Annotated in this window: 38 protein-coding genes and 1 tRNA gene (2 of these 39 cut by a window edge); 20 read left to right on the top strand and 19 right to left on the bottom strand. The window is 74.0% G+C overall.

Features of this window, described 5'->3' with window-relative positions:
* Positions 1 to 641, bottom strand: partial view of an alanine racemase gene (locus A6Q81_RS01155; RefSeq protein ID WP_286689240.1) — the 5' portion only. 406 nt of this gene lie to the left of the window's left edge; 641 of the gene's 1,047 nt are visible here — the first part of the coding sequence; it begins with the start codon at positions 639 to 641; the stop codon falls past the left edge of the window.
* Positions 638 to 1,786 (bottom strand): lipid II:glycine glycyltransferase FemX, encoded by a 1,149-nt coding sequence (locus A6Q81_RS01160; protein ID WP_067860733.1) that lies wholly within the window; start codon positions 1,784 to 1,786, stop codon positions 638 to 640. The genes A6Q81_RS01155 and A6Q81_RS01160 overlap by 4 nt, the downstream gene beginning before the upstream one ends.
* A 99-nt stretch (positions 1,787 to 1,885) precedes the next feature.
* Between A6Q81_RS01160 and A6Q81_RS01165 the strand changes: the two genes are divergently transcribed.
* On the top strand, positions 1,886 to 2,806 hold the full coding sequence (locus tag A6Q81_RS01165) for a siderophore-interacting protein (protein WP_067860731.1): 921 nt from the start codon (positions 1,886 to 1,888) through the stop codon (positions 2,804 to 2,806).
* Between the two features lie 28 nt (positions 2,807 to 2,834).
* On the opposite strand, the gene murJ is transcribed toward A6Q81_RS01165, so the two are convergent.
* Positions 2,835 to 4,472: a murein biosynthesis integral membrane protein MurJ gene (gene murJ / locus A6Q81_RS01170; RefSeq protein ID WP_286689241.1), complete on the bottom strand. Its 1,638-nt coding sequence runs from the start codon at positions 4,470 to 4,472 to the stop codon at positions 2,835 to 2,837.
* Positions 4,465 to 6,555, bottom strand: a complete 2,091-nt coding sequence (locus tag A6Q81_RS01175; RefSeq protein WP_236749895.1) for a DUF6049 family protein — start codon at positions 6,553 to 6,555, stop codon at positions 4,465 to 4,467. Before A6Q81_RS01175 ends, murJ begins: the two co-directional genes overlap by 8 nt.
* Positions 6,556 to 6,671: 116 nt before the next feature.
* On the opposite strand from A6Q81_RS01175, the gene A6Q81_RS01180 reads away from it, so the two are divergent.
* The 3 genes from A6Q81_RS01180 (at position 6,672) to A6Q81_RS01190 (ending at position 9,985) form a co-directional block, all read left to right on the top strand.
* Positions 6,672 to 8,177 carry a CCA tRNA nucleotidyltransferase gene (locus A6Q81_RS01180; protein ID WP_502692798.1) on the top strand — a complete coding sequence of 502 codons (1,506 nt, stop codon included), beginning with the start codon at positions 6,672 to 6,674 and terminating at the stop codon, positions 8,175 to 8,177.
* 27 nt (positions 8,178 to 8,204) lie between these two features.
* Positions 8,205 to 9,140, top strand: a complete 936-nt coding sequence (locus tag A6Q81_RS01185) for a DUF808 domain-containing protein (RefSeq protein ID WP_286689242.1) — start codon at positions 8,205 to 8,207, stop codon at positions 9,138 to 9,140.
* A 152-nt stretch (positions 9,141 to 9,292) separates the two neighbouring features.
* On the top strand, positions 9,293 to 9,985 hold the full coding sequence (locus A6Q81_RS01190) for a hypothetical protein (protein ID WP_286689243.1): 693 nt from the start codon (positions 9,293 to 9,295) through the stop codon (positions 9,983 to 9,985).
* 81 nt (positions 9,986 to 10,066) lie between these two features.
* Here A6Q81_RS01190 and A6Q81_RS01195 read toward each other — a convergent pair whose 3' ends face one another.
* Positions 10,067 to 11,056 (bottom strand): hypothetical protein, encoded by a 990-nt coding sequence (locus tag A6Q81_RS01195; protein ID WP_286689244.1) that lies wholly within the window; start codon positions 11,054 to 11,056, stop codon positions 10,067 to 10,069.
* 209 nt (positions 11,057 to 11,265) lie between these two features.
* Between A6Q81_RS01195 and serS the strand changes: the two genes are divergently transcribed.
* Complete coding sequence (gene serS, locus A6Q81_RS01200; RefSeq protein WP_253021366.1) at positions 11,266 to 12,534, top strand: serine--tRNA ligase; 1,269 nt, start codon at positions 11,266 to 11,268, stop codon at positions 12,532 to 12,534.
* Positions 12,531 to 13,316: an HAD family hydrolase gene (locus A6Q81_RS01205; protein WP_083516508.1), complete on the top strand. Its 786-nt coding sequence runs from the start codon at positions 12,531 to 12,533 to the stop codon at positions 13,314 to 13,316. Before serS ends, A6Q81_RS01205 begins: the two co-directional genes overlap by 4 nt.
* 6 nt (positions 13,317 to 13,322) lie before the next feature.
* Here A6Q81_RS01205 and A6Q81_RS01210 read toward each other — a convergent pair whose 3' ends face one another.
* From A6Q81_RS01210 to A6Q81_RS01220, 3 genes are read right to left on the bottom strand one after another with little or no spacing between them, the layout of a single operon-like run.
* Positions 13,323 to 13,877, bottom strand: coding sequence for an HTH domain-containing protein (locus A6Q81_RS01210; protein ID WP_067860715.1), 555 nt, complete (start codon positions 13,875 to 13,877; stop codon positions 13,323 to 13,325).
* 35 nt (positions 13,878 to 13,912) lie between these two features.
* Positions 13,913 to 14,464 carry a bacterial proteasome activator family protein gene (locus A6Q81_RS01215; protein WP_067860713.1) on the bottom strand — a complete coding sequence of 184 codons (552 nt, stop codon included), beginning with the start codon at positions 14,462 to 14,464 and terminating at the stop codon, positions 13,913 to 13,915.
* Between the two features lie 51 nt (positions 14,465 to 14,515).
* On the bottom strand, positions 14,516 to 15,487 hold the full coding sequence (locus A6Q81_RS01220) for an NAD(P)H-quinone oxidoreductase (protein ID WP_286689245.1): 972 nt from the start codon (positions 15,485 to 15,487) through the stop codon (positions 14,516 to 14,518).
* 852 nt (positions 15,488 to 16,339) lie between these two features.
* Here A6Q81_RS01220 and A6Q81_RS01225 point away from each other — a divergent pair.
* From A6Q81_RS01225 to A6Q81_RS01250, 6 genes are all read left to right on the top strand, one after another.
* Positions 16,340 to 17,800, top strand: coding sequence for a cryptochrome/photolyase family protein (locus tag A6Q81_RS01225; RefSeq protein WP_286689246.1), 1,461 nt, complete (start codon positions 16,340 to 16,342; stop codon positions 17,798 to 17,800).
* 90 nt (positions 17,801 to 17,890) lie between these two features.
* Complete coding sequence (locus tag A6Q81_RS01230; protein WP_286689247.1) at positions 17,891 to 18,685, top strand: carbon-nitrogen hydrolase family protein; 795 nt, start codon at positions 17,891 to 17,893, stop codon at positions 18,683 to 18,685.
* Positions 18,682 to 19,746: a hypothetical protein gene (locus tag A6Q81_RS01235; RefSeq protein ID WP_067860707.1), complete on the top strand. Its 1,065-nt coding sequence runs from the start codon at positions 18,682 to 18,684 to the stop codon at positions 19,744 to 19,746. The genes A6Q81_RS01230 and A6Q81_RS01235 overlap by 4 nt, the downstream gene beginning before the upstream one ends.
* A 50-nt stretch (positions 19,747 to 19,796) precedes the next feature.
* Positions 19,797 to 19,884: transfer RNA gene (locus tag A6Q81_RS01240), tRNA-Ser, on the top strand.
* Positions 19,885 to 20,164: 280 nt separating this feature from the next.
* On the top strand, positions 20,165 to 20,569 hold the full coding sequence (locus A6Q81_RS01245) for a hypothetical protein (protein WP_067860705.1): 405 nt from the start codon (positions 20,165 to 20,167) through the stop codon (positions 20,567 to 20,569).
* A gap of 38 nt (positions 20,570 to 20,607) precedes the next feature.
* Positions 20,608 to 21,219 (top strand): TetR/AcrR family transcriptional regulator, encoded by a 612-nt coding sequence (locus A6Q81_RS01250; RefSeq protein ID WP_067860703.1) that lies wholly within the window; start codon positions 20,608 to 20,610, stop codon positions 21,217 to 21,219.
* A 4-nt stretch (positions 21,220 to 21,223) separates the two neighbouring features.
* Here the strand turns inward: A6Q81_RS01250 and trhA are convergent, their stop codons facing one another.
* Complete coding sequence (trhA, locus tag A6Q81_RS01255; RefSeq protein WP_067860701.1) at positions 21,224 to 21,877, bottom strand: PAQR family membrane homeostasis protein TrhA; 654 nt, start codon at positions 21,875 to 21,877, stop codon at positions 21,224 to 21,226.
* A gap of 37 nt (positions 21,878 to 21,914) precedes the next feature.
* A complete protein-coding gene (locus A6Q81_RS01260; RefSeq protein WP_067860699.1) occupies positions 21,915 to 22,847 on the bottom strand; it encodes an alpha/beta hydrolase in 933 nt (310 codons plus the stop codon).
* 54 nt (positions 22,848 to 22,901) lie between these two features.
* Between A6Q81_RS01260 and A6Q81_RS01265 the strand changes: the two genes are divergently transcribed.
* Positions 22,902 to 23,597 carry a TetR/AcrR family transcriptional regulator gene (locus tag A6Q81_RS01265; protein ID WP_286689248.1) on the top strand — a complete coding sequence of 232 codons (696 nt, stop codon included), beginning with the start codon at positions 22,902 to 22,904 and terminating at the stop codon, positions 23,595 to 23,597.
* On the opposite strand, the gene A6Q81_RS01270 is transcribed toward A6Q81_RS01265, so the two are convergent.
* From A6Q81_RS01270 to A6Q81_RS01290, 5 genes are read right to left on the bottom strand one after another with little or no spacing between them, the layout of a single operon-like run.
* Positions 23,546 to 24,490: a carbohydrate kinase family protein gene (locus tag A6Q81_RS01270; RefSeq protein ID WP_067860695.1), complete on the bottom strand. Its 945-nt coding sequence runs from the start codon at positions 24,488 to 24,490 to the stop codon at positions 23,546 to 23,548. The two genes, A6Q81_RS01265 and A6Q81_RS01270, sit on opposite strands and share 52 nt — an antisense overlap.
* Positions 24,487 to 25,062: a class II aldolase/adducin family protein gene (locus tag A6Q81_RS01275; RefSeq protein ID WP_286689249.1), complete on the bottom strand. Its 576-nt coding sequence runs from the start codon at positions 25,060 to 25,062 to the stop codon at positions 24,487 to 24,489. Before A6Q81_RS01275 ends, A6Q81_RS01270 begins: the two co-directional genes overlap by 4 nt.
* Positions 25,059 to 25,541, bottom strand: a complete 483-nt coding sequence (locus A6Q81_RS01280; protein WP_286689250.1) for an SRPBCC family protein — start codon at positions 25,539 to 25,541, stop codon at positions 25,059 to 25,061. Before A6Q81_RS01280 ends, A6Q81_RS01275 begins: the two co-directional genes overlap by 4 nt.
* Positions 25,538 to 26,938, bottom strand: coding sequence for a flavin monoamine oxidase family protein (locus tag A6Q81_RS01285; protein WP_286689251.1), 1,401 nt, complete (start codon positions 26,936 to 26,938; stop codon positions 25,538 to 25,540). The genes A6Q81_RS01280 and A6Q81_RS01285 overlap by 4 nt, the downstream gene beginning before the upstream one ends.
* Positions 26,935 to 28,038 (bottom strand): alpha/beta hydrolase, encoded by a 1,104-nt coding sequence (locus A6Q81_RS01290; RefSeq protein ID WP_067860687.1) that lies wholly within the window; start codon positions 28,036 to 28,038, stop codon positions 26,935 to 26,937. Before A6Q81_RS01290 ends, A6Q81_RS01285 begins: the two co-directional genes overlap by 4 nt.
* A gap of 144 nt (positions 28,039 to 28,182) precedes the next feature.
* Between A6Q81_RS01290 and A6Q81_RS01295 the strand changes: the two genes are divergently transcribed.
* Both A6Q81_RS01295 and A6Q81_RS01300 read left to right on the top strand, forming a co-directional pair.
* Complete coding sequence (locus tag A6Q81_RS01295) at positions 28,183 to 29,424, top strand: FAD-dependent monooxygenase (protein WP_286689252.1); 1,242 nt, start codon at positions 28,183 to 28,185, stop codon at positions 29,422 to 29,424.
* A gap of 27 nt (positions 29,425 to 29,451) precedes the next feature.
* Positions 29,452 to 29,895 (top strand): MarR family winged helix-turn-helix transcriptional regulator, encoded by a 444-nt coding sequence (locus A6Q81_RS01300; protein ID WP_286689253.1) that lies wholly within the window; start codon positions 29,452 to 29,454, stop codon positions 29,893 to 29,895.
* A gap of 41 nt (positions 29,896 to 29,936) precedes the next feature.
* On the opposite strand, the gene A6Q81_RS01305 is transcribed toward A6Q81_RS01300, so the two are convergent.
* The 4 genes from A6Q81_RS01305 to A6Q81_RS01320 all read right to left on the bottom strand — a co-directional run bounded on the left by A6Q81_RS01305 (position 29,937) and on the right by A6Q81_RS01320 (position 33,359).
* Positions 29,937 to 30,653, bottom strand: coding sequence for a class I SAM-dependent methyltransferase (locus tag A6Q81_RS01305; RefSeq protein ID WP_067860683.1), 717 nt, complete (start codon positions 30,651 to 30,653; stop codon positions 29,937 to 29,939).
* A 40-nt stretch (positions 30,654 to 30,693) separates the two neighbouring features.
* Positions 30,694 to 31,932: an activator-dependent family glycosyltransferase gene (locus A6Q81_RS01310; protein ID WP_067860681.1), complete on the bottom strand. Its 1,239-nt coding sequence runs from the start codon at positions 31,930 to 31,932 to the stop codon at positions 30,694 to 30,696.
* Position 31,933: 1 nt separating this feature from the next.
* Entirely contained in the window at positions 31,934 to 32,878 is a 945-nt protein-coding gene (locus A6Q81_RS01315; protein WP_067860679.1) for an NAD-dependent epimerase/dehydratase family protein, read from the bottom strand.
* Between the two features lie 184 nt (positions 32,879 to 33,062).
* Positions 33,063 to 33,359, bottom strand: coding sequence for a hypothetical protein (locus A6Q81_RS01320; RefSeq protein ID WP_158509222.1), 297 nt, complete (start codon positions 33,357 to 33,359; stop codon positions 33,063 to 33,065).
* A gap of 39 nt (positions 33,360 to 33,398) precedes the next feature.
* Here A6Q81_RS01320 and A6Q81_RS01325 point away from each other — a divergent pair, with 39 nt between their 5' ends.
* The 5 genes from A6Q81_RS01325 to A6Q81_RS01345 form a co-directional block, all read left to right on the top strand.
* Positions 33,399 to 37,577: an acyltransferase domain-containing protein gene (locus A6Q81_RS01325; RefSeq protein WP_286689254.1), complete on the top strand. Its 4,179-nt coding sequence runs from the start codon at positions 33,399 to 33,401 to the stop codon at positions 37,575 to 37,577.
* Positions 37,475 to 42,103: a type I polyketide synthase gene (locus tag A6Q81_RS01330; RefSeq protein WP_286689255.1), complete on the top strand. Its 4,629-nt coding sequence runs from the start codon at positions 37,475 to 37,477 to the stop codon at positions 42,101 to 42,103. Before A6Q81_RS01325 ends, A6Q81_RS01330 begins: the two co-directional genes overlap by 103 nt.
* Complete coding sequence (locus A6Q81_RS01335) at positions 42,100 to 43,740, top strand: beta-ketoacyl reductase (protein ID WP_286689256.1); 1,641 nt, start codon at positions 42,100 to 42,102, stop codon at positions 43,738 to 43,740. The genes A6Q81_RS01330 and A6Q81_RS01335 overlap by 4 nt, the downstream gene beginning before the upstream one ends.
* Positions 43,741 to 43,789: 49 nt before the next feature.
* A complete protein-coding gene (locus A6Q81_RS01340; RefSeq protein ID WP_286689257.1) occupies positions 43,790 to 54,514 on the top strand; it encodes a type I polyketide synthase in 10,725 nt (3,574 codons plus the stop codon).
* On the top strand, positions 54,511 to 57,671 hold part of the coding region annotated (locus tag A6Q81_RS01345; protein ID WP_286689258.1) for a type I polyketide synthase (this coding region is incomplete at its 3' end). Its footprint extends 1,026 nt past the window's final position; 3,161 of 4,187 annotated nt are visible. The genes A6Q81_RS01340 and A6Q81_RS01345, both read left to right, overlap by 4 nt.

Raw genomic sequence — 57,671 nt, forward strand, 5'->3', positions numbered from 1 at the left:
CACAGCGACGTGCCGACCCGCGGGCGCACGGTGAGCCCGGGCCGGCGCTCGCGCAGCTGACCGAGCTCGCCCGGACTGAGGTGGGAGACGTAGAAGGTCGTCGTCTCGAGCTGTGACGCCTCCAGCGCCGCCGCCCACGACTCCGCCTCGGCCAGGTTGCTCCCGGTCATCGGCAGGTGGGCGGCGAAGCCGACGACCTCGAGGCCGCCGAGCGCAGCCACCGCGGCGGCGAGCTCGTGCCGGTCGAAGCCGTGGCGCGCCATCGACGTCTCGCCCTCGACGACCACCCGCGCACCCGGTGCGCGCTCGGCCAGCGCCGCCACGTCGGCCACCCGGCCCACGGTGTGCACCACGCGAGGATCGGCGAGCGCCTGCTCGACCGCAGCACCGTCGAGGAACGGGCGCCACGGGCCGAGGACCATCACGTCGCCCTCGAACGCCTCGAGCGCCTCCGGCACCTCCGCGTAGACACCCACCGCGACGGTGTCGGCGCCGAGCGCCGCGCTCTCCGCGGCCAGCCGGTCACGACCCAGCCCGTAGCCGTTGCCCTTGATCACGGGCACCAGCCCCGGCAGGCGCTCCGCCGCAGACTTCAGGTGACCGCGCCAGCGCTCGACGTCGACGTGCAGCTCGAAGGTCATCCTCGTCTCCTCATATATGCCGTGAAGGCGGCGTACAGGGGGCGGTTGAGGGGGAGGTCCCACTCGCCGAGGTACTCGACCGCCTCGCCCCCGGTGCCCACCTTGAACTGGATGAGGCCCACGTGCGGGTCGTCCGGGTCGAGCGTGTCGGTGATGCCGCGCAGGTCGTAGACCGTGGCGCCCGCGGCGAGCGCGTCGCGCATCATCTGCCACTGGACGGCGTTGGACCCGCGCACCTCGCGCTTCGCCGACGTCGACGCGCCGTAGGAGTACCAGGCGTGCGTGCCCACGCGCACGAGCGTGGTCGCCGCGACGAGGTCGCCCTCGTGGTGCGCGAGGTACAGGCGCATGCGGTCGGGGTCCTCGCCCGTCAGCGCGTCCCACATGGTCAGGAAGTACGACAGCGGACGCGGCGTGAAGTGGTCGCGCTCGGCCGTCTCGACGTACACGCGGTGGAACGCCTCCAGGTCGTCGCGGCCGCCGAGCGTCACGTCGACGCCCGCCTTCGCGGCCTTGCGGATGTTGCGCCGCCACAGCTGGTTCATGCCGGCCAGCACCTGCTCCTCGGTGCGGGGCGTGCCGTCGGCGTCGGCCAGGGGCAGCCAGAAGTTGTACTGCGGCTGGCCCGCGCTGAACCCGCCCTCGGTGGCGAGCCGGCGCCAGCCGAGGTCCTGGAGCCGGTCGGCGACGGCGAGCGCCGCCGCGTCGTTCACGTCGGCCGGCACCTCGCCGAGCGTGCCGAGTGCGGGGTCGGCCACGGCGGCCTTCACGGTGGCGGCGTGCCAGCGGCGGGTCACGACCGGCGGTCCCATCCGGATGCCGAACGCCTTCTTCGCCTTCAGGTGCGCGGCCAGCGGCTCCAGCCAGGCGCCCAGGTCGGCACCTGCGTCGACCCACGGCAGCACGGGCCCCTCCGGCAGGTAGGCCAGGTAGCGCCTGACCTTCGGCACCTGGCGGTAGAGGACCAGCGCGGCACCCACGACCTGGCCGGACGCGTCGATCCAGCCGACCGACTCCGACCCCCACTCGGCCTTGACCTGCGCCCACGCGGGCGTCTGCAGGAAGGAGACGGAGGGTCGGCCGGCGACGAAGTCGAGGTGCTCCTCGCGGGTGATCGTGCGGACGGTCACGGGGGAGGGGCTCACCCGGTCGAAACTACCAGCGCGACGTCCGGGGAGCAGGGTCAGTTAGGCTAGCCTAAGCATCGCCACATACCGTCGTCGTCCCGCCCGGGGAGGAGAACCATGAGCGAGGTCCCACCGGTCTGCCGGGCCACCGTCGTGCGGAAGGTGCGGCTGTCCGCGCACCTCGTCACGGTCACGCTGCGGCCGGAGGACTTCACCTCCACCGGCGTGCCCGACGAGTACGTGCGGCTGATGATCGCCCCGGAGGGGGCCGAGCTCGCGATCCCCACCTACGACGAGAACTGGGTCATGCGGGTGCCCGAGGGCGCCGTCGAGCCCGCCGCCCGCGTCTACACGATCTCCGACCACCGGGTCGTCGACGGCGTGCCCGAGGTCGACATCGACATCGCGGTGCACGACCACGGCGTCGGTGCCGACTGGGTCAGGCGCTGCGTGCCGGGCGACGAGGTCGGGATGATGGTGCCGCACGGCCTGTACGCCGCGCCGGCCGACACCGCCTGGCAGCTCCTCGTGGCCGACGTCACCGGGCTCCCCGCGCTCGCCCGCATCCTGCGCGACCTGCGCCCCGGCCAGCGGGTCGAGGCGGTCGTGGTCCTCACCGACGACGGCGACCGCATCGCCCTGCCGAGCCCGGCCGACGTCGACGTGCGCTGGGTCGTCGTCGAGCGCGAGACCGACATCTGCGGCGCGCTCGAGTCGGCCGTGACCGAGCGTGGTCTGCCCGCCGCCGGCGAGGCGACCGACGACGTGCCGCTCAGTCGGTACGTGTGGCTGGCCGGCGAGGCGCGAGCCAGCCGCGCGGCCCGCAAGCTCCTGCGACGCACGCTCGACTGGCCGCAGACCGACTTCTACACCTGCGGCTACTGGCAGATCGAGGCCGAGAAGTGGAACGCCCGCTACGAGGAGGTCGCGGCGGAGGTCGGCGAGAAGGCCCGCCAGGCCTACCTCGAGCTGGCCGAGACCGACCAGGGTGCCTACCTCGACGCCATCGAGGAGATCTACGAGAAGGCCGGCCTCTAGCCGGCCGTGCTCCTGAGGTCCTGGCCCGTCAGGCGCCGCGGCCGCGCAGCGAGCGGACCAGGTGCGTGAGCTCCTGCATGCGGGTCAGGCGCGTGCCCACCAGGTAGGCCGCGGCACCGAGACCACCGGCCACGACGAGCGTCACGAGTGCACCGACGGGCTCGCCGCGGTCGAGCCCCACGGCGTCGAGGGCGGCCACGGAGCCGAGCATCGTGCCGACGGCCAGGGCCAGCGAGATCAGCAGCCGGACCGCGAAGACGCGCGTCTCGCGGTCGACCAGGCCGCCGAGCCGGCGTGACAGCAACGTCGCCGAGACGGTCGCGCCGACGGCGTAGGCGATGCCGAACGACAGTGCGAGCATCGGTGCCACGTGTCGCGGCTCCACGTCGTGGGTGAGGACGAGCGCGGCGACGATGTTGGTCGCGGCGACGACCAGCTGGACGAAGAACGGCGTCCGGGTGTTCTCGTCGGCGTAGAAGCCGCGCAGCACGAGGTAGTGGATGGTGAAGGCGACCATGGCCGGCGCGAACGCGGCGACGGCGAGGCCGATGGCGTCGGCGTTCGGGCGCAGGGTCGGCACGAAGCCGAGCACGCCGGCCGCCGACCAGCCGAGACACCCGACGGCGGCGGCGAGCGGCGCGATGATGGCGAGCGTGACCCGCAGGGTGCGCTGCAGCTCCAGCGCCATGCGGTCGTAGCGGCGCTCCGAGGCGAGGGCCGAGAGGGTGGGGATGATGGCCGTCGCGAGCGAGACCGTGATGACGCCGTGCGGCATCTGGCTCACCAGGAAGCCGATCTCGTAGACGGCCGACCCGGTGGCCGCGGTCCCCTCGCGCTCTCCGGCGAGCGTGCCCTTCACGCCGAGCCGCTGGATGACGATGAACGCGACCTGGTTGGCGGCGATGAAGCCGAGCGTCCAAACGCCGAGGCGCAGCGTGTGGCCGAGGCCCACGCCGCGGAAGTCGAACCGCGGTGCGTACCGGAACCCGGCCTGCCGCAGGAACGGCACGAGCACCAGCGTCTGCACGGCGATGCCGAGCGTCGCGCCGCCGCCGAGCAGCAACGCCTGGCCGGTGGAGAAGCCACCCTCGCCGCTCGAGGCGCCGTACAGCACCAGGTACACCGCCAGGGAGCCGATGGCCACCAGGTTGTTGACGATGGGCGCCCACATCATCGGCCCGAACTTCTGCCGCGCGTTGAGCACCTGCCCGACGAGCACGAACGCGCCGTAGAAGAACACCTGCGGCATGCACAGGTACATCAGCAGCTGCGCCGACTCGCGCTGCGCCTCGTTCCGGGCGGAGAACAGCTCCCCGTCGAACACCACGTGCATGATCAGGGGCACGAGGAGGGTGAGGGCCACTGCCGCGACACCCAGGACCAGCAGTCCGAGCGTGATGACGCGGTTGGCGTACGCGTCGCCACCGTCGGCGTCGTTGCGCATCGCCCGGACGAGCTGGGGCACGAGCACGACGTTGAACACGCCCCCGGCCACCAGGATGTAGAGCGCGTTCGGCACCGTGTTGGCGTTGTTGAAGAGGTCGGCGTTCAGCGCGGTGCCGATGGTCGCCGCGAGCATGAGCAGGCGGCCGAAGCCCGTGACCCTCGACACGACCGTGCCGATCGCCATGCCGGCACTCGCGCGGGCGACGTTGCGCTCAGCCATCGGTCGGGGTCTCCTCGGGGGTCGTGGCGGCGGCCCGTCGGCCACGCAGGAAGCGTCGGCCGAGCGCGAACAGGACGAACAGCCCCGCGGCGCCCATCAGCGCCCACAGGGCCACGCCCACCCGGCTCGACCGCACGTTGAAGGAGTCGGCGCGGCCCACCGCGGTCCCGTCGGGCGAGATCAGCTGCGCCGTCAACGTCGACGAGGTCTGGTCGCCGACGTCGACCTGCACCGTGACCGTGCGTCGCTCGCCGGCCTCCACCTGCACCGGGGCGACGTCGGGGATGCGCAGCGCGGGGTTGCTCGCGCTGATGCGCACGCCGACCCGTACGGCGGTGTCGGTGTCGTTGCTGACCGTGAGCGGGAAGCTCCCTTCGGCGCTGGAGAGCGTGATGGCGGGCGGACCCTCGACGGCGAGCCGGCCCAGCTCCGAGCGCACCCGACCGAGCGCGCCCGTGGCTGCGCGCAGCCCCTCGGCTCGGTCCGAGCGCCAGGCGGTCGACAGCAGACCCGCCGAGGTGCGGTCGGTGCGGGCGGCGAGGTCGTCGCCCTCGACGGCGAGGCCCGCCAGCACGCCCCCCTCGCGCGCCAGCTGCTCGACGGCCGTCACCTGCGCCTGCGAGAGCGGCCGCGCCTCCGCGGTGCTCGCGACGTCGCCTCCGTACGCGGCACGACGGGTCGTCATGAGGTCCTCGAGGTCCTCCGGCGAGACGAAGTCGGGGTCGAAGGCGCCCGCGAAAGCGTCGTCGTCGGTGTCGCCGGGGTTCCAGCGCGGGTCGACGAGCACGAACGCGTCCGCCTTGGACTCCGCGTCGCCGCTGCGCTCGAGCGACGCCAGCGCAGCCTCGCTGAGCAGCCGCTGGCGCAGCGTCGCCACCGTCGCGCCGCCGGGCACCCCGACGTCGAGCCCGGCGTCGACGAAGAGCGGTACCGGCCCGCTCTCGGACCGGAGGGTGACGACGGAGCCGAGCCGCGGCTCCCAGTCGGGCACGGCGTCGCGGGTGACGATGACGGGTCGGTCGCCGCTGCCGCGCACCTGGTCGATCAGCTCCGCCGTCGTGCCCCCTCGCGTCGGCCACGTGACGCGGCGACCCGACACCTGGAACTGCGCGAGGGCCGACGACGTCGCCCGCTCGATGGTGCCCATCAGCCGGTCGTGGGCGTCGGAGCGGCTGAGCGCCAGCCAGTCGGGCCGGGCGTAGCCGAGCGTCCACGTGGCGACCCGTCGCGAGAGGCCGGTGAGGTCTTCGACGAACGTGCGCGCGGCCTCCCGCTGAGCGTCGTCGAGACGCACGTCGCGCGGCAGGCGCCGACCCTCGGCCAGGTCGTCGACGGCCACCAGCAGGGCGGGGTCGAGCACGAGCGACGTGCCGCCCGAGGGCGCGGAGAGGGCCTGGTCGAGCAGGTTGCGGAGCTGGCCGCCCGGCGCGACGCGCTCGGCCAGACCGGGGGCGTCCATCCACGTGCCGGACGGGCCGAGGCGGTCGGGCAGCACGAACGGCCACACCAGGCCGCCCGGCACGCGCGTCGAGTCGCGGTCGAGGCGCGGCAGGAAGGTGGTGGCGCGGGCGATCGCGGCGTTGTCGCGCGTGCCGTCCTCGGCCGTCGCGAGCACCTGGACGCCCACCGGGTAGACGCCCTCGGCGTCGGAGACGCGCAGCTGCGCGTAGGGCACCCGCACGCGGAACGGTCGGGTGCTGCCGGGGGCGAGGGTGCCGACCTCGTCGATCGAGTCGAGCTCGACGACGCGCTCGCCGGTGTAGCTGGCCTGGCTCTCGACCGCGTCGCTCACCTGCTGGCGCGTGGTGAACGGCGTCCGCGCGATCACGAGGTAGGCCTGCGCCTTCGTCCAGCGCTCCTTGCCGCGGTTGGTGATCGTGCCGGTGAGCGTGACGGTGGCGCCGTCGCGCAGCTCCGTGGGGCTCACGCCGGTGATCCGCACGGCCACGTCAGGGTCGACGGCGGCCTGGGCGGGCGCGGCGACGGCGACCGTCAACGAGCCGCCGAGCAGCATCGCAAGGGCGCACGCGACCAGGCGGACCAGAGCTCCCGGGCCCGGACGCACACGTCGGGCCGGGTTCATCACCCGCCCATCGTAGTGGTCGGGCCCTACCGGTCCGGCCACCTCGACCGCGCGTGCTGCGGTCGTCGCAGCACGGCCCCGGGCCGCGCGGGTGCGGCGCACTACACTCGGGGCCCGTGTCCGCCCCCTCCTCGTCCTACGACGCCTCCGCCGTGCGCGCTGCCGCCGACGCGGTGTTGCGCGACCACCCCGTGCTCGCCGAGCTGGGCGGTCTGTTCGCGACAGCGGGTCACGAGCTGGCGCTCGTGGGCGGACCGGTGCGCGACGCGCTGCTCGGACGTCGGGTCAGCGACCTCGACCTGACGACGTCGGCCCGACCCGACGACGTCGAGCGTCTCGTCGCGGGTTGGGCGGACGCCGTGTGGGACGTGGGCCGCGAGTTCGGCACGCTCGGCCTGCGCAAGGGCGACGACCAGATCGAGATCACGACGTACCGCACCGACGCCTACGACCCGACGTCGCGCAAGCCGCAGGTGGCCTTCGGCGACACGCTGCAGGGCGACCTGTCGCGCCGCGACTTCACGGTCAACGCCCTCGCGCTGCGGCTGCCGTCGGCGGAGTTCGTCGACGAGTTCGGTGGACTCGGCGACCTCGCCGCCGGGGTGCTGCGCACGCCGGTGACGCCCGAGCAGTCCTTCAGCGACGACCCGCTGCGCATGATGCGGGCGGCCCGGTTCGTCGCGCAGCTCGGCTTCGAGGCCGACGCGGCCACGACGGCGGCGATGACCGCGATGGCCGAGCGGATCGAGATCGTGTCGGCCGAGCGGGTGCGTGACGAGCTGGTCAAGCTCGTGTGCGGGCGCGAGCCCGTGGCCGGGCTGCGGCTGCTCGTCGACACCGGCCTCGCCGAGCACGTGCTGCCCGAGCTGCCGGCACTGCGACTGACCGCCGACGAGCACCACCGCCACAAGGACGTCTACGAGCACTCGCTGACCGTGCTGGAGCAGGCCGTCGAGCTGGAGCACCGGCTCGAGCAGCGTCCCGACTTCGTCGTCCGGTTCGCCGCGCTGGTGCACGACATCGGCAAGCCGCGCACGCGTCGCTTCCTCGACGACGGCACGGTGACGTTCCACCACCACGACGTGGTGGGCGCCAAGATGACGCGCAAGCGCATGAAGGCGCTGCGCTTCAGCAACGAGCAGATCGCGCAGGTCGGCCTGCTCGTGGAGCTGCACCTGCGCTTCCACGGCTACGGCTCGGGGGAGTGGACCGACGCCGCCGTGCGCCGCTACGTCCGCGACGCCGGCGACCAGCTGGAGCGGCTGCACATCCTCACCCGCGCCGACTGCACCACCCGCAACCGGCGCAAGGCCCAGCGGCTGCAGCGCACGTACGACGACCTCGAGCGCCGCATCGAGCAGCTGGCCGCGCAGGAGGAGCTCGACGCCATCCGGCCCGACCTCGACGGCAACCAGATCCAGCAGCTCCTCGGCATCGGCCCGGGCCGCGAGGTCGGCGAGGCGTACCGGTTCCTGCTCGACCTGCGCCTCGACCGCGGACCGCTGGGCGAGGACCTCGCCGCCGAGGCGCTGCGCGCCTGGTGGTCGGCCCGGTCCGGACCTCCCCTCCCCGGCGGGGCGACGATCGGTCAGGACGCGCCGACCCGGCGGGCCTACCCTTGACCCCATGACTGCAGCGGGAGCCCTCTGATGGCCGGCGGACTGGTCGCCCTCCTCGACGACGTCGCCGCGCTCGCGCGCCTGGCGGCCGCGTCGGTCGACGACGTGGGTGCCGCGGCCGGCCGGGCCAGCGCCAAGGCGGCGGGCGTGGTCGTCGACGACGCCGCCGTCACCCCGCGCTACGTGCAGGGCCTCGACCCCAAGCGTGAGCTGTCGGTCATCGGGCGCATCGCGCGGGGCTCGCTGGTCAACAAGCTCGTCATCATCCTGCCCGCGCTGCTGCTGCTCAGCCAGTTCGTGCCGTGGCTGCTCACGCCGCTGCTCATGCTCGGCGGCGCCTACCTCTGCTTCGAGGGTGCCGAGAAGCTCTGGGAGAAGGTGGCGGGTCACGCGACGACCGAGGAGCCGCGCTCCGTCGGCGGCGCCGACCAGGAGAAGGCCGTCGTGAGCAGCGCCGTGCGCACCGACTTCATCCTCTCCGCGGAGATCATGGTCATCGCGCTCAAGGAGGTCACCGACGAGCCGTTCGTGTCGCGGGCGGTCATCCTCGCCGTCGTCGGCGTCGGCATCACCGCGCTGGTGTACGGCGTGGTCGCGCTGATCGTGAAGATGGACGACGTCGGTCTCGCCCTCACCGAGCGGTCGTCGTCGGCAGCACAGTCCCTCGGGCGGGGGCTCGTGAAGGCGATGCCGAAGGTGCTGGCCACGCTGGCCGCCGTGGGTGTCGTGGCCATGCTGTGGGTCGGCGGGCACATCCTGCTGGTCGGCACCGACGACCTCGGGTGGCACGCGCTCTACGACCTGGTCCACCACGTCGAGGAGGCCGTGCACGACGCGGTCGCCGGCGGCCTCGGGTCCGTCCTGGCGTGGCTGACGAACACGTTCTTCTCCGCCCTGCTCGGGCTCGCGGTCGGCGCGGTGGTGGTCACCGCGCTGCACCTCGTGCCCCGCCGCAGGCCGCACTGAACGGCACGGTCGCAGGCGGCACTGAACGGCATGGTCGCAGGCGGCACTGAACGGCACGATCGTCCAGGTCCGACCCCCTCCGGTGGTCGAGGCGTCTTCCGACGTCGCTAGGGTCCCGTCTGGGAAGATCCACCAACATTCGGGAGACCATCGTGACCATCCGTCGCACGTGCACCGCCGCCGTCGCCACCCTCGCCCTGCTGGGCCTCGCTGCCTGCGGGTCCGACGATGAGCCGCAGGCCGAGTCGAGCAGCTCGGCCTCCGCGAGCTCCTCGCCCAGCGCCGAGGCGACCGAGGAGCCGACGTCGACCGAGGGTGCGCCCGCCTGGGCCAAGCCCGTCACCACGCCCGGCACGAAGATCGGCACCGTGAAGGCCGGAGACGTGACCGTCGACGTCTACCAGGTCGGTACCACCAAGGCCACGAAGACCGGCAACTTCGTGGACCCGAAGGACAACAAGCCGATCATCGCCGTGGGTGACGAGATCGTGTTCGTCAACTACGTCGTCACCAACACCGGCGACCCCGTCGACCTCGGCTCCTCGCTCGTCGACGTCTCGGCGCGCTACGTCGACTGGCCGTACCTGCAGGGCATGGACGGCATCACCGACAACGACCTCTACGAGGCGCAGGACGTCCAGACCTCCGGCGTCGCCCCCGGCGCCTTCGTCGAGCCCTCCGTCTACACCCTCGGGAAGGGTGAGACGTTCTCCTACGGCGAGAACTTCCGCTACGAGAAGGGCACGAAGCTCGAGGTCAAGGTCACCTACACCCCCGTCGACGCCGAGGGCGAGCTGCTCCACGACGACCGCGTCGAGGGCGAGGGCTCGGCGACGATCTCCTGACCCCCCAAGCGGTAGGTAGCGCGCGGAATGCGGACCAGCGGTAGGTTGCGCGTGCCACGAGGGACGCAGACCGCGCGCCACCTACCGCCTGGCCGGGGGAAGAGGGCGGGGACCGGCCGGCGAGAGCCGAGGCGCCAAGGTCATGGCACGAGCCACGGGAAGCGTGAGGGAGTCGGTCGCTGCGCCGAACGTGGGCGCAGGACCGTCGTAGCCGCGCTCGACCAGAGCCTCGTGGATCCGACGGATCATCGTCCGGGGCATGGCGTACAGCTCGCGGGTGATCTGCACGTAGGCGGCGTCGAGCGAACGGATCCGTCGGTACCGGTCGATGTCGGCCACGTACTGGTGTCGGTCGACCTGGTGGTGCAGGCCCTCGTACTCCGCGGCCAGACGCCAGGTGCGCCACCACCAGTCGACGATCGCCACGAGTCGATCCCTGTCGCGTACCTCGGCGTTCGACTCGGGGCGGGGCAGGCCTGCGGCGTGCATCCAGGTACGGATCCTCGACTCCTGCGGTGATCTCGAGCCCGGGTCCAGCAGCGGCCACACCCACCACGCCTCCGGCACGCCCTCGCGCCAGTGGTCCCTCGTGCAGAACTGCCGGAACCGCTCGGTACCCACTCCGTGCTCACGCCGCAGCCAGTCGCCGGCCGCCACGGCGTCGAGCAACGAGAGCGTGCGACACGCCTCCATCCAGGCCGCCAGCGGGGAGACGAGGCGACCGCGATGCTCCGGCATCACGTCCGTGCGATGGATGAAGACGTCCGGAGACGTGCGGTGCAGGTCGCGGGCCACGACGAGCTGCAACGGCCGATGCGGTCCGATGTCGAGTCCGAGCTGTTGCAGCCGGGTGACTCCGGTGAGGCAGGCATCGTCCGGTGCGTACAGGAGGGCAGCCTGGTGCCAGTCGGGTTCGGACATGACGTGCGTGCGCACGACCCACACGCGCGGCAGGAGTCGGCGGTAGGCAGCGCCGCGCAGTCGGTCGTGGGTGACGCCGACGGCGGCCGCGTCGTCGACGTGGAACGGTCCGCGGAGGAGGGCCTCGGGAATCTGGGCTGGTCTGGGCATGCGTCCACTCGACCGCGCGGCGAGCGGCAGGCACAGGCCGCGACGGCTGGCTGTGGACGGCGGGTCCGCAAGCACGGGCCGGCGTCATCGGCGGTGGATGAAGCGCGGTGTCGCAGCCTTGGAGCGCGCGAGACCTACCGGAGCGCGGAGTTCCGCGTCCTACCTACCGCTGAGGGGGAGAGCGCGGCCGGCACGGATAGGCTGACGGGGTGATCGACGCCAGGCTCCTGCGAGACGACCCCGAGTCCCTCCGAGAGGCGCAGCGGCGCCGCGGGGAGGACCCCTCCCTCGTTGACGCGCTCGTCGCCGCCGACGAGCGACGTCGCTCGACCATCGCCGCGTTCGAGGCGCTGCGCAGCGAGCAGAAGTCGATGGGCAAGCAGGTCGCGCAGGCGCAGGGCGAGGAGAAGCAGGCGCTCCTCGCGCGCACCAAGGAGCTCAGCGCGCAGGTCAAGGCCGCCGACGCCGACCAGACCGCGGCCGGCGAGGAGTTCACGACGCTGCTCAAGGCGCTGCCCAACCCGGCACCCGACGCCCCGCCCGGTGGCGAGGACGACTTCGTGGTCCTCGAGGAGGTCGGAACCCCCCGCGACTTCGCGGCGGAGGGCTTCGAGCCGCGCGACCACCTCGAGCTCGGCACGCTGCTCGGCGCGATCGACGTCGAGCGCGGCGCGAAGGTGAGCGGCTCGCGCTTCTACTTCCTCACGGGTGTCGGCGCGCAGCTCGAGCTCGCGCTCACCCAGCTGGCCATGTCGAAGGCCGCCGAGTGGGGCTTCACCCCCATCATCCCGCCCGCGCTCGTCAAGCCGCAGGCCATGGAGGGCACCGGGTTCCTCGGCCAGGCAGCCGACGACGTCTACCACCTCGAGAAGGACGACCTCTACCTCGTGGGCACGTCGGAGGTGCCGCTCGCGGCGTACCACTCCGACGAGATCCTCGACGGCCCGCGCCACTACGCCGCGTTCAGCCCCTGCTTCCGGCGCGAGGCCGGCTCGCACGGCCGCGACACGCGCGGCATCGTGCGCGTGCACTGGTTCGACAAGGTCGAGATGTTCGTCTACACCTCGCTCGAGGAGTCCTACGCCCAGCACGAGCGCATCCTCGGCTTCGAGAAGCAGTGGCTCGACCTGCTCGAGCTGCCCTACCGGGTCATCGACGTCGCCGCCGGCGACCTCGGCCTCTCGGCGGTCCGCAAGTTCGACTGCGAGGCGTGGATCCCCACGCAGGGCAAGTACCGCGAGGTCAGCTCCGCGTCGAACTGCACGCAGTTCCAGGCCCGGCGCCTCGACATCCGCAACCGGCTCGACGACGGCGGCACGGAGCCGACCGCCACCCTCAACGGCACGCTCTGCGCCATGCCGCGCATCATCGTCGCGCTGCTCGAGAACGGGCAGCAGGCCGACGGCTCGGTGCGTCTCCCCGCGGCGCTGCACCCCTTCCTCGGCGAGGTCCTGCAGCCGGTCGGGGCGCGCGCATGACGAGCTGGCGTCCGAAGATCGTCGCGCTCGACGTCGACGGCACGATGGTCGACTGGGAGAACCGGATGACCGACACGGTGCGCGAGGCCGTGCACGCCATCAAGGACTCCGGCGTCCACGTCGTCATCTCCACCGGTCGGGCCATCCCCGGCGTGCTCGACGCGGCCCGCAACCTACGCCTCGACGACGGCATTGCCGTGGCCAGCAACGGGGCCGTCGTGCACACCTACTCGCCCGTCGAGGTCGTGCACACGGTCACCTTCGACGCCAGCGAGGCCGTGCGCCGCGTGCTCGAGCACATCCCCGACGCGCTCGTCGCCGTCGAGGAGGTCGGCACGGGGTACCGGATCAGTGCGCCGTTCCCGGAGTGGGAGATCGACGGCACCGTCACCATCCAGACGGTCGACGAGCTCGTGGCCGAGCCGGTCACCCGCGTCATCATCCGCGCCCCCGAGCACGACGTCGAGGAGTTCGGCCGGCTCGTGCACGGGCTCGGCCTCAACGAGGTGAACTACAACATCGGCTACACGGCGTGGCTCGACATCGCCCCTGACGGCGTCTCGAAGGCGTCCGGCCTCGAGGTCGTCTGCGAGCGGCTCGGCGTCGACCGGGCCGACGTGCTCGCCGTCGGTGACGGCATGAACGACTACGAGATGCTGCGCTGGGCCGGACGCGGCGTCGCGATGGGCCAGGGCTCGGACGAGCTGAAGGCCGTCGCCGACGACGTCACCGGCACGGTGCTCGAGGACGGGCTGGCCACCGAGCTGCGCCGCTGGCTGTAGGTCGTCTCAGGCGAGGCGCGCGGCGTCGAGCGTGTCGAACGCGTCGAGGACGTCGTCGACCGTCGGCACCCGGCGGGGGCTGGGCGCGACCTGCACGTCGGCCTGGGCGGCCTCGGCGCGGGCCCGGCGCAGGTGACGCTTGATGGTCGACGTCGAGCAGCCCAGCCGCTCGGCGAGCTGCTGGCAGGTGTCCTTCGGGTGCGTGGTGCGCGCCGTGAGCACCGCCTCGTGGCTCACGGGGCCGGCGCCGCTGCGGGCGGGGCCGTACGAGCCGGTGGGTGTGGCGTCGACGACGATGCCGAGGCTGTCGCGGATGGCGGCGCGGTCGGCCTCGGTGGTGCAGGCGACGAAGCCGGACACGTCGACCTCGACGACCGCGCGGTAGAGGCAGTCGACGAGCATGGGGCAGCCGGCGCAGCGGCGGTGCGCCTGCGCCAGCACCTCGCCCATCCCGGCGCGGCTGGCCGCGTCGAGCTCGTGCGCGCCGAGGTACAGGCGCTCGTCACGGAAGACGGGCTCCCGGGTGCACGGAGGCGCGTCGATGTCGGTCACGATGGTCATGGGTCCCTCTCCCGTTCGCATCCTTTGGCGACACCCTAGAGGTACATGCCTCCCGTGGGAGCCGATTGCGACGAATCGGTACTTTGGTCACCTTCGGTGCCGTTTGACTGCGGAAGTGCCAGCCTCATGTTCTGGAACTGCGCCTGGGCCTGCACCTGCTGCGCGTAGAGCGCGGCCTGGATGCCGTGGAACAGCCCCTCGAGCCAGCCGACCAGCTGTGCCTGGGCGATCCGCAGCTCCGCGTCGGAGGGCGCCTCGTCCTCGAACGGCAGGCTGAGCCGCTGCAGCTCGGCCACCAGCTCCGGCGCGAGCCCGTCCTCGAGCTCCTTCACCGACTGGCGGTGGATCTCGCGCAGACGGACGCGGCTGGCGTCGTCGAGCGGGGCGGCCTTCACCTCCTCGAGCAGCTGGCGGATCATGCCGCCGATGCGCATGACCTTCGCCGGCTGCTCCACCAGGTCGCCCAGCGCGGTGCCACGCTGCTGCGGCTCGACGTCGCCTCCGGGCGCCGCCGAGCCGTGCACGGGGGAACCGTCGGGGCCGATCACCTGGGGCGGGATCGCGGACTCACGGGGAGCATCAGTCATGTCTCCACCCTAGGAGAGCACGCCGACACGCACCCCTCGGCCGCGCGTCGCTCAGAGCGTCAGCAGCACCTTGCCGGTGTGCGAGGAGTCCTCGAGCAGCTGGTGGGCGTCGCGCACCTGCTCCAACGGCAGGCGTGCGTGGATGATCGGGCGCACGGTGCCCTCGGCCACCAGGGGCCACACCTGCGCGACCATCGCCGACACGATCGCCGCCTTCTCCTGCGTCGGCCGTGCCCGCAGCGACGTCGCCATGACCGCTGCACGCTTCATGAGGAGCCGGTTGAGGTTCAGCTCGCCCTTGACGCCGCCCTGCAGGCCGATGACGACCAGCCGGCCGGCCGTGTTCAGGGCGCGGACGTTCTGGTCGAGGTACTTCGCGCCGATGATGTCGAGGATGACGTCGGCCTTGAGCCCCGCCTCGTCGAGTGCGTCGACGAAGTCGGTCTCGCGGTAGTTGACGACCAGGTCGGCGCCGAGGTCGCGGCAGAAGGCCGCCTTCTCCTCGCTGCCGACGGTGACCACGACCCGCGCGCCGAACGCCTTCGCCAGCTGGATCGCCATCGTGCCGATGCCGCTCGCGCCACCGTGCACCAGCAGCGTCTCGCCGTGCTGCAGCTTGGCCATCATGAACACGTTCGACCAGACGGTGGCCGCGACCTCCATGAGTCCGGCCGCGTCGACGAGGTCGATGTCGCGCGGCGCCATCGCGACCTGCCCGACCGGCACCGCCACGTACTCCGCGTAGCCACCACCGGACAGCAGCGCCACGACGTGCTCGCCGACCGTGTACTCGCTGACCCCCTCGCCCAGCGCGACCACGTCGCCCGAGCACTCCAGGCCCAGCACGTGCGTCGCACCCTCCGGCGGGTCGTAGAACCCCTGCCGCTGCATCAGGTCGGCCCGGTTGATGCCTGCTGCGGTGACCCGCACCAGCACCTCGCCGGGCCCCGGCTCAGGCGTCTCGACGTCGACGACCTGCAGGGCCTCGACCCCACCCGGCTCCGGAACCACGACAGCACGCATGCGTCCGAGGCTAGCCGCGCCGTCTCGGGTCCGCCTCGGCGGTCACGGGTCGGACGGGGGTGACGGGCAGGCGGGGCGACTCGTCGTGCTGCTGCGCTGCCTCGGGGGTCTCGTCCTGCTGGTGCGCTGCCTGTGAGGTCTCGTCGTGCTGGTGCGCTGCCTGCGGGGGTCTGGGCTTGCCGCTGCGCTGCCTGCGAGGGTCTCGTCGTGCTGGTGCGCTGCCGCGGCTTCCGCTGGGGGTGGTCTCCGAAAGGGCCTCGACCGGGCGGCTGGGCGGTCGGCGGCTCGGGTTCTCGGGCTGCGGCTCCCGCTGTGGACGCAATCTTCTGCGTTCGTGCGTCGGAGGTCGAAGGCTCCTGCGTTTGCTACGGGATCCCGTCGTGAACGCAGAAGCGTTGGACCTCAAGCGCACAAAGGAAGAATCGTGGGTGCCCTTGGGGGTGGGGTGGGCAGCGCTTCTCCCTTCTCGTGGCACGGTCCACGAGAAGGGAGAATCTCTGCCACGTCTGACCCCGTCGGCGGTGGATCTGCCACCTGGACAGCGCTGGGAAGGTGGCAGATCCACCGCCGACGGCGATTCGGTGGCAGACCCACCGCTCGACCCGCAAGACCAACGCACAGCCCGAGACCCAAGACCAGCGCGGTCGCGAGCTGCCCGCTCGAGGCCCTTTCGGAGCGCAGGACGAGTCGAAGCCGCGCCAGCGCAGCCCCACCCGATCACGAAGCCGCGCCGGCGCAGCCCCACTCGAGACAGAAGCCGAGCCGACGCAGCCGCAGGACGAGAGCTCGCGCGCAGAGCCACCCCACCCACTGGACAGGCGGGCCCCCGCACCCCGCCCTAGCGTGGACGTCGTGAGTCGACGCGTCCGTCTGGTGCTGCCCCACCAGCTGTTCCTGAAGCACCTGGAGGCGCCGTCGGGCACGACGTTCGTGCTGGTCGAGCACGACCTGCTCTTCCGGCAGTACGCGTTTCACGCGCAGAAGCTGGTGCTGCACCGGGCGTCGATGGAGCGGTTCGGGGAGCGGCTCGCGGACGCCGGTCACGAGGTCGTGCGGGTGCGGACCGACGGGCGGACGACGAGCCGGGCGGCGCTGGCGCGTGAGCTGCGGTCGGGCGACGAGGTGAGCGTGTACGACGTCGTCGACGACTGGCTCGAGCGCGACCTCGAGGCGTGCGCCGACGACGTGGGCGTCGAGCTGGAGTGGCTGGAGACGCCCTGCTTCCTCACCACGCGCGAGCAGGTGCGCGAGCAGCTCGGTGGCAAACGTCCACGCATGCAGCACTTCTACGCGTGGCAGCGGCAGCGTCTCGACGTCCTCGTCGACGGCGACCAGCCCGTCGGCGGGAAGTGGTCGTTCGACGAGGACAACCGCAAGAAGCTGCCGAAGAGCGTCGACGTGCCCGACGTGACACGACCCGAGCGGACGGACGTGGTCGACGACGCGATCGCCTGGGTCAAGCAGGCCTTCCCCGACGCGCCCGGCGACATCGACGCGTTCGCGTGGCCCACCGACCACGACGAGGCCGCCGCGATGCTCGAGCAGTTCGTCGAGGAGCGGCTCCAGACCTTCGGCCCCTACGAGGACGCGATCACGACCCGGTCGGCGACCGTGTTCCACTCGGTCCTCACCCCGGCCCTCAACATCGGCCTGCTCACCCCGGCGCAGGTGCTGGACCGGGTGCTCGCGCACGCCGACGACCACGACGTGCCGCTGGCGTCGCTCGAAGGCTTCGTCCGCCAGGTGATCGGGTGGCGCGAGTACATGCGCGGCGTCTACGTCACGCACGGACGGCGGATGCGCAGCACCAACCACCTCGGCCACACGCGGTCGCTCGCGAGCGGCTGGTGGGATGCGACGACGGGCCTGGCGCCGGTCGACGTCGTGCTCGAGCGTGTCCTGGAGAGCGGCTACGCGCACCACATCGAGCGGCTCATGGTCGTCGGCAACGCGATGTGCCTGATGCGCATCGACCCCGACGACGCCTACGAGTGGTTCATGGCGCTGTTCGTCGACGCCTACGACTGGGTGATGGTGCCCAACGTGTACGCGATGAGCCAGTTCGCGGCGGGTCCGCTCGTCACCACGAAGCCGTACGTGTCCGGGTCGGCGTACCTGCGCCGCATGTCCGACCTGCCGAAGGGCGACTGGTGCGAGGCGTGGGACGGCCTCTACTGGACGTTCGTCCGCGACCACCTCGACGTCTTCGCGACCAACCCGCGCTCGCGCATGATGGCCCGCTCCTACGAGGGCATGGAGCCTGCGACGAAGGCCGCGCACACCCGGGCCGCCGCGCCGTTCCTGCGCGACTGACGCCCGGCTTTGCAGGGCTCACCGGCACCCGAAGGTGGTCGGGAACCGGTCTCATCCCGCTCTCAGTCCGCCCCTGTCACACTGGACGGCATGCGTGTGGCGGCTGTGCAGGTGGCGTCGACGATCGACTCCACCGCGAACCGGGACCTCGTCGAGGCCCGCCTGGCCGCGCTCCCCGCCGGCCTCGACCTCGTCGTCCTTCCCGAGGCGACCATGCACGACTTCGGTCCAGTCGACCACGACCTCGCCGCGGTCGCCGAGCCGCTCGACGGACCCTTCGTCGCGACGCTGGCCGCGCAGGCCCGTCGTCTGGGCGCGACCGTCGTGGCCGGCATGTTCGAGCAGACCGACGACCTGCCCTACAACACGCTCGTGGTGCTGGGCGCCGACGGCGACCTGCGCGCCACGTACCGCAAGATCCACCTCTACGACTCCTTCGGCTACACGGAGTCCTCGCGGCTGCGCGGCGGCGACGTCGAGCCGGTGGTGGTCGACGTCGCGTCGGCCGACGGCTCGTCGACGTCGGTCGGGCTCATGACCTGCTACGACCTGCGGTTCCCCGAGCTGGGTCGCGCCCTCGTCGACGCCGGTGCCGAGCTGCTCGCCGTGCCCGCCGCGTGGGTGGCGGGCGAGCACAAGCTGCACCACTGGCGCACGCTGCTCACCGCCCGAGCGGTGGAGGACGTCGTACCCGTCGTCGCGGCCGCGCAGGGCGGCGAGCGGTACACCGGGCACTCCCTCGTCCTCGACGCGTGGGGCACTACCCTCGCCGAGGGGGATGCAGGAGAGGACGCCGTGGTGACCGCCGAGATCGACCCCGCCGACGTCGCGCGAGCGCGCGAGGTCAATCCGTCACTCGCCAACCGACGGATGGGTCAGCGGTGAGTCGCACGCACGCCACGAGCAGCGGCGGACGCCGTCGGCTCGACGCCTCGGTACCCGTCGACTACGACGTCCCGGTCCGTCAGCCGCGTCTGGAGTCGCCGACCGCCACCCGGTACGCGTTCGCGGCCACGATCGTCGCGTGGGTCGTGGGCGTGCTGGCCGCGGGCTCGTCGCTCGTGGCGGTCGCGCACCCGCAGTGGATCGAGCGGGTGGGTGCGGCGCTGCTGCTCGTCGTGTTCAGCATCGGCCTGACGCACCGCGGCGGTGGCCACATGCGCATCTGGACGGTCGCGTCGTCGGTGCTGGCCGTGGCGGCGGTGGCGACGGGCGTGAACCTGCTCGTGGCCTCGGCGGCGGCGGTGTCGGCGATCCTCGCGAGCGTGTGGGCGGTGGTCGCGACGAGGCCGGCACGCACCGCCGTGGGTGCGGTCAAGGAGTTCGCGATCGCGCTGGTGGTGGCGTTGAGCGGCACGGTGGCGGTGGCGGCGTGGAACGCGCCGGTGGCCTACCAGCGGTTCAACCTCGTGGTGCTGGCTGCGTCGCTGACGGTGGCGATCGCGTTCGTCTGGAACCTCGGCGCCGGTCTGCACGGGCTCGGCAAGCAGAACCTGGCGATCATCTCGGGCGTCGCGATGGTGCTGGTGGTGCTGCTGGCGTACTCCAGCGTGGTGCGCACGCACGGTTCGGAGTCGTTGGTGGAGGGCATCTCGAACGCTGTCACGTGGATGCGGGAGACGGTCGGCGGGGTGCCCCGGCCGGTCGAGGTCTTCATCGGCTTCCCGGCCCTGATCGTCGGGGTGTCGTTGCGGTCGAAGCGGCGCGACGGCTGGTGGGTGCTGGTGTTCGCGGTGCTGGGCACGGGCGTGCTGACGACGTCGCTGGTGTCGCCGGGCGCGTACCCGTCGTACATCGCGCTGTCGACGGCGTACTCGGTGGTGCTGGGCGTGCTGGTGGGCCTGGTGGCGCGGTTCCTGCTGGTGCGCGAGCGCGGGTCGCGGTCGTCGCGGGTGCTGATGCCGACGCTGCGCTCGGAGCCTGGCCGGATCGCGCCGCTGAAGTAGTGCGAGAATCGGCGGTGGCGCCGCCCCGGTCCTGACCTGGCGGCTGCCGTGGAGGGGTGCCGGAGTGGCCGATCGGAACCGCCTTGAAAGCGGTCGTAGCGAGAGCTACCGCGGGTTCGAATCCCGCCCCCTCTGCCACCGGCGCGCAGCGCCCACTCGCAGAGGGCTCCGGATTCGAGGAGGAGCCGCTGGGGGCACCTCCCGCTTGCGGGGGCGGAACGAGCGGCGACGGAGTCCCGCCCCCTCTGCCACCGGCGCGCAACGGGCCCACGCTGAGCCGTTGCCGAGTGGTCTCGATACGCGGCCAGCGGGAACTGCCGGAGGCTCTATCTCTTGAGTGTGACGTTTCGGGCCCCGAACACCACGAATCGGGCCCCAAACGTCACACTCAGCGGGGTAGGGCAGACTGAAGGACCTCATGACCACCTACCGCCTCGACCGCGCCCCCGCTCTCGCCGTGGTGGGGGTCGTCGTGGTCGTCGCGGCGGTCACGGGCTTCGTCGCGTTCGTGGCGACGTCGGCGCTCGCGGGGGTGGTCACGGTGCTGCTGCTCCTCGCGGCGGTGGTGCTCGTGGCGCGTCCGCCCGTGGTGGCGAGGCTCGACGCGCACGGCATCCGCACGCGCCGGGCGCGGGAGCGCTGGGTCGACGTCGCCGACGTGTCCGTGCGCGACGGCATGCTGCTGCTCGCGCTGGGCGAGGAGGGGGCGGACCAGAAGGCGCTGCGGCTCTCGCTCGCGACGGTGGGCGCGCGGGCGCCGGAGCTCGTGCGCGAGGTGTACGACCGGCTGAACACCGCGCACGGCTACCGTCGCTTCGAGTGACACCGGTCGCCCCGTCCGTCGAACGGTAGGTTCGTCCCGTGCCCTCGACGTCGAAGCCACGCTCCCACTACGCACGCGGCCACCAGCGGCGCGCGGAGGTCGTCGCGGCCACGGTCGAGGTGATCGAGCGGCAGGGCATCGAGGGCGTCACCCACCGGTCCGTGGCTGCTGCCGCGGGGGTGCCGCTGTCGACGACGTCGTACTTCTTCGACTCCCTGGACCACCTGATCGGCGAGGCCGTCACCAAGATCGCCGAGGACGTCGTTGCCGGTGCCGACGCGCTCATCGTGCAGCTGCGGGACGCCGAGGGCGGTTCTCGACGCGAGGTCGTGGAGCGGCTCATCGAGCTGATGTCGGTGCAGCGTCCCGGTCCGCTGGTCGCCCAGTTCGAGGCCTACCTCGCCACCACGCGCCGACCGGAGCTGCGGGCGGCGGTGCAGCGCATCGTCGGCGTGTACGAGGACACCGCCGTCGCCGTGTTCGAGGCGCTGGAGGTCGACGAGCCGCGGCTGGCCGCGCGTCAGCTCGTGGCACTGCTCGACGGACTCGCCCTGCTCTCGGTCGCGGCGCCGCGGCCCGACGACACCGAGGTGCGCCGCGACGCGTTGCGGCGGCTCGCGGCCGTGCATCTCGGCCCCGACTGGGAGTGAGCGGTCAGCCCAGCACGAGCAGGCTGATCGCCACGTACTGGCACGTCCAGGCGGCGATCGTGAACGCGTGGAAGACCTCGTGGAAGCCGAACCACGCCGGCGCGGGGTCGGGCCGCTTCGTCGCGTAGACCACGGCGCCGAGGGTGTAGAGCACGCCGCCGGTGGCGATGAGCACGCCCGCGGCGACGTCGACGCCGAACACGCTGCCGATGAACGGCGCGATGCTCCACCCGAGCACCACGTAGAGCAGGGTCGACAGCCACCGCGGCGCGTCGATCCACAGCAGCCGGAAGCCGACGCCGAGCGCGGCGCCCACCCACACGACGGTGAGCACGGTGGCGCGCTGCCAGTCGTCGAGGGCGGTCACCGCGATAGGGGTGTAGCTGCCGGCGATGATCAGGTAGATGTTCGCGTGGTCGGCCCGCTTCAGGCGACGTTCGACGACGGGCGACCACCGGCCGAGGTGGTAGGTGGCGCTGGTCGCGAACAGCACGAGGCCGGTGAGCCCGTACACGGCGCTCGCCCAGCCGGTGTCGGCCGCGGGGGCGAGGGCCACGAGCACGATGCCGGCTGCGAGCACGAGCGGGGTGGCCGTGGCGTGCAGCCAGCCGCGCAGCCGAGGCTTCGCCACCCGCGCGACGACCTCGGCCACTGGCACCCCGCCGCCTGCGGCACGAGGAGTGCTGGACGACCGGTCAGCCACGAGGGTTCTCGGCCAGGCGTGCGGAGACGTGCCGCCGAGCGGCCTTCGACTCGGGCAGGAACGTCACGGCCGGGAACACGTGGAACCCGCCCGCGGCCTCCACCAGCGAGACGTCGACACCGGCACGACCCGCACGCTCAGCCAGGTCGCGGCAGTCCTGCAGGAACAGGTCCCGGTCACCGACGACGAGGGTGGTCGGGGGCAGCTCGTCGAGGTCCGCGAACCCGGGGCTCACGAGAGGGTCGCGCGGGTCGGTGCCGCCGGCCCAGAGCCGCCCGGCGTGCTGCAGGCCAGGCACGGCGAGGGACGGGTCGCGCGGCTCCACCTGGCCGACCCCGGGGTTGGACATCGTCACGTCGAGCCAGGGCGCGACGAGCACGAGGTGGTCGGGGACGGTCCTGCCCTGGTCGCGCAGGGCGAGCGCGGTGGCGAGCGCGAGGCCACCGCCGGCGGAGTCGCCCGCCCACACGACCCGTGGCCCGTACCTGGCGCGCACCGCGGCGTCGACGTCGAGCATCAGCGGTACGACGGTGGCGGCGGTGCCTGCCGGGGCGAGCGGGTACAGCGGCGCGACGACGCGCGCGTCGTTCTCGGTCGCCAGCGCGGCGATGAGGTCCCAGTGCTGCACGACTGGCGGGTTCACGTACGCGCCGCCGTGCACGTAGACGATGGTGCGGCGGGGGTCGGGACGTCGGGAGTCGACCACCTCCAGGCACCGCACGTCGGCGAGGGTCGTCTCGCGGAACCCGTACCGAGCCGAGTGGCGCCGGCGTGGCGCCGGCACGCCACGCGCGCCGTTGCGCCGACGGTCGTGCTCCGTCTGCTCGGCCGACCCCAGCACGCGCTTGGTGCCGCGCGCGGCCAGGACCTGGCAGACGAGGCGCATCCGCCATGACGGGGAGGAGCGCAGGAGGATGGTGTCCATGGACTCATCCTAGCGAACATCGGACACTTGTCCGATGTTCGCTAGGATCGACTCATGGACGAGTCCTCCCTGCACGAGCGGCTGCTGGAGTCCGCCGTCGCCACCGTCGCCGAGCTGGGTTGGCGCGACGCGGCCGTGGAGCCGCTGTGCGCTCGCGCCGGGACCACGCCGGCGGCCTTCTACGCCGAGTTCGCCACGCTCGACGACCTCTTCGTCGCCCTCTACCGCCGCGAGGCCCGCGACCGGGTCGCGGCGATCGACCGCAGCCTGCGACGGCTCGTGTCGCGGCGTCGGCGGCAGGCCGGTGCTGGTGCGCCGGTGGAGCCCGCCTCCGCGGTGGCCGCCGTGGCCGACGCGGTGGGCGCGGAGCTCTCGGACCGTCGCTGGTGGCTCGTCAGCACCGAGTACATGCTCCGCGCCGTGCGCCACCCCGACGTCGGGGGTGAGTACCTGCGGGTGCGACGCGAGGTCCACGAGCAGGTTGTGGACGTCGTGGGACGGGCCGTGGCCGACCTCGGCCTCGTGCTGCAGGTCGAGGTCGACCGGCTCGTCGAGCTCGGCATCGTGCTGCACCGCGGCGTCGTCGGGCAGAGCCTGCTCGACCCTGTGGCGACGTCGGCGACCGACCTCGACCGGCTCGTCTGGGAGGCGCTGGTGGTCCCGGCGGCTGCCGCCGACGGGCCTCGGCCGACGTGGGCTCAGCGGGTGGGCGTGGAGGTGGCGAACGCGTCGACGAACGCGAGGTCGTAGGAGCCGGCGTCGGTGCCGAGACCCTGTGCCACCTGCGCCGCGACGGCGCAGCCCAGTCGAGCCGACTCCTCCGCGGAGCGACCCGCGGCGCGCCCGAGGACGAAACCGGCGGAGAACGCGTCGCCGCAGCCCGTGGTGTCGACGACGTCGATCGCGAACGCCGGCACCTCGACCACCTCGTCGGCCGTCACCACCACGGCCCCGCGTTCGCCGGCTGTCGCCGCGACGCAGCCGACACCCTTCTGCAGAAGGGCGCGTGCACCCTCGACCAGGTCGGTGGTACCGGTGAAGCCGAGCACCTGCTCGTCGTTCGGGAGCAGCACGTCGCAGTGCGGGAGCGCGTCCTGGATCCACTCGAGCATGCCCGGGTCGCCGGGTGCGAGCACGTCGATCGACGTCGTGATGCCCGCGGCGCGAGCGGCGGCCAGCAGCTCGCCGGCGGCGGGACCGCCGACGAACTCGGGTCCGCCCAGGTGGAGGTGGTCGACGCCCGCGAGGTCGGCGACGTCGGGCAGGGTGAACCCGCCGTTCGCGCCGATGACGTGCCACGCCGGTCGGTCGCCGTTCGGTCGCACGGGGATGACGGAGGCCGACGTCTGCTCCGTGGGGTGGGTCGCGAGGCCGGCGACGTCGACGCCCTCCTCCTCCAGCAGCGCGCGCAGGGTGCGGCCCGCCGCGTCGTCGCCGACCGCGCCGTAGGACCGCACGTGCGCGCCGAGGCGGCTCAGCACCAGGGCGGCGCCGCCGGCGGTGCCGGCGGCCGACAGCCGGATCGACTCCACGAGCTGGCCCTCGGAGCCCTCCGGCACGGACTCGATGCCGACGGCGTGGGCGTCGAGCACGTGCACGCCGACGGCGGCGACGGTGACGGGGGTGGGGGACGAGGTGCTCATGGGTTCTCCTGGACGGTTCCGTAGTGGCGCTCCAGCGCCTGGGTGATGACCGCGAGTTGCTGCTCCTCGGTCAGGGGCACGGGCTCGGACACCTGGCTCACGCGCAGCAGCAGCTCGGCGAGCCACTCGACGAGCAGGGCGTGGTCGACGGCCGGCGTGCCGAACGTGGCGTACGGGGCGACGCGGATCTCGCCGCCGAGCAGGATCTGCTGGTAGTGCAGCACCGGCATCGACCCGAAGCGCGCGGGGGCGCACGCCACGGCGGTGGCGGCGGGGGAGTGCGTGTGGACGCAGGCCCGGGCGAACGTGCGGCGGTACACGTCGAGGTGCAGCGTCAGCTCCGACGTCGGCTTCAGCCGCCCCGACACGACCGTGCCCGCCAGGTCGGTCTCGACGACGTCGTCGGCGGTGCAGCGCCCGAGCACCACGCCGGTGGCGGTCACGAGCACGCGGTCGTCGCCGAGGCGGGTCGACACGTTGCCGGCGGTGCCGACGAGCAGGCCGGCGTCGGCCAGCTCGCGGGCGGCGGCGGCGAGCGCCTCGCGGGGGTCGTCGGTCTCAGGGTTGGTCATCGGGCCTCCCGCGGCAGGGGTCGCTCCGAGCGCAGCAGGGTGTCGAGGTTCTGCATCGACCGCTGGAACTCCTGCGGCAACGACCGGCCGAGGACGGCCGCCAGCACGCGACCGAGCGGTCCGAGCGCGAGGCCGAAGGTGACCTCGTACGTCATCAGGGTGCCCCGCCCGTCCGACGTCGGCGTGAAGGTGAAGACGTTCCGGAAGTCCCGCAAGGGGGCCAGGCCCTCCCCTGCGTCGACCCGCCGCACGTGCGGCTCGACCTCGAGCACGGTCCACGTCGTCGTGGCGATGAGCGGTCCGAGGGTGCTGTTGCGCTCGCCGTACGTGTCGCCGACGGTGGCGCTGCCGTGGTGGCGGGTCACCTCCAGGCAGCCGTCGACCCACTCGGCGTAGCGGGACGTGTCGTCGACGACGGCCCAGACGTCCTCGACGGGGGCGTCGATGCGGCGCTCGGCGCGCACACGGTGCTGGCTCATGCGGTCTCCTCGTGGCGGGTGGTGCGGGTGATGAGGTCGGCGACGTCCTCGCCGGTACGGACGGCGCCGTCCATGTAGCCGTTCCAGTGGTTCGCGTGCTCGGCCCCCGCCCAGTGGACGCGGCCGTGGGGCACGTCGCGCCACGGTCCGAGCTCGGTGAGCACGCCGGGCGCGAGCACGGCGGTCGGCCCGCCGCGGGTCCACGGCTCCGTGGTCCAGTCCTGCTCCCAGTAGTCGGTCGGCTCGAGCGCGCGCGGCCCGACGACGCGGGCGAAGCTGCGCAGCACCGCCCCTCGCCGTTGCGCGGCCGGCCGGTCGGCCCACGTCTTCCAGGCGTGCGCGCCGAGGAATCCCATGAGCACCCCCGGGGCGCCGGACGGCGGGGTGTTGTCGAACATCGAGCACACCGGCTCCGCGTCGCCACGGAACAGCCCCTGCCCGGACAGCCCGTCCGCACGCCAGAACGGCTCGTCGTACACGGCCTCGCACTTCATGAGCGTCCCGAACGTCATGCGGCGGAACAGCTCGGCCTGCGGGGCGGGGAGCGCGGGCTCGAGGTCGATGCCGGCCACGAGGTGCGGCGGCACCGCGACCACGACGTGCTGCGCGTCGACGTCGAGGTGGTCGGTCGACACCCGCCCGCCCGACGCGTTCTGCGCGATCCGGCGCACCGGGGCGTCGAGCACCACCGCGTCGCCGAGGTCGGCGGCCAGCAGGGCGGAGAGGCGGTGGGAGCCGCCGACGAACCGCGACTCCTGTGCCCCGCCGTCGACGCCGATCATGCGGTCGAGGGTGCCGCGGTGCGTCTCGTCGCCCGCGCCGGCCACGTACCAGAGGGTGAACAGCGCCGACGCCTCCGCGGCCGTCGTGCCGTACGCCGAGCCGAGCAGGATCTCCAGCACCTCCACGGCGCCGCCGCCGAGGGAGAGGGACCGCGCCCACGACGCGGTGGTCATGGCGTCGAGCCGGTGCGCGTCGGGCGAGCGCCACGGGGCGTCGACGTCGATGCGCCGCACCGCACGGTCGAGCCGGGCCATGAGGAGACCGAGGTCGGGGAGGGTGGTCCAGGCCGGGGGGATGTCGCCGCTGAACCGGCGCACCGCCTTCCCGTGCACGTACACGGTGTCGCCGACGTCGTGGGCGCGGAACGTGTCGACGCCCAGCTCGGTGGCCAGGGCGAGCACGCGGTCCTGCGTCGGCCCGACGAACTGCCCGCCGGACTCGACCACCTGCCCGTCGCCGAGGTCGTGGTTGAGGGTGCGGCCGCCCACGCGGTCACGGGCCTCCAGCACAAGCACCGAGCGGCCGCGCTCCTGCAGACGTCGGGCCGCGGTGAGGCCGGCGAGCCCGGCCCCGACCACGACGACGTCGACGCTGCGCCGCTCCCGTGCCGTCATCGGACGGTCTCCCCGGAGGCGAGCGGCACGAGACGCTTGCGCAGCTGGCCGGCGGCCTCGTCGAGGACGCGTCGGGCGACGGTGCCGACGCCGGTGGCGTTCACGAGCCCGTGGACGATGCCCTCCTGGCGGGTGAGCGTGGTGGGCACGCCGGCCTCGAGCAGTCGGGTGGCGTAGGCCTCGCCCTCGTCGCGCAGCACGTCGAAGCCGGCGACGACGACGTGGGCGGGCGGCTGTCCCTCGAGGTCGGGGGCGAGCAGCGGCGAGACGCGCGGGTCGTGGGCTTGGGCCGGGTCGGTCAGATAGTGCGCCTTGTACCAGTCCATCTGGGCGTCGCTGAGGAAGAAGCCGTCGCTGAACAGCTCGTAGGAGCGGTGCTTGGTGGTCAGGTCGGTGACCGGCATGAACATCAGCTGGAAGGCGGGCACCGGGACGGACGGGTCCGTGCGGGCCTCCAGCGTGCTGACGAGGGAGGCGACGGCGGTCAGGTTGCCGCCCGCGCTCTCGCCGCCCACGGCCACGGCCGACGGGTCGATGCCGAGCTCGCTCGCGTGGGCGACCACGTGCCGGAAGGCCGCGACCGCGTCGTCGACCCCGGCCGGGAAGGGGTGCTCGGGGGCGAGGCGGTAGTCGACGGAGACCACGGTGATGCCTGCTGTGTCGGCGAGGTAGCGGCAGACGGAGTCGGCGGAGCCCAGGTTGCCGAGCACCCATCCGCCGCCGTGGAAGTAGACGAGGCCGGCGGACAGGGCGGGCAGCCCGGCGGGCCGGTAGATGCGAGCGGGCAGGTCCCCGCCGGGACCGGGGAGGACGAGGTCGCGCACGTCGTGCACGGGGTGCTCGTAGCCGAACACCCACGCCTCGCCGTCGATCTGGCGGCGGCCCTCCTCGACGGGCAGCGTCTCGAACGTCTCGCCGACCGCGAGGTTCAGCAGCCGCACCCCCACCTGGGCCTCGACGTCGAGCGTCTGCCCGTCGATCGAGATCGGCTTTCCGGCGATGGCGCGCTTGAGCGGCTGCGGCAGGCGACCGAGCGTGCGCACCACGCGGCGCGCGACCCGGTCGGACAGGGGTCGGTGGGTGGTCTGCTTCTCGGTCATGCGGGCTCCCTCGCTGTGCGTGTGAGCCAGGGTACACCGAACATCGGACATCTGTCCGATGTTCGGTGTTGTTCTCTCGTTGGACGTGCGGGGCAGAGCAGAAGACTTCACAGTGAAGTGAACGTCCATGACGAAGGAGACCCGATGTCCACCACCCGACCCACCGTGCTCGTCACCGGCACGAGCATCGCCGGACCCGCGTCGGCGTGGGGCCTGTCGCGCGCCGGCTTCGACGTCACCCTGCTCGAACGTTCGCCCGAGCCACGCACCACCGGCCAGAACATCGACGTCCGCGGGCTCGGCCGACAGGTCCTGCGCCGGATGGGCGTCGAGGAGGAGGTGCTCGCGCACCTGACCGGGGAGGACGGCACCCGCTTCATCGGCCCGGACGGGACCCCGGTCTCCGTCCTGCCGAAGCAGGAGGGCGCCGACGTCGACGGGCCCACCGCCGAGATCGAGATCCTCCGCGGACGTCTGTCGCAGATCGTGCTCGGCACCGTGTCGGCCGAGGTCGAGCAGCGGTGGGGCACCTACGTGACGGCCGTGGCGCAGGATGCCGACGGCGTCGACGTCGAGCTCGCCGACGGCACGCGCGAGCGGTACGACCTCCTCGTCGTCGCCGAGGGGCGCGGGTCGCGCACCCGCCGCCTCGTCATGGGCGACCGCACCGAGATCCGCGACGCCGGCGTCTCGATGGCGTACGGCACGATCGACCGTCGCCCCGACGACACCGACTTCTGGGACTGGTACACCGCTCCGCGCGGCCGGTCCGTCACCCTGCGACCCGACGACGTCGGCACGATCCGCGCCACGCTCACCTTCGCGTGCGAGCCGTTCGGCTTCGAGCGGCTCGACACGGACGCCCAGCTCACGGTGCTGCGCGAGCGCTTCGCGGACGCCGGCTGGCAGACCGAGCGCGTCCTCGACGGGTTCGAGCAGCACCCGGAGGAGCTCTACGCGCAGCGGTTCGCGCAGGTCGTGCTCCCGTCGTGGAGCGAGGGTCGGGTCGCGTTCCTCGGCGACGCCGCGTGGGGGTCGGGTCCGACCGGGATGGGCACCACGCTGGCACTGGTCGGGGCGTACGTGCTCGCCGGTGAGCTCGAGCGCACGCTGCACGAGGAGCGCACCCACGCCGACGCCTTCGCGGCGTACGAGTCGATGCTGCGCGCGTACGTCGACCGGCACCAGTCGCTGCCGCCCGGCGGTGCCCGCGTGATGCACCCGTCGTCGCGGCTCGGCGTGCGGGTGGTCAACACGATGTTCCGGCTGGCGGGGACGAAGCCTTTGAGCTTCCTGCTCGATCGCGTGTTCCTGCCCGACCGCAAGGGTGAGCCGATCCTCCCGGACTACGCGTTCTCCCGGCGCGAGGGGCGTCCGGCGGCGTAGAGTCCTGCTCCGACCAGGAGGTGCTGGATGACCGAGTCGGCGGCGAGGATGCTCGAGGCGCTGCGTGGCTACGTGGTCGCGTACCAGGAGTCGGTCCACGACCTCGCGCGCTGGATGGGCCTGCCGCCGTCGGACGGTGCTGCGTTCGGCGAGGTCCTGTGGGCGGAGGCGACGGGGCGGCCGATGTCGCCGGCGCGCCTGTCGGAGCGGGTCGGGCTGACGTCGGGCGCCACGAACGCCCTGGTCAACCGGCTCGAGCGCGACGGGATGGTGGCCCGCAGCCGCGAGAGCTCCGACCGTCGGTTGGTCACGCTGCGCGCCACGCCCGGGGCAAGGCGTCGGGCCGAGGAGTTCACCACCCAAGCCGCCCTCGCCCTCCAGGCCCTGCTCGCCCAGCAGGACGACGCCCATCTCGACGCCGTCCGCGCCACGCTCGACCGGTTCGCCGCGGTCCTGCCGCGCCACCGCTGAGGTGTCGGGGCAGGGAGCAGCCGACGGCCGACTTGGTGGCGTCAGCCTGCGTGCAGGCCGACGAACAGCCCGCGCCCGGACGGGCCGCCCTCCAGGTACTCCACGTCGAGGCCGGCCTGGCGGAAGGCCGTCTCGTACTCCTCGCGCTCGAACAGCGTGATCTCGTAGTGCTCGGTCTCGTGCCGCACCCCGTCCGTCGGGTCCGCGACCAACCAGTGGATCTCGAGCCGGGAGACCCGACCGTCACGCAGGGAGTGCGACGTCCGCGAGATCGCACGGTCCCCCACGCGGACGACGTCGGCCGCGACGTACCCGGGCAGGAAGGTCTCCGGGAACCACCACGGCTCGACCACCACGACACCCTGCGGCGCGAGATGGCGGGCGAAGGAGTCGAGGGCAGCGTCCAGCTCGTCGACGTCGACCATGTGCCCGATGGAGCTGAACATGCACGTCACGGCGTCGAACTGCCGAGGTAGGTCGATGGCCCGCATGTCGCCCTGGGTGACGGTGAGCTGCGGGTAGCGCCGTTCGGCGACCTCGATCATGGCGGGGGAGAGCTCGAGCCCCTCCACCCGGCCGAACGACCGCGAGAGGGGCTCGAGATGGCTCCCCGTGCCGCACGCGACGTCGAGCACCGAGTCGGCGTGAGGGTATCGCGAGCGCACCAGGTCGGTCACGGCCGATGCCTCGGCGGCGTAGTCCTTGCCCCGCGCCTCGTAGAACTGGTCGTAGAGCTCAGCGAACTCACCTTCGTACACGGTCTCCTCCTGGACGGGTCGGGCTGGACGGGATCGTCGGTCACGTGCGGGCGGCGACGGTGCGCCGCTCGATCTCCTGCGCCACGGCCGTCGGCGTCGGCTCGGCGCGCAGCTCCTCGCGGAGCGCGCGGGCCTGCGCGCGGTAGGTGGGCTGGTCCAGGACCGAGCGCACGGCGTCCGCCAGGGTCGCGGCATCGGTCTGCTGCGGGTCGAGGGAGAGGCCGGCGCCGGCGTCGGCGACCTGCTGACCTCGCAGCAGGCAGTCCCACTCGTGCGCGACCGCCACCTGCGGCACCGCCTGGTGCAGCGCCGATGCCCACGTGCCCGCCCCGCCGTGGTGCACCACGACGTCGCACGACTCCATGAGGGCGTTCATGGGGACGAAGTCGACCAGGCGAACGTTGGACTGCACCTGGTCGGGGGCGAGGCCGGAGCGGGTGACCACGACCTCGTGGTCGAGGTCGGCCAGACGTGCGAGCAGCTCGGGCAGGTCCGCGCCGTCGCCGAGGCCCGAGAAGCCGCCGGTGACGGCGATCCGTCGCCGACCGTCGTCGAGCCAGGATGGCGTCCGCGAGGGGCCGTTGTACGGGGCCGACGTCGTCCCGGGAGTGATGTCCAAGCCGGAAGGAAGCCGGAAGCGGGCCGGGATCTGCTCGACGGTCCACTGTCCGAGCGCGAGGTCGGGCGTCGCTTCGACACCGTGCTCGCTCGCCACGTCCCGGAGCCAGTCGGCCAGGGGGTCGGGGCGGCGGCGGTTCTCCTCTTGGTCGGCCCGCAGCGCGAGGAAGTGTGAGCGGAAGTAGCCGGTCAGGTCGGTCCCCCAAGCCACGCGCGCGTGCGCCGCGCCGCTGGCTCGCGCTGCGACGGCACCGGCGAAGGTGAACGGTTCCCACAGGACGAGGTCCGGCTGCCACCGGCGCGCGTGGTCGACGAGGCCGGCGACGAACTCGGGGTTGTTCACCCGCGGGAAGACCGAGCGTGCGTTCGCCGTCTCCAGTCCGAGCAGAAAGTCCCAGGAGTGCAGCTCGTCGTGGCGACGAGCGAAGTCAAGACCCGTGGAGTACCGGTGGACCTCGGTGGCCTCCGCGGGGTCGATCTCGAAGAGTCGGTGGTCGACACCGACCGGGACCGCCACCAGGCCGGCCGAGACGATGTCGTCGACGAGGTCGGGCTGGCTCGCCACCCGGACCTGGTGGCCCGCGAGCGTGAGCGCCCACGCCAGCGGCACGAGGCCCTGGAAGTGGGTCCGGTGGGCGAAGGAGGTGAACAGGACCTTCACGTCAGTGGCTCGCTGCCTTCTCGTGCAGGGTCTCGGCGACCTCGCGGACGCCGTCGCCGAAGGCGACCTGCGGGATCCAGCCGGTGGCCTCGGAGAACCGGCCGTCCCCGACGTCGTCGCTGCGGGAGTCGTTCTCGGCGGCGTGGTCCGGCGGGGCGACGCTCGTGACGGGCACGGGCGGTCGCCCCGTGGCGACGGCGACCGCGCGGGCCACGGTGGTGAAGACGTCGAGCAGCGACTCGGTGCGCCCGGCGGACAGCTGCCAGACCTGGCCGGCGACGGCGGCGCCGTGGTCGAACGCGGCCGTGACGGCCCGTGCCGTGTCGTGGACGTGCAGCAGGTCTCGGCGCACGGTGCCGTCGTTCCAGAGGGTCAGCTCGCCGCCCTCGAGGGCGCGATGCGCCATCGCCGCCACGATGCCCCGGCCGGTCTGCCCCGTCGGTCGAGCCACTCCGTACACGGTGGGCAGTCGCAGGATCAGCGGGCGGAGGACCCGCTCCTCGCCGGCCTGCTGCACGAGGCGTTCCGCCTCGATCTTCTGCTCGGCGTATCGGCTGACGGGACCGGCGGCGGCCTGCGCCGAGCTGAGGAAGAGCAGGAGGGGTGGCTCCCGCCGGCGGCTCGCAGCGTCCACCAGCTCCCGCACGAGGTCGACGTTGACGCGATCCGAGGCCGGGTCCTCGGCGTCTCGCCACGTGGAGCCCAGGGTGCCGTAGGCGGCGGCGTGCACGATCACGGAGGCTTCGGCGACGACCGTGCCGATCGTCCCCGGTGTCGCCAGGTCGAGTCGGCGGTCGGTCACACGCTCGGTCGCTGGTACTCCTGACCGCGACACGGCGAGGACCTGCGAGGCGCGCGGGACCAGCTCGGGGAGCAGGGCGCCGCCGACGTAGCCCGACGCCCCGAGCAGGGCGACCACGGGCGCCTGCCCGGCGTCCTCCGACATGCCTGCCCCCTCTGCTGCGCAGCCGCAAACGAGAGGATCGTACCGGAGTTGTCGTCGGACCGGTACGGCGATCCGCCGGCCTGGAACAAAGTGCCACTTCAGTTTGTCCAGCCGCGCCCGTTCTGGTTTGCTGGCCGAGCACGGGCGGTCGTGCCGAGCCCGGGGGAAGCTTGAAGTCGAGGAGTCAGTCGTGGACCGTCACGCCGCCGATCACCACGCACCCAACGACGTCGGGGAGCATGCGGCGGCCCTGCCGCTCGGTGGTGCCGACCGTGACGCGGTGCGCGCGCTCGCGCAGGCCTTGCGGCAGGAGGTCGTCGCTGGCCGGGTGCACGACGTCCGCGCCCTCGGGTCGGCTCTCGCCGCCGACGCCGCCACGTCGAGGACCGACGGCCACCGGTCCGTCGTCGTCCTCGACGACGCCGCCTCGGCGTCGGACCTGGTCGAGGTCCTCGACGCCGTCGTCGCCGGGCGTCCGCACGCACGCCTCGTCGAGGGAGCGCCGCGACGCGATCCGGGCATGACCGCCTTCGTGTTCCCTGGCCAAGGCGCGCAGTGGCCCGGCATGGGTGCGCGCCTCCGCGAGGAGTCGTCCATCTTCGACGAAGCCATGACCCGCTGCCTCGCGGTCCTGGGGGAGGAGCTCCCGGGATGGTCGGAGGATGCGCTGCACTCGGAGGCCGCCCTGCGTGCGGTCGAGGTCGTGCAGCCCGCGCTCTACGCGGTGCAGACGTCGCTCGCAGCGTTGTGGCAGGCTCACGGCGTCCGCGCGGACGTCGTCGTCGGGCACAGCATCGGCGAGCTCGCGGCGGCGCGTGTCGCGGGCGCCTTCTCGCACGACGACGGTGCCAGGGGAGCGTCCCGGTGGAGCCGCGCGATGATGCCGCTGGTGGGCGTCGGGGACATGGCGTCCGTCGGGCTCAGTCTCGACGAGGTACTCGCGCTGCTCGAGCGGTGGCAGGACCCCGATGTCGAGCTCGCCGGGGTCAACGGCCCGGGCTCGGTGCTGCTCGCTGGCGCCCCCGACGCCGTCCGACGTCGCGTCGCCGAGCTGCAGGCCGAGGGCGTCCGAGCCCAGGTGATCGCGGTCGAGATGGCGGCCCACTCCCGTCAGGTCGACGCCGTGGCTGCGGACCTCGCGGGCGCGTTCGACGGACTGGCTCCGGCGTCGCTGGCCCTGCCGTTCGTCTCCAGCGTGGCGGCGGGGCACGTGGACGGACCGGACCTCGTGGGCGCGCACTGGGCCCGGTGCTTCCGCGAGCCCGTGCGGTACGACCAAGCCGTCGCCGTCGCGCTCGCGGACGGCGTGCGGACCTTCGTCGAGGTCAGCCCGCATCCGGTGCTCACCGCGGTGACCCGGCAGACGATCGAGGGCGAGGGCGTCGAGGCCCAGGTCGTCTCGACGCTGCGCCGCGACGTCGGCGGGTGGGCGACGTTCCTACAGTCGCTCGCGCAGGTCTGGGTCGCCGGGACCGACGTCGATTGGTCGGCGGCCTACCTCGGCGTGGAGCCCGCCGGTCTCCCGGTAGCCGTCCCCGTCGGACCGCTGTCGCCCGCCGGTGCTGGTCCGGCCGGTCAAGAGGCCGCCCCGTCGGTGGCGGAGTTCGTGGCGGCGGTCCGCGCACATGCCGCGACGGTGAGCGGCCGCGAGGTCCGTGCGGACGAGACCTTCCTCGACATGGGCCTCGACTCGGTGCTCGTCGCGCAGCTGCGCACCCAGCTGCAGGAGGAGCTGGGGCGTGCGGTCCCGATCACGTCGTTCTACGACTTCCCCACCCCGCAGGCGCTCGCCGAGGCCTTGACCGGTGGGTCCGACCGGCGACCGGCCCGACCGGCGCCCCCGGTGGCGCGCGTGGACGACGAGCCGATCGCCATCGTCTCGATGGCCTGCCGGCTGCCGGGCGACGTCGACACCCCCGAGCGCTTCTGGTCGATCCTGTCCGAGGGCCGCGACCTCGTCGACGGGCTCCCCGCGGACCGCGACTGGGACGTTGACGCGCTGCTGCACCAGGACACCTCCCGGTCCGGGACGACGGTCCAGCGCGCCGGGGGCTTCCTGCGCGCCGTGGCCGACTTCGACCCCGCGTTCTTCGGGCTCTCTCCCCGGGAGGCGCTGGCCATGGACCCGCAGCAGCGCGTGCTGCTGGAGCTGTCCTGGGAGGCGCTCGAGCGGGCGGGGATCGCGCCGTACTCGTTGCGTCGGACGCGGACCGGCGTGTTCGTCGGGTTGATCCCGCAGGAGTACGGACCGCGGCTCGCCGAAGGCGGCGCCGGGGTCGAGGGCTACCTGATGACCGGCACCACCTCCAGCGTGGCGTCGGGGCGCATCGCCTACACGCTCGGTCTCGAGGGGCCCGCGCTGACGGTCGACACGGCCTGCTCGTCCTCCCTCGCCGCCCTGCATCTCGCGTGCGCCTCGCTGCGGCGCGGCGAGACCCCGCTGGCCCTTGTCGGAGGGGCCACGATCATGCCGACGCCGGGCATGCTCGTCGACTTCAGCCGGATGGGCTCGCTCGCTGCCGACGGTCGCTCGAAGGCGTTCTCCGCGGACGCGGACGGCTTCGGCATGGCCGAGGGTGCCGGCATGGTGGTGCTCGAGCGGTTGAGCGACGCCCGGCGCCACGGCCACCCCGTGCTCGCGGTGGTGCGCGGCAGTGCCATGAACTCTGACGGTGCGAGCAACGGGCTGTCGGCCCCGAACGGCCGTGCGCAGGTCAGGGTGGTGCACGACGCGCTCGTCGACGCCGGGCTGTCGGCCGCCGACGTGGACCTCGTCGAGGCGCACGGCACCGGCACGCGGCTGGGCGACCCGATCGAGGCCTCCGCCCTGCGCGACGCGTACGGGGAGGATCGCGAGCGACCGCTGCTCCTCGGATCGGTGAAGTCGAACGTCGGCCACACGCAGGCGGCCGCGGGCGTGGTGGGACTGATGAAGCTCGTGCTGGCCCTGCGGCACGAGCTGGTGCCGCCGACGCTGCACGCGGCCGAGCCGTCGACGGAGATCGACTGGTCCGACGGCACGCTCGAGCTGGTGCAGGAGCCGACGCCGTGGCACCGCGGCGAACGCCCCCGCCGGGCGGGGGTCTCGTCGTTCGGCATCAGCGGCACCAACGTCCACGCCGTGCTGGAGGAGGCGCCAGACACCGCCGCCGCCCCGGCTCCGCCAACCACCCCCGTCGTCCCCTGGGTGCTGTCGGGTGCCTCGGAGTCGGCCGTCGCGACCCAGGCGGCGCGGCTCGCCGACCACCTGGAGGCGCGCCCCGACCTCGACCCGCTCGACGTCGCCCACGCGCTCGCGACCGGACGCTCACCCCTCGGGCACCGGGTCGGGCTGGTGCCGTCGCGCGACGACGCGGTTGCCGAGCTGAGGAGGGTGGCCGACGGCACGTCGCAGGCGGCACGCGGTGTCGTCGAGGCACCGCTGCGCCCGGTGTTCGTGTTCCCCGGCCAGGGCTGGCAGTGGGCCGGCATGGCCGTCGAGCTGCTCGACTCCTCGCCCGTCTTCGCCCGCACGATGCGTGAGTGCGCCCGCGCGCTCCGGCCGCACCTCGACCTCGACGTCGTCGCGTTCCTGCGCGAGGAGGCGGCGCGGGCGACGCCGGGTGGCGCCCTGAGCACGGAGCGGGTCGACCACGTGCAGCCGGTGATGTTCGCCGTCATGGTGTCGCTGGCGGCCACCTGGCGTGCCCAGGGCGTGGAGCCGTCCGCCGTCGTGGGTCACTCGCAGGGCGAGATCGCGGCGGCCTGCGTGGCCGGCCTGCTCACCCTGGAGGACGCCGCCCGCATCGTCGCGCGGCGCAGCGTGGCGATCGCGGGGATGACGCGCCGGGGTGCGATGGTCTCGGTCGCGGCTCCGGTGGAGCAGGTTCGTGAGCGGATCGGCGACGGGCTCGACGTCGCCTCGGTGAACAGCCCGACGTCCGTGGTCGTCGCGGGCGACGCCGACGCCCTGGAGCGGCTGGTCGCGGAGTGCGCGGCCGACGGCGTCCGTGCGACGCGGCTCCCCGTCGACTACGCCTCGCACTCGCGGCACGTGGACGACGTCGAGAGGGCGGTCCTCGAGGGACTGTCCCCGGCACCGCGCCCGCTGCCCGGTGCGGTCCCCATGCTGTCCACCGTCACCGGTCGGTGGGTGGGTCCGGGCGAGCTGGGCCCGCAGTACTGGTTCGACAACCTGCGCAGCACCGTGCGCTTCTCCGACGCCGTCGAGACGCTCGTCGAGAGCGGCCGGACGGCCTTCGTCGAGGTCAGCGCGCACCCGATCCTCCTGGCGCCGGTGGAGCAGACCGCCGAGGCGGTCGGCGTCGACGTCGTCACCGTCGGCACGCTGCGCCGTGCGAGCGGCGGTCCGGACGAGCTGGCCGCGTCGCTCGCACGGGCGTTCGTCGGCGGCGTCCCCGTCGACTGGCAGGAGACCTTCCGCGGCTCCGGCGCGACCCCCGTCGAGCTGCCCACCTACCCGTTCGAGCGGCGCCGGATCTGGTGGTCGCCGCCGGACCGGCGGGTCTCCGTCGGCGGCGAGCCCGACCCGCGGGCGTACCGGATCAGCTGGCGCCCCGTCGCCGCCGACCCCGGCGCGCGCCTGACCGGCACCTGGTGGGTGCTCCACCGCCCCGACCACGACGCCGGGCTGCTGGCCGGCGTCGAGCAGGAGCTGTCGCGCCGCGGAACCAGGGCCTCGACGTCGCTGGCGTCCTGAGCCTGCTCGCCGTCGACGCGCCCGAGGACACGTCGGCGCCGCTCGACTCCGACGCCGTGCGGGACCTGCTCGGCGTGGTGCAGTCGGTGGTGGCCGCCGGTGCGACGACGCGGGTGTGGTGCGTCACGAGCGGTGCGGTCGCCACCGGTCCGCACGAGGCTGTGCGCACGCTGGGCGGCGGCGCCCTCTGGGGTCTCGGCCGGGTGGTCGGGCTCGAGAACCCCGCCGTGTGGGGCGGTCTCGTGGACCTTCCGGCGGACGTGGGCGACGACGTCGTGTCCCAGCTGGGGGCCGTGCTCGCCACCGACGACGGGGAGGACCAAGTTGCGCTGCGCGGCACCGGCCCCTGGGCGCGGCGGTGGGTCCGGGTCGCGGCACCCGCGACACAGCAGTGGCGCCCGCAGGGCACGGTCCTCGTCACCGGTGCGACCGGTGGCGTCGGTCGGCACGTCGCACGCTGGCTCGCCGGTCGCGGTGCCCGGCGCCTGGTGCTGCTGAGCCGGCGTGGCCCGCAGGCCCCCGATGCCGCGGCCCTGGTGCGCGACCTGGAGGAGGCCGGGGCCGAGGTCGACCTGCGCGCCTGCGACGTCACCGATCGTGACGCCCTCGCGGCGGTGCTGTCCGACATCGGCGACGACATGCCGCTGACGTCGGTCTTCCACGCGGCGGCCACGCTCGACGACGCCGTCGTGACCGAGCTGACGGCGGAGCGGATCGAGCGCTCGAGCCGCGCGAAGGTGCAGGGTGCCCTCCACCTCGACGCGCTGACGCGTGCCGGTGACCTGGACGACTTCGTCCTGTTCTCCTCGTTCGCGTCGGCGTTCGGGGCACCGGGGCTCGGCGGCTACGCCCCGGGCAACGCGGTGCTCGACGCGATCGCGCACGAACGTCGTCGCGCCGGCCTCCCGGCCACGTCGGTGTCGTGGGGCACGTGGGCCGGCGGAGGCATGGCCGAGGGGCCCGTGGCCGAGCGGTTCCGTCGCCACGGGGTGCTGCTGATGGACCCCGACGCGGCCACCGCGTCGCTGGTGTCGGCGCTCGACCGCGCCGACCCCGCGCCGATCGTGATGGACGTGCAGTGGCGACGCTTCCTCGCCGCCTACACGGCCCTGCGTCCGACCCGGCTCTTCGACGAGCTGTCGGACGCGGCCGAGCCTCCCGCGCACCCCGTGCGCGGGTCGGAGCCGGCGGGACCCGGACGCCCGCAGGACGTGGGCGCCCTGGCTGCGCTGGTGCGGGACCGGGTGGCGACCGTGCTCGGGCACGAGTCGTCGGACGCGGTCGACGTGGACCAGCCCTTCTCGCGGCTGGGCGTGGACTCCCTGTCGGCGCTGGAGCTGCGCAACGTGCTGGGCACGGCCCTGGGGCTGCGCCTGCCCACCACCATCGTCTTCGACCACCCGACCACGCGGCGGCTGACGGCGCACCTCGCCGAGGAGACGGGGCTGTCCGAGCAGGCGGTCGAGGCGGGACGCCGCCCCGTTGACGACCGTGACGACGACCGCGACGACGACCCGATCGTCATCGTCGGCATGGGCTGCCGGCTGCCCGGCGGGGTCGACGGACCGCAGGCCCTGTGGGACCTCGTGGCCGCCGGCGCGACCACCGCGACGGACGCCCCCGACGACCGCAGCTGGAGCGTGGGCGAGCTGGCGCGCGGCGGCGTGGCGCGAGGCAGCTTCATCGACGGAGCGGGCGACTTCGACGCGGCGTTCTTCGGCATCTCGCCGCGGGAGGCGTTGGCGATGGACCCGCAGCAGCGCCACGCGCTGCAGTCGGTCTGGGAGACGCTCGAGCACGCCGGCATCGCGCCGGACTCGCTGCGCGGCAGCCGCACCGGCGTCTTCGTGGGCCACTCGAACCAGGGCTACGGCACGGGGGCCGTGGAGGAGGACGTCGACCTCGAGGGCTACCGGCTGACGGGCTCCACCGCCAGCGTGGTCTCGGGTCGGGTGGCGTACGTGCTGGGTCTGGAGGGGCCGGCGATCACGGTGGACACGGCGTGCTCGTCGTCGTTGGTGGCGTTGCATCTGGCGGTGGGGGCGTTGCGTTCGGGTGAGTGTGAGCTGGCGGTGGCTGGTGGTGTGTCGGTGATGGCGGGTCCTGAGGTGTTCGTGGAGTTCTCGCGTCAGGGTGCGTTGGCGGCGGATGGTCGGTGCAAGCCGTTCTCGTCGGCTGCTGACGGGTTCGGCCTCGGCGAGGGTGCGGCGTTCGTGGCGGTGCAGCGGTTGTCGGTGGCGCGGCGTGAGGGTCGTCGGGTGTGGGGTGTGGTGGCTGGTTCTGCGGTGAATCAGGATGGTGCGAGCAACGGGTTGGCTGCGCCGAGTGGGGTGGCGCAGCAGCGGGTGATTCGTGAGGCGTGGGCGCGTGCTGGTGTGGGTGCTGGTGACGTGGGTGTGGTGGAGGCGCATGGGACGGGGACCCGGTTGGGTGATCCGGTGGAGGCGTCGGCGGTGTTGGCGACGTATGGGCGTGGTCGTGGTGGTGCTGGGCCGGTGTTGTTGGGTTCGGTGAAGTCGAACGTGGGTCATGCTCAGGCTGCTGCGGGGGTGGCGGGGTTGATCAAGGTGGTGATGGGTCTGTCGCGTGGTGTGGTGGGTCCGTCGGTGGTGGTGGGGTCTCGTTCGGAGCTGGTGGACTGGTCGGCTGGTGAGGTGGAGCTGGCTGAGGGGTTGCGGGCGTGGCCGGTGGGTCCTGACGGGGTGCGTCGGGCGGGGGTCTCGGCGTTCGGGATCAGTGGGACGAACGCGCACGTGGTGGTCGAGCAGGCCCCGGCGTCCGAGCCGGTGCCGGCACCCGCCCCGGGCGGGCTCGGCGGCGACCTGGTGCCGCTGGTGCTGTCGGCGCGCACGCCGCAGGCCCTCGCGCGCCTGGCCAAGGCCACCGTCGACCGGCTCGCCGGCGACGACGCCCCCGACCTGGCCGACGCCGCCTGGACCCTCGCGACGGGCCGCGCGCGCCTGCCGCACCGCGCCGTCGTCACGGCCGACCGCGCGAGCGCGGTCACGCGGCTGGGCGCGGTGGCGGAGGGTCTGCCGTCCGTGCACGTCGCGACGACCGACCCGTCCCGGCCGGCTGCCGGCGTCACGGGCCCGGTGATGGTGTTCCCGGGTCAGGGGGCGCAGTGGGTGGGGATGGCGTCGGGTCTGTTGGGGGTGGAGGTGTTCGCGTCGGCGTTGGCCGAGGTGGATGTGGCGTTGGGGGAGGTGTTGGGCTTTTCGGTGCGTGAGGTGTTGGAGGGTCGTGAGGGTGCGCCGTCGTTGGATCGGGTGGAGGTGGTCCAGCCGGCGTTGTTCGCGGTGATGGTGTCCTTGGCGCGGTGGTGGGAGTCGGTGGGGGTGCGGCCGGCTGCGGTGGTGGGTCATTCCCAGGGGGAGATCGCTGCGGCGGTGGTGGCTGGGGTGTTGAGCGTGGCTGATGGTGCGCGGGTGGTGGCGCGGCGTGCGTTGGCGTTGCGGGCGTTGTCCGGTGGTGGGGCGATGGCGTCGGTGGCGTTGCCGGTGGAGCGGGTGCGTGCGTGGGTCGAGCAGGTGGGTGGTCTGGAGGTCGCGGCGGTGAATGCTCCGGCGCAGGTCGTGGTGGCTGGTGACGTGGCTGCGGTGGAGGCGTTGGTCGAGCAGGGTCGGCGTGAGGGTGTGCGGGTGCGGCGGTTGGCGGTGGACTACGCGTCGCACTCGGTGCACGTGGAGCGGGTGCGTGAGGCGTTGGTGGGCGAGCTGGGTGTGGTACAGGGTCGTGCGGGTCGGGTGCCGGTGTTCTCGAGCCTGCGGGGTGCGCGGGTGGAGGGGCCGGAGCTGGACGGGGCGTACTGGTACGAGAACCTGCGGGGCACGGTGCGGTTCGACGCGGCGGTGCGGGCTGCGTGCGGGCTGCGATGGACGAGGGGCACGAGGTGTTCCTGGAGGTCAGTCCGCATCCGGTGCTCGCCGCCGCCGTGCAGGAGACCGCGGCCGAGACCGGCGTCGACGTGGCGGTCCTCGACACGCTCGAGCGCGACGTCGAGGAGGTCGGCCGGCTGGTCCGCGCGGCCGGCGCCGCCTTCGCCGCGGGCCTCGACGTCGACTGGCGGGCGCTGCTGGCTCCCGCGCAGGTCGTGCCCCTCGCGACCTATCCCTTCGAGCAGCGTCGGTACTGGCTCACGCCGCGACGCGCGCAGGTCCAGGACCCGCTTGCCGGCTGGTTCCTCACCGAGACGTGGACGAGCGTCACTCCCCGCCCCGAGCAGCAGGTCCCGGAGCAGCGCACCCCGCAGCAGCCCGTCCCCGGGCGCTGGTGGGTCGTCGTCCCCGACGACGGTCCGCCGCCGCCGTGGGCGGGCCCGCTGGGCGACGCCCTCCGGGCGGACGGGGCGGACGCGAGGGTCGTCGCTCCCGCTGAGCTCGGACACGAGCTGCGGCCCGGCGACGGCGTCCTCTCGCTGCTGGCGGTCGACTCCGGCGACGCCTCGGCCACGCTGGCGCTCCTGGCTCGGCTGCAGGACCACCGGGGCCCGGTCTGGGTGGCGACGACGTCGGCCGTGGTCGTGAGCGACGACGACGCAGCCCGGGTGCGGCCCGACCAGGCGTCCGTCCGCGCGCTCGCCCAGGTCGCCGGGCTCGAGCGCGGCGCTGCCTGGACGGGTCTGGTGGACCTGCCGGCCGCGTCGGCGTCCGAGGCACCGCCGGCCCTCGACGTCGACGCGGTCGTCTCGGCGCTGCGCGGTGCCGAGGACCAGGTGGCCGTGCGCGACGGACGGGTGCGCGCGCGACGGCTCGTCCCGCACGAGGTGGCGGCGAGCGGCCCGTACGTCCCGCCCACCGGCACCGTCGTGGTGACCGGCGGGACCTCCGGGCTCGGCGCCGTGACGGCGCGCTGGCTGATCGGGCGCGGGGCGCGCAGCCTGGCCCTCCTGAGCCGCCGCGGACCGGGCACGCCGGGCGTCGAGCAGCTGGTCGCGGAGCTGCGGGACGCCGGGGCCGAGGTCACGGTGCAGGCGTGCGACGTCACCGACCGCGCGAGCCTGCGTGCCGCGCTGTCGGTCCACGACGACGTGACCGGCGTCGTCCACGCCGCCGGTCTGCCGCAGCACCAGGCGCTGGCCGACATGGACGAGGCGTCCCTGCGTCGGGTCCTCGACGTGAAGGCGACGGGCGCCGCGCTGCTCGACGAGCTCGTGCCCGACGCCGGACTCTTCCTCCTCTTCTCCTCCGGCGCGGCGGTCTGGGGCAGCAACGGCCAGGCCGCCTACGCCGCCGGCAACGCCGCGCTCGACGCCCTGGCCCGCCGCCGTCACGCCGCGGGTCGGGCGGCGACGTCGGTGGCGTGGGGCCTGTGGGAGACCGGCGGCATGACGCAGGACCAGGCCGCGGTCGACTACCTGCGCGACCGCGGGGTGACGCCCATGGCGAGCGAGGCCGCGCTCTCAGCGCTCGAGCGCGTGCTGGCCGTGGGCGTCCCGAACGCGGTCGTGGCCCACATCGACTGGCCCACCTTCGCCGCCGCCTACTGCGCTGCGCGTCCTCGTCCGCTGCTCGACCTGCTGCGCGGCGGGACCCCGACCGAGGGTGCGCAGCACGAACCCGAGCCTGCCGAGGAGACGGGTGCGGAGGCCGCGCCCGGGCTGGGCGACGAGCTGGCCGGGCTGCCGGCCGTCGAGCGTCGGGCCCGGCTGCTCCGCCTGGTCCGCGTCCACGCCGCCGCCGTCCTAGGCCACGACGACCCGGCCACGATCCGACCGCGCGACTCCTTCAAGGACCTCGGCTTCGACTCCCTCGCGGCACTGCGCCTGCGCGACGGCCTGCAGAAGGCGTCCGGCCTGACGCTGAGCAGCACGCTCGTCTACGACCACGCCGACGCCACCGAGGTCGCCGCCTACCTCGACACCCGCCTGGACGTCGACGTCCCGGCGGCGCCGTCGGGGACGCAGGGTGACGGTCTCGACCGGCTGGAGCAGGAGCTCGTCGCGCTCGACGACGCCGGGCGGGCGGCGGCCGTCGACCGGCTCCTGGCCGTGGTGGCGCGGCTCCGGACGACCCCGGCCGAGCCGGGGCCGGACGAGGTCGCCGACCTGGCACCGGACGAGGTCGAGGACGACGTCGAGGTGGACGACGACCTGCTGGACGCCGACCTCGACGAGCTCGTCGCCGCGCTCGGCCGGGAGCTGGGGGACGACGGTGGCACCTGACGACCGCACGACCCAGGGGCCCGGCACCACGCACGACCACGGAGGAACGATGAACGAGCAGGACCCGCAGGACCGGACCGCAGCCCTGCTGCGCCGGGCGACCACCGAGCTGCGCGCGGCACGGCGGCGGGTGCAGCAGCTCGAGTCCGACCCCGTGGCCGTCGTCTCGATGGCGTGCCGCCTACCCGCCGGGATCGACACCCCCGAGAAGCTGTGGGACCTGCTCGACGCGGGGCGCGAGACGCTGTCGGACTTCCCCGACGACCGCGGGTGGGACCTGACCGGCCTCTTCGACCCCGACCCCGACCACCCCGGGACGAGCTACGTCGACCAGGCGGGCTTCCTCGACGACGCGACGGGCTTCGACCCGGAGCTGTTCGGCATCGCTCCCCGCGAGGCCGAGGCCATGGACCCGCAGCACCGCATCCTGCTGGAGTCGTGCTGGGAGCTCTTCGAGCGCGCCGGCATGGACCCGCTGGGGCTGCGCGGCTCGGCGACCGGCGTGTTCGTCGGTGCGGCGAAGTTCGGCTACGGCGAGGGCGACGTGGGCGACCCCGACGGGTACGCGGTGACGGGGACGGCGCCCTCGGTCGCGTCCGGCCGGCTGTCGTACACGTTCGGCCTCGAGGGTCCGTCCCTGACGGTCGACACGGCCTGCTCGTCCTCGCTCGTCGCCCTGCACCTCGCCGTCGACTCGCTGCGCAAGGGCGAGTCGAGCCTGGCCGTGGTCGGCGGTGCGGCGGTCATGGGCTCGCCCGACGTCTTCGTTGACTTCAGCCGTCAGCGCGCTCTCGCGGCCGACGGGCGGTCGAAGGCGTTCGGCGCCGGCGCCGACGGGTTCGGCTTCTCCGAGGGCGTGTCCCTGGTCCTCCTCGAGCGGCTCTCCGACGCCCAGCGGCTCGGCCACCCGGTCCTCGCGGTCGTGCGCGGCAGCGCCGTGAACCAGGACGGCGCGAGCAACGGCCTGTCCGCGCCGAGCGGTCGTGCCCAGCGGCGCGTCCTGAGGGCCGCCCTCGAACGGTGCGGTCTCGAGCCGGCCGACGTCGACGTGGTGGAGGCGCACGGCACCGGCACGGCCCTCGGCGACCCGATCGAGGCGGGGGCGCTGCTCGAGGTCTACGGACAGGACCGGTCGGAGCCGCTGGCCCTCGGGTCGGTGAAGTCGAACCTCGGGCACACGCAGGCCGCGGCCGGCACAACCGGGCTGCTCAAGGTCGTGCTGGCGCTGCAGCACGAGTGTCTCCCGCGCACGCTGCACGTCGAGGAGCCCAGCACCCACGTCGACTGGACGTCGGGCGCGGTGCGTCTGCTCGACCAGGCGCGACCCTGGCCGAGGTCGGACCGTCCGCGGCGGGCGGGCCTGTCCGCGATCGGCATCAGCGGCACGAACGCGCACGTCATCGTCGAGGAGGCGCCCGCGACCGAGGAGGAGTCGGGCCCCGTCGACCGGGAACCGGTCTCCGGACCGGTCCTGCTGCCGATGTCGGCGCGGACGCCCGAGGCGCTGGTGGAGCAGGCCCACCGCGTCGCGGGGCTCCTGCGCGCGGAGTCGGTCGACCTGGCCGACCTGGCCGTGAGCCTGGGCACCACCCGGGCCCACCTCGAGCACCGCGCGGTCGTGGTGGCCTCGACCCCCGCGGCCGCCCTCGACGCGCTCGCGACGGTGGGTCGCGACCAGCCGGACGGCGACGTCGTCCGGGGCACGGCGGACGCCGGCGGACGGACCACGGCGTTCGTGTTCCCGGGACAGGGCTCCCAGTGGCCCGAGATGGGCCGCGAGCTGATGGCGACCAGCGCGCTGTTCGCCGAGGCGGTCGACGCGTGCGACGCGGCGATGCGACCGTGGCAGGACTGGTCCGTCGCCGACGTCCTGCGCCAGGAGCCCGGCGCGCCGGGCCTCGAGCGCGTCGACGTGGTGCAGCCGGTGCTGTTCACCGTCATGGTGGCGCTCGCCCGCCTCTGGCGGAGCCGCGGGGTCGAGCCCGCGGCCGTCGTCGGTCACTCCCAGGGCGAGATCGCCGCCGCCCACGTCGCGGGGATCCTCACGCTCGACGACGCCGCGCGACTCGTGGTGCTGCGCAGCCAGGCGCTGCGTCGACTGTCGTCGCAGGGTGGCATGGTCGCCGTCGCGTGCGACGAGGACGCGGCACGCGAGCGGATCTCCGCCTGGGGTTCGGCGCTGTCGGTCGCCGCGGTGAACGGTCCCCGGTCCGTCGTGGTCTCCGGCGACCGCGACGCGCTGGCCGACCTCGTCGCGACGTGCGAGCGCGACGGCCTCGCCGCGCGGACCGTCGACGTCGACTACGCGTCGCACTCCGCCCACGTCGACGCCGTGCGCGAGGAGGTGCTCCGGCACGCACGCGAGGTGCGCCCGCGTGACGGCGAGATCGCGTTCTACTCGACCGTGACGGCCGGCCCGCTCGCCGGCTCCCGGCTCGACGCGGAGTACTGGTTCCGCAACCTGCGTGAGCGCGTGCGGCTGCACGAGACGGTCGACCTGATGGTGGACCAGGGCTACGACGCCTTCGTCGAGGTGGGTCCGCACCCGGTCCTCCTGCCGGCGCTCACGGCGACGGTCGAGTCCGGCAGCGGCGGCGACGGGGCGGTCGTGCTGGCCACCCTGCGCCGCGGGGACGGCGGTCCCACGGGGTTCGCGCGCGCCGTGGCGGCGGCCTACGTCGCCGGGGTCGAGATCGCGTGGAGCACGGTCGCCCCCGGTGGCCGGGGCCGCGCCCTGCCCGTCACCTACCCGTTCCAGCACCGTCGCTTCTGGCGGTCCGAGAGACGCGGCGGCGCCCGTCCGGCGGGCCTGGTGCACCACGTCGAGTGGTCGACGCTCGACCGGTCGGACAGCACCGCCGCACCTGCCGGGACGTGGCTCGTCGTGACACCGGACGATGCCGCCGAGGGTTGGTCCGACGTCGTCCTCGACGCGGTCGGGCGCGCGGGCGGCACCGCCCAGGTCGTCTCGACCGCCGTTGTCGACGCCTGGGCGGACGGCACCGCCGAGGTGCCCGACGGGCTGGCCGGCACCGTGGTGCTGCCCCCGTCGCCGGGCCAGGACGCGGTCGCCGTGGCGGAGTGGGGACGCAGCACCGTCCAGGCGCTGGCCCGCACGACGTCCGGTGCGCCGCTCTGGCTGCTCACGGCCGGGGCGGTCGCCGCCGCACCGGGAGAGGTGCCCGCCCACCCCGAGCAGGCGACGCTGCACGGTATCGGCCACGTGGCCCGGCTGGAGCTGGGCGACGCCTGGGGCGGTGTGGTCGACCTGCCCGCCTCCGCGAGCGAGGAGGTCGCTGCGTCCCTCGCCGACGCCTGGGGTCGGCGACGCGAGAGCGTCATGGCGGTCCGGGGCGGCCGGCTGCTCGGCCGCCGACTCCGCGACGGCGGAGCCCGCACGTCGGACCGGTGGCGTCCGCGGGGCACCGTCCTCGTCTCCGGTGCGGCAACGCCCGTGGGGGCGGTCCTCGCACGCTGGGTCGCCCAGCACGGGGCCGACCGCCTCGTGCTCGTCGGCCGTGCGCCCGATCCGCAGCTGGTCCGGGAGCTGGAGGAGGGCGGGGTCCGGGTCTCGACCAGCCCCGTCGACCTCGCCGACCTGCGCGCCGCGATCGGCGAGGACGAGCCGACCGCCGTCGTGCACGCGGAGTCCGACCCGGTCTTCGCCCCCGTCGTCGAGGCCGACGCGGACGGCTTCCGACGCACCGTGTCCGCCCGCTCGTCCCTGCCCGACCTGCTCGATGAGCTGCTCGACGGTGCCTGGCTGGAGCGTGAGGTCCTCTGCTCCTCGGTGGCCGCCACGTGGGGTGGCGCAGGCATGGCCGCCTACGCGGCCGGTGCCGCCTACCTCGAGGCCACCGCCGCGCGGCGGAGGTCGCAGGGGCACGCCACCAGCGTCGTGACGTGGACGCCCTGGGACCTGCCTGCGGGCCACGACGCCGCCCCCGACCTGAGCGGGAGCGCGCTGCGGGCGCTGGCCGTACCGCGCGCGCTCGAGGCGTGGGAGTCGATCCTCGCCGCCGCCCCGTCGGACGTCGTCGTCGCCGACGCGGACTGGCCGGCCCTGGCCGACGAGTTCTCCGCCGCCCGACCCACCGCGCTGTTCGACGGTCTCGCGCAGCCGGCTGCACCGGCCGCCGCCGGCCCTACACCGAGCGGTCCGACGCACGACGCGGGCAGCGAGGAGCTGCGCGCCGTCGCCGCCCTCGGGGGAGAGGAGCGCCGTGAGGCAGCGCGCGTCCTGGTCGCCGACGTCGCCGCCGACGTCCTGGGGCAGGACCAGGCCTCGCGGGTCAGCCGGACCCGGGCGCTGCGCGAGCAGGGGCTCGACTCGCTGGGCACCCTCGCCCTGCGCAAGAGCCTCGTCGCCCGCACCGGGCTGACCTTGCCCGCCTCCCTGGTCTACGACCACCCCAGCGTGAACGCGATCGCCGACCACCTGCTGGCCCTCGTCGACCCGGAGGCCGGCGCGCAGGACGAGCGCCCCGTGGCACGCGGGGCCGCCGAGGAGCCGATCGCGATCGTCGGCGTCGGCTGCCGCTTCCCCGGGGGGATCCGCAGCCCCGAGGGCCTGTGGGACCTGCTGCGGACCGGTGCCGACGTCACGGGGAGCTTCCCCGACGACCGCGGCTGGGACGTCGAGGGCCTGTACGACCCGGAGGGCCTGCGTCCTGGCACCACGTACGTCGACCGCGGCGGGTTCCTCGACGACGTTGCCTCCTTCGACCCCGGGTTCTTCGGCATCACCCCGCGCGAGGCGCTCGCCATGGACCCCCAGCAGCGGCTCGTGCTGGAGACGTCGTGGGAGGCCATGGAGCGCGCGGGCATCGACCCCGAAGCGGTGCGCGGCAGCGACGTGGGTGTCTACCTCGGCATGAACGGACAGTCCTACGCGAGCCTGCTCGACGGCGAGGGTGACCGGGTCGACGGCTACAAGGGCCTGGGCAACGCGGCGAGCGTGCTCTCGGGACGCGTCGCCTACACCTTCGGGTGGGAGGGGCCGGCGCTCACCGTCGACACTGCCTGCTCCGCCTCGCTGGTGGCGGTCCACCTCGCCGTCCGTGCGTTGCGCAGCGGCGAGTGCTCGATGGCGCTCGCCGGCGGTGTCACGGTGATGACCGACCCGTACACGTTCGTCGACTTCAGCTCCCAGCAGGGACTGGCGCGCGACGGCCGTTGCAAGGCGTTCTCCGCCGACGCCGACGGCTTCGCCCTGGCCGACGGCGTCGCGACCATGCTGCTGGTGCCGCTGTCGCGCGCCGCGGAGCTAGGCTACCCGGTGCTCGGCGTCGTGCGCGGGACCGCGGTCAACCAGGACGGGGCGAGCAACGGCCTCGCCGCGCCCAACGGGCCCTCGCAGGAGCGGGTGGTGCGGGCCGCGCTCGCCGACGCGGGTCTCGGCCCGCAGGACGTCGACGTCGTCGAGGCGCACGGAACGGGGACCCAGCTCGGAGACCCGATCGAGGCCGGCGCGCTGCTCTCCACCTACGGCCGCGACCCCGGCCGCCCGGTGCACGTCGGGTCGGTCAAGTCCAACCTGGGGCACACGCAGGCGGCCGCCGGCGCGGCCGGCATGCTCAAGGTGCTGCTCGCGCTGCGGCACGGGGTGGTGCCACGGACCCTCCACGCCGACGAGCCGACGCCGCACGTGGACTGGGCGTCCGGCGGGCTGCGGCTCGCGCAGGACGACGTGCCGTGGCCGCGGGGAGAGCGCCCCCGCCGCGCCGGCGTCTCGTCCTTCGGCGTGAGCGGGACCAACGCGCACGTGGTGCTCGAGGAGGCGCCGGACGCGGGGACCGTCGAGCGACCCGGCGCAGACGCGGCCCGCGCCGTTCCCCTGGTGCTCTCCGGGCGCAGCGAGGGGGCGGTGCGCGGCGCCGCCCGCCAGCTCGCCTCTCGGCTGGCCGACGGCACGCACGACGTCCGCGACGTCGCCTGGACGTTGAGCCGCGGACGCAGCGCGATGGAGTGGCGCGCGGCGGTGCCGGCCGACGACGTGCAGGCCGCCGTCGCCGCCCTGGAGGCGCTCGCCGACGGCTCGCCGACGGCCGACGGGGTCGGCCCGACGCTCTCGCGACCCCGGCGGGCCGTGCTGGTCTTCCCGGGCCAGGGCTCCCAGTGGGACGGCATGGCGCGGGACCTGCTGGCGACCTCGACGGTCTTCCGGCAGTCCATGCAGGAGTGCGCGCAGGCGCTCTCCGCCCACGTCACGTGGGACCTGTTCGACGTCGTGGAGGGACGGGCTGACGTGGACCCCGAGCGGGTCGACGTGCTGCAGCCCGTCCTGTTCTCGATGATGGTGTCCCTGGCGCGCACCTGGCGTGAGCACGGACTCGTCCCGGCGGCCGTCGTCGGCCACTCACAGGGCGAGATCGCCGCCGCCTGCGTGGCCGGCGCGCTGTCTCTGGACGAGGCCGCCCGCGTCGTGGCCCTGCGCAGCCGGGCGCTGCGCGAGATCGACGGCGACGGTGGCATGGTCTCGGTCGCCGTCGCGGCGGACGAGGCGGAGCGTCTGCTGGCCCCCTGGGCCGACCAGCTCGCCGTGGCCGCGGTCAACGGTCCGCGCATGGTGGTCGTGGCCGGACCCGTGGAGCAGCTCGACGCGTTCTGCGCCGCCGTGGAGCAGGCCGGGCACGAGCCCCGACGCGTCGCGGTGGGCTACGGCTCCCACTCCGGCGAGGTCGAGCGGGTGCGTGCGCAGGTCGTCGACGCGCTCGGCGACGTGCGGGTGCGCACGAGCGAGGTCCCCGTGTACTCGACGGTGACCGCCGAGCGGATCGACTCCGCGTCGATGGACGCCGGCTACTGGTACGACAACCTGCGCGGACGCGTGCGCTTCACCGAGACGGTCGAGGCACTCGTCCGCGACGGTCACGACCTCTTCGTGGAGGCCAGCCCGCACCCCGTGCTGCTCGGGGGCGTGCAGGACGTGGCCGACGACCTCGGCGCCGACGTCGACGTGGTGGCGACCCTGCGGCGCGACCGCCCCGGCGCGCGCGAGCTCGCTCGCGCGACGGGCGAGGCGTTCGTCCACGGCGCGAGCGTCGAGCCGGCGACGACCGTGCCCGACGGCCGGCTCGTCGACCTGCCCACCTACCCCTTCCAGCGGGAGCGCTTCTGGCCCCGCCGCCACCGCCCTGCCCCGGTGACGGACAGCGGTCTGCCCGGTGTCGAGCACCCGGTGCTGAGCACCGTCGTCGAGGTCCCGGGCAGCGGGGAGCGGGTGCTCGTGGGGCGCCTCGACCCGCACGCTCACCCCTGGCTCGCCGAGCACGTGGTCGAGGGTCGGCGCCTGGTGCCGGGCAGCGTCCTGGTCGAGCTGGCCCTGGCCACGGGCGAGCTCGTCGGGCTGCCGGTCCTGGAGGAGCTGCTCCTGCAGGAGCCGCTCGAGCTGCCGGCCGCCGGTGGTCTGCGCCTGCGCCTCGTGGTCGGCCCCGACGACGGCGGCCGCTGCGACCTCCAGGTGCACGCCGCGCCCGACGGCATGCAGGACCCCACGTGGACGCTCCAGGCCAGCGGCGTGCTGGGCGCCGACGCGTCGACCACCAGACCGACGTCCGGCGGGTCGGCGTGGCCGCCTGCAGATGCCGACGCGATCGAGCTTGCCGGGCACTACGACACCCTCGCCGGCCTCGGCTTCGAGTACGGCCCGGCCTTCCGGGGCCTGCGCCGTGCCTGGCGTGCCGGCGAGCGGGTGCTGGCCGAGGTCGAGGTCCCGGCGGCGCGGCACGGGTTCGTCGTCGACCCGGTGCTGCTCGACGTGGTGGCGCAGACCCTCGGGGTGGCCGCCGCGGAGTCTGGCCGGCTGCCCTTCGCGTGGAACGGCGTCCGGGTGCACGGTCCGGTCGTCGGGGCGCTGCGCGTGGTGCTCGGCGGCGACCCCCGCTCGGACGCATCGCTCGAGGTGGTCACGCCCGCCGGCGTGCCGGTGCTCACCGTCGACGGCATCGTCGTCCGTGACGCCTCGGCCGGCACCGACCTGCGCAGCGGGACGCTCCAGTCGCTCACCTGGGTCCCGGCGCAGCCGGACGGGCCGGCGCCGACCGTCACCACGGTCGAGGTCACGACCCTCGACGAGCTGGACGCACCCGGACGTCCCGACGCGGACCTCGTCGTGCTGCGGCACGTCGACGACGACCCGGACCCGATCACGGCCACGCGGCGCGCCGTGGCCTGGGCGGCCGAGGTGGTCCGACGCTGGGGTGCGACCGACCGTCGCCGTGCTCGTCTCGTCGTGGTCACCGACGGCGCTGCGCGGGTCGGGGCCGACGACCCGCCCGCGCGGCCGGGCCCCGCGGCCGTGTGGGGAGTCCTGCGGGCGGCGCAGGCGGAGTCGCCCAACCGGTTCCTGCTGGTCGACGGCGCACTCGACGTCCCCGCGCGACCGGACCTTCCGCAGGTCGCGGTGCGCGACGGGCTCACGCTGGTGCCCCGCCTGCAGGACCGGCCGACCTCATGGGTGCCGGGTGCGGGCCAGCGGGTCGCGCCGGGCTCGGGGTCGATCGACGGGCTGGTGCTCGAGAAGGTCCCCGCCTCGCAGCTGCAGCCCGGTCCGGGCGAGGTCCGGGTCGCGGTCCGCGCCACCGGCCTGAACTTCCGCGACGTCATGCTGGCGCTGCAGGTGTATCCCGACGCCGCCCTCATGGGCACGGAGGCCGCGGGGGTCGTCGAGGCCGTCGGCGAGGGGGTCACCTCCGTCGAGGTCGGCGACCGGGTGCTGGGCCTGTTCGCCGGTGCGTACGCCGAGCGCGCCGTCACCGACGCGCGGCTCGTGGCCCCGCTGCCCCCGGGCTGGTCGTTCGCCGAGGGTGCGGCGGTCCCCATCGCCTTCACCACGGCCTACTACGCGCTGCACGACCTGGCCGGCGTGCAGCGGGGGCAGACCGTCCTGGTGCACGCGGCTGCCGGCGGTGTCGGCATGGCCGCCGTGTCGCTCGCCCTGCACGCCGGCGCCGACGTCCTGGCGACCGCGTCGCCGGCCAAGCACGATGCGGTCCAGGCCCGCGGTCTCCCCGCGGACCAGGTGCGCTCGTCGAGGACCTCCGGGTTCGCCGAGGCCTTCCTCGGCCACACCCGTGGCCGGGGCGTCGACGTCGTCCTCAACTCCCTCACCGGGCCGCTGCTGGACGAGACGATCCGGTTGGTGGCCCCGGACGGCGTGGTCGTCGAGCTCGGGAAGGCCGACCTGCGCGACCCGGCCGACGTCGCGGCGCGCTACCTGCCGTTCGACCTCGGCGAGGTCGGGCCCGACCGGCTGGGCGAGATCCTGCGCACGGTCGTCGACCTCCTGGCCGGCGGACGGGTCCCGCCCGTGCCGGTCAGTGCGCGACCCCTGGCCGACCTGCGCGCGGCCCTCACGGAGATGAGCCGCGGCGGACACGTCGGCAAGCTCGTCGTCGAGCAGTCCCGTCCGGCTCCGCTCGAGGGGACCGTGCTGGTGGTGGGCGGCACCGGGACGCTGGGATCGCTGGTGGCGCGCCACCTGGTGTCCACCCGCGGCGTCCGGCACTTGCTGCTGGTCAGCCGTCGCGGCCCGGACGCTCCGGGCGCGGCTGACCTGGTCGCCGAGCTCGAGGCCGAGGGGGCTCGTGTCGACGTCGTCGCGTGCGAGGCCACTGACCGCGCCCGCCTGGCCGAGGTCGTGCGAGGCGTCCCCGCGGAGCACCCGCTCGTGGGCGTCGTTCACGCCGCCGGCGTGCTCGCCGACTCGTTCGTGGTGTCCATCGACGCCGACGCGGTGGAGACCGTGGTGGCTCCCAAGGTCGACGTCGTGCAGCACCTCGACGAGCTCACGGCGGATCTCGACCTCGGCCTCTTCGCGGTGTTCTCCTCGGCGGCCTCGGTGCTCGCCGGACCCGGACAGGGGGTGTACGCCGCGGCGAACGCGGTGGTCGAGGCGTGCGTGGCGCGACGTGCGTCGCGCGGCGCGCGGGCGACCGCGCTCGGATGGGGACTCTGGCAGGACTCTAGCGACCTGACGCGTGGCCTGGAGGACCAGATCGCCCGCACCGGGGTCGCCCCGCTGTCGCGCGCTCGGGCGCTCGAGCTGCTCGACGAGGCGCTCGGCTCGGACGAGCCGGTCCTGTACCCGATGGCGCTCGACGTCGACGCGCTCGCCGAGGCCGACGTGGTCCCCGAGGTGCTGAGGGCCCGCGTGGCGCCGAGAGACCGCGTGGTGCCGACGCGCGGGCGGCGCGGGACCGGGCCCGACCGCGACGAGCGGGGCGCCGACTGGGCGTCGAGGCTGGGCGGTCTGGACGCCGACGCGCGACGGACGGAGGTGCTGGACCTGGTCCGCGCGCACGCCGCTGCCGTGGCCGGTTTCTCCAGCGCGGCACAGCTGCCCGAGCAGCGTGCCTTCCGCGACCTGGGCTTTGACTCGTTGGCCGCGGTCGAGCTGCGCAACCGCCTGCGCGACGCGACGTCGGTGCGGCTGCCGAGCACCCTCGTGTTCGACTACCCGACGGCCGAGGCGGTCGCCGAACGGCTGCTGGAGGACCTGGAGCCGGTGGTGGAGCACGACGCCTCCTCGCTGGAGGAGCAGCTGGCCGCGCTCGAGCGGGCGGTGCGCGACGCCACGCCGGACCAGCTGCCCGCGGACCTCGGGTCGCGGGTGCGGGGACTGCTCGACGTCCTGCCCGCGGGCGAGGTCGAGGGACGTGCACGGGACGGTGGTGCCGCGGCCGCGGCGCTCGTCGACGACGACACGAGCGACGACGAGCTGTTCTCGTTGCTCGACGCCCGGTTGGGCGCTGAGGGGGACCAGGACCGATGAACGCAGGACGTGACGACGATCGTGGCGGCCAGGCGGCCGGGTCGACGGTGGAGGCGCGGCTGAGGCAGTACCTCAAGCGCACGTTGGGCGAGCTGGAGTCCGTGACGGCCGAGCTCGACGAGGTGACGGCGCAGTCCCGCGAGCCCGTGGCGGTCGTCGGCGTCGCGTGCAGGCTGCCGGGCGGCATCGACACGCCCGAGCAGCTGTGGCAGGTGCTGGTCTCCGACGGCGAGGCCGTGTCGGTCGCGCCGGCCGACCGGGGCTGGCCGACTGGTCCGGGCGAGCGCCGGGGCGGCTTCCTCGACGACGTCGCCGGCTTCGACGCCGCCTTCTTCGGCATCTCGCCGCGCGAGGCGCTCGCGATGGACCCGCAGCAGCGGATCCTGCTCGAGGTCGCGTGGGAGGCCGTGGAGCGGGCCGGGCTCGACCCGCGCTCGCTGCGGGGCAGCGCCACCGGCGTGTTCGCGGGGGTCGGGGCGTCGGACTACGGACCGCGACCCGACGAGGCTCCCGACGAGCTGCTCGGGTACGTCGGCATCGGCAACGCCTCGAGCGTCGTGTCCGGGCGGGTCGCGTACACGCTCGGCCTCGAGGGGCCCGCCCTGTCGGTCGACACGGCGTGCTCCTCCGGCCTGACCGCGACCCACCTGGCCGTGCAGTCGCTGCGCCGGGGCGAGTGCTCGCTGGCGCTCGCCGGGGGTGTCACGGTGATGAGCAGCGCCGGTGCCTTCACGGAGTTCGAGAGCCAGGGCGGCCTGGCTGCGGACGGCCGCTGCAAGCCCTTCGCCGACGACGCGGACGGCTTCGGTCTGGCCGAGGGGGCCGGCGTCCTCGTGCTGCAGCGGCTGGGCGACGCGCAGCGCGACGGGCGTCGGGTGCTGGCGGTGCTGCGCGGCACCGCCGCGAACCAGGACGGCGCGAGCAACGGGCTCACCGCGCCGAGCGGTCCCGCCCAGCGTCGCGTCATCACCGAGGCACTGGACCAGGCCGGTCTGCGCGGCGTCGACGTCGACTACGTGGAGGCGCACGGGACGGGCACCCGTCTCGGTGACCCGATCGAGGCCCACGCCCTCATGGACACCTACGGTCCCGGCCGCACGGCGCCGCTCGCGGTGGGCTCGGTGAAGTCGAACGTCGGCCACACGCAGGCCGCGGCCGGCATCGTCGGGGTCATCAAGACGGTGCTCGCGCTGCAGCACGACTGGTTGCCGGCGTCGCTGCATGCCGAGAACCCGTCGTCGCAGATCGACTGGGACGATCGCCTCGAGGTCGTGACGCGGGGCCGGGCGTGGGAGCGGGGTGCACGGGTCCGCCGCGCGGGCGTCTCGGCCTTCGGCATCAGCGGCACCAACGCGCACGTCGTCCTCGAGGAGGGGCCCGCCGCGGTCGAGCCGGAGGTGGACGCAGCGACCACCAGACCAGCGACGCCCGCACCGACGACCACCGCACCCGTCACCGCCGCTCGTCGCTCCGTCCCGCTGATGTTGTCGGCCAGGACGCCGCAGGCCCTGCGCGCCCAGGCGCGCCGGCTGCTCGACGCCGACGTCCTGGCAGCGGACGCCCCCGTCGTGCCCGTGGCCGCCTCCCTGCTGCACCGTCGCAGTCGGCTGGAGCACCGCGCCGTCGTCGTCGCCGACGACGCAGGCAGCGCGCGGGTTGCGCTCGGTCGCCTCGCGGACGGCCAGCCGTCGCGGGACGTGCTGCTCGGGCGGGGTCGTGACCGCCGCCGGCCAGCGTTCGTCTTCCCTGGCCAGGGGGCGCAGTGGGTGGGCATGGGTGCCGACCTCCTCGAGCACTCGACCGTGTTCGCCGAGGTGATGCGGGAGTGCGACCGGGCTCTCGCGGGCCACCTCGACGTCTCGGTGCTGGAGACCCTGCGGTCGGGGTCGCCCCTGGACCGCGTCGACCTGGTGCAGCCGGCCTTGTTCGCCGTGATGGTCTCGCTCGCCGAGGTGTGGCGCGACAGCGGCGTGCAGCCGTCCGCGGTGGTGGGGCACTCCCAGGGCGAGATCGCCGCGGCCCAGGTGGCCGGGGCGCTCGACCTGGAGACCGCGGCGCGGGTCGTCGCGCTGCGCAGCAGGGTCCTGCGCGGCATCGCGGGACGCGGCGGCATGGTGTCGCTCGCGACCACCCCCGACGACGCGTCCCGCAGGATCGCCCCGTTCGGCGACGCGCTCGCCGTCGCGTCGGTCAACAGCCCTCGCGCCGTGGTGGTCGCGGGCGACCCGTCCGCGCTGGACGACCTGCTCGCGCAGTGCGAGGCCGACGGGCTGCGCGCCCGCCGGATCCCGGTCGACTACGCGTCGCACACCGCGCACGTGGAGTCGCTGCGGGACGACGTGCTGCGCGAGCTGCGCGGCGTCAGCGCGACGACGGGCCGGGTCCCGCTGCACTCCTCGCTGACCGGCGCGCCCATCGACACCAGCACGATGGACGCCGACTACTGGTTCAGGAACCTGCGCGGCCAGGTGCGGTTCGCCGAGGCGGCGCGGAGCCTGCTCGCCGAGGGCACCGACGCGCTCGTCGAGGTCAGCCCGCACCCGGTGCTGACGATGGCGCTGGAGCAGGTCGTCGAGGACGCCGACGCCGACGCCGCCGTGCTCGGGACGCTGCGGCGCGGCGAGGGCGGCGCCCCCGACCTCGTCCGGGCCCTCGCGGAGGCCCACGTCGCGGGACTGCCCGTCGACTGGTCGCGCGAGCTCCCCCGCGAGGCCGCCACGGTCGAGCTGCCGACCTACCCGTTCCAGCACGAACGCTTCTGGTTGGAGACGCCGCTCGCGGGTGCGCGTACCGGGGGACCCGCCGACGACTGGCGCTACACGGTGCAGTGGGAGCGGACCGAGGTCGCCGACGTCCCGGTCGCGGGTCGCGTGCTGCTGGTCGCGTCCGACTCCGCGGCCCACGAGGTCGACGCCGTCCGACGCGCCGTGGAGCAGCGCGGTGGGCTGGTCGAGGTCGTGGGTCCCGACGACGTCGAGGCGTCGTGGGGACGCTCGGGAGTCGACGGCTCGCCGACGCTGGGCGTCGTGGCCCTCCCGCACGACGGCGACGAGCGCGACCCGCTCGCGGCCACGGAGGCGCTGGGCGCCCTCGTGCGCTCGTGGTCCGGCGCGCAGGACCCTGCGCCCCTGTGGGTCGTGACCCGCCGCGCCTCCGA

The organism is Aeromicrobium sp. REDSEA-S38_B2, assembly GCF_001628525.1.
Classification (GTDB): Bacteria; Actinomycetota; Actinomycetes; order Propionibacteriales; family Nocardioidaceae; genus Aeromicrobium; species Aeromicrobium erythreum.

Coding starts and splice junctions, on each gene's coding strand:
- A6Q81_RS01340 (WP_286689257.1), top strand. CDS start 43,790: ATGAACGAGCAGGACCCGCAGGACCGGACCGCAGCCCTGCTGCGCCGG.
- A6Q81_RS01210 (WP_067860715.1), bottom strand. CDS start 13,877: ATGACCATCGTGACCGACATCGACGCGCCTCCGTGCACCCGGGAGCCC.
- A6Q81_RS01205 (WP_083516508.1), top strand. CDS start 12,531: ATGACGAGCTGGCGTCCGAAGATCGTCGCGCTCGACGTCGACGGCACG.
- A6Q81_RS01280 (WP_286689250.1), bottom strand. CDS start 25,541: ATGAGCCAGCACCGTGTGCGCGCCGAGCGCCGCATCGACGCCCCCGTC.
- A6Q81_RS01175 (WP_236749895.1), bottom strand. CDS start 6,555: ATGAACCCGGCCCGACGTGTGCGTCCGGGCCCGGGAGCTCTGGTCCGC.
- A6Q81_RS01195 (WP_286689244.1), bottom strand. CDS start 11,056: ATGCCCAGACCAGCCCAGATTCCCGAGGCCCTCCTCCGCGGACCGTTC.
- A6Q81_RS01270 (WP_067860695.1), bottom strand. CDS start 24,490: ATGAGCACCTCGTCCCCCACCCCCGTCACCGTCGCCGCCGTCGGCGTG.
- A6Q81_RS01215 (WP_067860713.1), bottom strand. CDS start 14,464: ATGACTGATGCTCCCCGTGAGTCCGCGATCCCGCCCCAGGTGATCGGC.
- A6Q81_RS01265 (WP_286689248.1), top strand. CDS start 22,902: ATGGACGAGTCCTCCCTGCACGAGCGGCTGCTGGAGTCCGCCGTCGCC.
- A6Q81_RS01245 (WP_067860705.1), top strand. CDS start 20,165: ATGACCACCTACCGCCTCGACCGCGCCCCCGCTCTCGCCGTGGTGGGG.
- A6Q81_RS01290 (WP_067860687.1), bottom strand. CDS start 28,038: ATGACCGAGAAGCAGACCACCCACCGACCCCTGTCCGACCGGGTCGCG.
- A6Q81_RS01325 (WP_286689254.1), top strand. CDS start 33,399: ATGACCGCCTTCGTGTTCCCTGGCCAAGGCGCGCAGTGGCCCGGCATG.
- A6Q81_RS01275 (WP_286689249.1), bottom strand. CDS start 25,062: ATGACCAACCCTGAGACCGACGACCCCCGCGAGGCGCTCGCCGCCGCC.
- A6Q81_RS01220 (WP_286689245.1), bottom strand. CDS start 15,487: ATGCGTGCTGTCGTGGTTCCGGAGCCGGGTGGGGTCGAGGCCCTGCAG.
- A6Q81_RS01230 (WP_286689247.1), top strand. CDS start 17,891: ATGCGTGTGGCGGCTGTGCAGGTGGCGTCGACGATCGACTCCACCGCG.
- A6Q81_RS01285 (WP_286689251.1), bottom strand. CDS start 26,938: ATGACGGCACGGGAGCGGCGCAGCGTCGACGTCGTCGTGGTCGGGGCC.
- A6Q81_RS01295 (WP_286689252.1), top strand. CDS start 28,183: ATGTCCACCACCCGACCCACCGTGCTCGTCACCGGCACGAGCATCGCC.
- A6Q81_RS01185 (WP_286689242.1), top strand. CDS start 8,205: ATGGCCGGCGGACTGGTCGCCCTCCTCGACGACGTCGCCGCGCTCGCG.
- A6Q81_RS01300 (WP_286689253.1), top strand. CDS start 29,452: ATGACCGAGTCGGCGGCGAGGATGCTCGAGGCGCTGCGTGGCTACGTG.
- A6Q81_RS01315 (WP_067860679.1), bottom strand. CDS start 32,878: ATGTCGGAGGACGCCGGGCAGGCGCCCGTGGTCGCCCTGCTCGGGGCG.
- murJ (WP_286689241.1), bottom strand. CDS start 4,472: ATGGCTGAGCGCAACGTCGCCCGCGCGAGTGCCGGCATGGCGATCGGC.
- A6Q81_RS01260 (WP_067860699.1), bottom strand. CDS start 22,847: ATGGACACCATCCTCCTGCGCTCCTCCCCGTCATGGCGGATGCGCCTC.
- A6Q81_RS01165 (WP_067860731.1), top strand. CDS start 1,886: ATGAGCGAGGTCCCACCGGTCTGCCGGGCCACCGTCGTGCGGAAGGTG.